Below are 57,671 nucleotides of genomic sequence, written 5' to 3' on the forward strand. Positions count from 1 at the left end.
CGCGGGAGCGGGTGCCGTTGCCGTCGATCTACTACGCGCACGACCGTGAGGTGATCGAACGCGACGGCATGTTCTACGCCGTCAACGAGTTCTTCCAGCCCCGGGCCGGCGAGCAGCGGTTCAAGGCCCGGGTGCGGTACCGCACGGTCGGCGACGCCTCCTGCACGGCGGCCGTCCGCTCGGATGCCGACACGGTGGAGAAGGTGATCGACGAGGTGGCCGCGACGCGGATCACCGAGCGGGGCGCGACCCGGGGCGACGACCGGGTCAGCGAGGCCGCCATGGAGGACCGCAAGCGGGAGGGCTACTTCTGATGAGCGCCGAGACGGTGTCACCCGAGGTCGAGGCCCGGCCGATGGATCTGCTGCGGTTCGCGACCGCGGGCAGTGTGGACGACGGCAAGTCGACCCTGATCGGTCGGTTGCTGTATGACACGAAGTCGTTGTTCACCGACCAGTTGGCGGCGGTGGAGGCGGTCAGCGCGGCCCGGGGTGACGAGTACACCAACCTGGCGTTGCTCACCGACGGCCTGCGGGCCGAACGGGAGCAGGGCATCACCATCGACGTGGCGTACCGCTACTTCGCCACGCCCAGGCGCAAGTTCATCATCGCCGACACCCCGGGGCACACCCAGTACACCCGCAACATGGTGACGGGCGCGTCCACGGCCGATCTGGCGTTGATCCTGGTGGACGCCCGTAAGGGCCTGGTGGAGCAGTCGCGGCGGCACGCGTTCCTGTGTTCGCTGCTGCGGGTGCCGCACCTGGTGTTGTGCGTCAACAAGATGGACCTGGTCGACTACTCCCAGGAGGTCTTCGAGCAGATCGCCGACGAGTTCACCGCCTTCGCGGCGAAACTCGACGCGCCGGACCTGACCGTGGTGCCGATCTCCGCGCTGCGCGGCGACAACATCGTCACCCGCTCGGAGCACATGCCGTGGTACGAGGGCCCGTCACTGCTGCATCACCTGGAGCACGTGCACATCGCCTCGGACCGCAACCTGGTCGACGTCCGGTTCCCGGTGCAGTACGTGATCCGCCCCCAGTCGACCACGGTCACCGACTACCGGGGCTACGCCGGGCAGGTCGCCTCCGGGGTCCTCAAGCCCGGCGACGAGGTGATGGTCCTGCCGTCCGGCTTCACCAGCCGGATCGCCTCGATCGACACCGCCGACGGCCCGGTCGACGAGGCGTTCCCGCCGATGTCGGTCACCGTCCGCCTCGACGACGAGATCGACATCTCGCGCGGAGACATGATCTGCCGGCCGAACAACGCCCCGACCGTCTCGCAGGACATCGAGGCGATGGTCTGCTGGATGGACGAGACCCGCCCGCTCCAGGTCGGCGGCAAGTACACGATCAAGCACACCACCCGGACGGCGCGGACGATCGTGCGTGGCCTGTACTACCGCCTCGACGTGAACACCCTGCATCGCGACGAGACCGCCAGTGAGCTGCGACTCAACGAGATCGGCCGGGTCCGGTTGCGCACCACCGTCCCGCTGCTGGCCGACGAGTACCGCCGCAACCGCACCACCGGCGGCTTCATCATCATCGACGAGGCCACCAACCGCACCGTAGCCTCCGGCATGATCGTCGACACCGCCTGACCCACCCCACCCAGCGCCCCGCCCAATCCCGCCTCGTCCCGTCCCGCCTCATCGGCTCTCGGTGATCAAGAGCTTTGCGTCAGTTTCCGCCCGGCAGACGACGCAAAGCTCTTGATCACCGAGCCCCACCGCGCCTTTCCCCGCCCCACCGGCCCTGCCGCGCCTCATGTCCGGCTGCCCGTCTCGCCCCGGTGATCAAGAGCTTTTGGTCAGATTTTGCTGGTGGGTTGACGTAAACCTCTTGATCAACGGGGCGAAGGCGGGGGCGGGCGAGGGCGGGGTGGGGGCGAGGGTGGGGTGGGAGCGAGGGTGGGGTGGGGTTAGGGGAGGGGGGTGGTGCCGGGGGAGGGGTGGGCGGTGAGGGTGGTGGGGGTGGAGAAGCCGCGTTCGGCGTAGGCGGTACGGACGGCCGCCGCCACCGGTTCCGCAGCCGCCGCTTCGACCAGGGCGAGGACGCAGCCGCCGAAGCCGCCGCCGGTCATCCGGGCACCGAGGGCGCCGGCCGCGAGCGCCGCCTCGACGGCGGTGTCGACCTCGGGGACGGTGATCTCGAAGTCGTCCCGCATGGAGGCGTGCGAGGCGGTCAGCAGCGGCCCGATCTCGGGCACCCGGCCGGCGCGCAGCAGTGCGACGGTGTCGAGCACCCGCTGGTTCTCGGTGACCACGTGCCGGACCCGGCGTCGGGTCTCGTCGTCGGGCAGCCGGGCCAGGGCGTCGTCGAGGCCGGCGGCCGGCACGTCGCGTAGCGCCGGCACCCCGAGCAGGGCGGCGGCCCGTTCGCAGGCGGCGCGGCGGGAGGCGTACTCGCCGTCGGCGTGCCGGTGCGGGGCGCGGCTGTCTATCACCAGGATGGCCAGGTCGGCGGCGTCCAGGTCGAACGGGATGTGTTCGACTGTCTCGTCCCGGCAGTCGAGGAAGAGGGCGTGGCCGGCGCGGCAGCGGAGCACCGCCGACTGGTCCATGATGCCGGTCGGCGCACCGACGTAGCCGTTCTCGGCGCGCTGGGCCAGCCGGGGGCGGTGCTCGTCGGGCAGGTCCAACCCGCCCAGGTCGACCAGGGCGGTGAGTACCGCCGCTTCCAGGGCCGCCGAGGAGGAGAGCCCGGAGCCGAGCGGCACGTCCGAGGCGATGGCCAGCCGGGCGCCGGGGACGGCGTACCCGGCTTCGCGCAGGGCCCAGACCACGCCGGCGACGTACCCACCCCAGCCGGTGACCCGTCCCGGGGTGTCGGCCTCGGTGGCGCCGAAGTCGACCGGCCGGTCGGCGATCTCCGACCGGACCGTCCAGCGTTCGCCGGGCTGCGGGCCGGCGGCGACCACGGTACGCAGCGGAAGGGCGAAGGGCAGCACGAATCCGTCGTTGTAGTCGGTGTGCTCGCCGATCAGGTTGACCCGTCCGGGTGCCGCCCAGCGTCCGGCGGGCGTCGCGTCGTACCCGGAGGAGAAGCCGGCGGTGGCGCGGTCGGCGACGTCGGGCCGGCCCGTCACGACTGCTCCAGCACGTGCGAGCGGTAGAACGCCCAGGCGTCGCCCACCATGTCGGTCAGGGTCGGTTTCTCGGGCACCCAGCCCAACTCCTGGCGGGCCAGTGCCGAGGAGGCGACGAGTTCGGCCGGGTCGCCCTCGCGGCGGGGAGCGGTCTCGACGGGCACCGGGTGGCCGGTGACCTCACGGACCACGTCGACTACCTGCCGGTTGGTGAAGCCGTTGCCGTTGCCGAGGTTGTAGATGCGGTGCCGGCCGGGCACGGCGGCGGTGAGCGCCAACAGGTGGGCGCGGGCCAGGTCCTCGACGTGGATGTAGTCGCGCACGCAGGTGCCGTCGACGGTGGGGTAGTCGTCGCCGAAGAGTTGGAGTTTCTCCCGGCGGCCGGCGGCGACGTCGAGGGCGATGGGGATGAGGTGGGTCTCCGGGTCGTGCCGTTCGCCGATGGCGAGGCCGTCGCGCAGGTAGGCGCCGGCGACGTTGAAGTAGCGCAGCGACACGGCGGCGAGGTCGTGTGCGGTCGCCTCGGAGGTGAGCACCAGGTCGACGGCGAGCTTGGTGGCGCCGTACGTGTTGGTCGGGGCCTTGACGGCGGTCTCCGGGATGGGCAGTTCGACCGGGTTGCCGTAGACGGCGGCGGTGGAGGAGAAGACCAGGCGTGGCACCCGGGCGGCCCGGACGGCGTCGACCAACGCGATGGAGCTGACCGTGTTGGCGTGCCAGTACCGCTCGGGGTGGACCATCGACTCGCCGGCGGCGATCAGCGCGGCGAAGTGCAGCACCCCGTCGTAGCCGGCGTCGGGGGTGAGGACCCGGGCGGCCTCGTGCACGGGCAGGTCGACGTGGGTGGCGTCGGGGGCCAGTGCGGCCCGGTGGCCGGTGCGCAGGTCGTCCAGGACCGTCACCTGGTGGCCGGCGTCGAGCAGCATCCGGGTCACCACGCTGCCGATGAACCCGGCGCCGCCGGTGACGAGCAGTTTCACGTCGGTCCTCCTGCCTGGCCGCGCCCGCTGCGGCCGTTCGTGATCACCCTACGGGCGGGTGCTGTCGTCGCGCTGTGCGTCGCGGGGTCGGCACTATTCCATCACGAACCTTCATAGTTGAACAGATCCGCACATCGTCCACCGTTCGTGGTTGGCGGCCCTACCATCACTTCCATGCGGGAAGCGGGCGGTCCCGGGCCCCGCAGACGCGCGCCGGGGCGGACCAGACGCGTACCCGGGCCGGTGGCCCGCGGTGTCGCCCGGCTGGTCGTCCGGGCCGCCGACGGCGCCACCCGGCTCGTCACCGACCTGCTCGGCGCCAGCCCCGCCGCCGGTCGGGAACGGATCAGCGAGCACGAACTGCGTGACCTGGTCGCCGCGAACACCGTGCTCGACCCCGACGAACGGCGGATCATCGACGAGGTGCTGGTCGCCGGGGCCAGTCTGGTCCGCGAGGTGATGATGCCCCGCACCGAGGTGGTCTTCCTCGCCGCCGGACTGACCCTCGCCGAGGCCGAACGGCTGGTCCGGGCCGAGCCGCACACCCGCTACCCGGTGGTCGACGGCACCCACGACGACGTGGTCGGCTTCGTCCACCTGCGCGACGTGCTGCTGCGCCCCGACCTGGACCGGGCGACCACGGTGGGCCGGGTGAGCCGGGAGGTGAAGCGGTTGCCCGGCAGTAAGCGGGTGCTCGCCGCGCTGACCGAGATGCGCCGGGAGGGCCACCACCTCGCCGTGGTGGTCGACGAGTACGGCGGCACCGCCGGCATCGTCACCTGCGAGGACCTGATCGAGGAGTTGGTCGGGGAGATCCACGACGAGCACGCCGGTCCACCCGAACCGGTGTCGGCCGGTCTGCCGGCCGTGGTGGACGGCCGGCTCAACCTGGCCGACTTCGCCGAACGGACCGGGGTGCCGCTGCCCACCGGCCCCTACGAGACGGTCGGCGGGTACGTGATGGCGGCGCTCGGCCGGCTCCCGGTGGCCGGGGACGAGGTCCCGGTCACCGCGTCGGACGATCCGTCGGCGACGGACCCGGCCGACGGCTGGCTGCTGCGGGTGCTCACCCTCGACGGGCGTCGGGTGTCCCGGGTCGCGGTCTCCGCCGCCCGCCTGCCCGAGCCGCGCCGGGAGGCCGCCGCTGCCGCGGCACCGGCCGACGTCGCGCGGGCGTCGGTACGGGAGGTCACCGCCGCGGCGGAACCGGCGGCGAGTCGACCCGCCGGCCCGTCATGACGTACGCCGGAGGTTGCTGACAGAATTGCCGGCATGTCCGACGTTCCCGCCCGCCCCCGCGTCTTCTCCGGCATCCAGCCGACGGCCGACTCGTTCCACCTCGGCAACTACCTGGGCGCGGTGCGGCACTGGGTGGCGTTGCAGGACACCCACGAGGCGTTCTACTGCGTGGTCGACCTGCACGCGATCACCGCCGGGCACGATCCGGCGGTGCTGCGGCAGCGCACCCGGGTGGCCGCCGCGCAGCTCTTCGCGGTCGGTATCGATCCGGAGCGCAGCGCCCTGTTCGTCCAGTCGCAGGTGCCCGAGCACGCGCAGTTGGCCTGGGTGCTGGGCTGCATCACCGGTTTCGGTGAGGCGAGCCGGATGACCCAGTTCAAGGACAAGTCGCAGAAGCAGGGCAGCGACCGGTCCAGCGTCGGCCTGTTCACGTACCCGATCCTCCAGGCCGCCGACATCCTGCTCTACCAGGCCGACGCGGTGCCGGTCGGCGAGGACCAGCGGCAGCACCTGGAGCTGTCCCGGGATCTGGCCCAGCGGTTCAACTCGCTGTTCGGGCCGACCTTCACGGTGCCCGCCCCGCACATCGTCAAGGACACTGCCAAGATCACGGATCTTCAGGAGCCGACGGCGAAGATGTCGAAGTCGTCGTCCTCACCGACCGGCATCATCGACCTGTTGGAGGATCCGGCCCGCTCGGCCAAGAAGATCCGCTCGGCGGTGACCGACACCGGCCGGGAGATCGTCTTCGACACCGAGACCAAGCCCGGGGTGTCCAACCTGCTCACCATCCACTCCGCGCTGTCCGGCCGGAGCATCGACGACCTGGTGGCCGCGTACGCGGGCCGGGGGTACGGCGATCTCAAGAAGGAGCTGGGCGAGGTGGTCCGCGAGTTCGTCACCCCGATCCAGGAACGCACCCGGGGGTACCTCGACGATCCCGCCCAGCTCGACAAGCTGCTCGCCGCCGGTGCGGAGAAGGCCCGCGAGGTCACCGTGCCGACGCTGCGCACAGCGTACGAGCGGGTCGGGTTCCTGGCGCCGGTCCGCTTCGAGTAGTCGTGGGCGGGGCGGCGGTACGGGTCGAGACGATGGCCGGAGGGGTGGCGCGGAGCGTGGATCGCAGGGACGAGGTTCCGGTGGCCGGCGACACCATCCAGATCGGGATCGCGGTGGACATCCCGGAGCCGTGGGGTGAGCTGCTCACCCGACGGCGGGTGCAGACGGGTGACCCGCAGGTCGTCCCGGCGCACGTGACACTGCTCGGTCCGACCGAGATCCCGGTGGCCGCGTTGGGGGCGGTTGAGGCGCATCTGGCCGAGGTGGCCGCCACCCACCTGCCGTTCACCCTGCATCTGCGGGGCACCGGCACGTTCCGGCCAGTGACCCAGGTGGTCTTCGTCGCGGTGGCGGCCGGGATCAGCGAGTGCGAGTTGCTCGCCGCCGCCATCAACGCCGCGCCCCAGCTGCACCGGGAGCTGCGCTTCCCGTACCACCCGCACGTCACCGTGGCGCAGGACGTCGCCCCCGAGGCGCTGGACCGGGCGTACGAGGACCTGGCGGACTTCTCGGCGATGTTCGAGGTGGAGGCGTTCACCCTGTTCTCGCACAGCGGTCAGACCCGGTGGCAGCCGCGCCGGGACTTCCGGCTCGGCGGCTGACCCGCCCGCCGGTGTCCGGTCGCAGCGCCAGCACGGGCGGCACCCCCGTCCGCCGGTGGCCGGCACCCCTTCCGCCGGCGGCCGGTTGGCGGGCCCGGTGACGACAGATCGGCGAGGATGACGTGGTGGATGCGTGGGGCCGGTGGACGGCCGGCATGGACCGCCGGTTCGCCGTGGCCCGGCACCGGTGGCCGCGGCTCGACCATGTCTGGCGGGCGGTGGACCTCTACGGCGAGGTGCTGGGCGGACGGTTGGCCGCCGCCATCGCCTACTACGGCTTCTTCGCGGTCTTCGCCCTCGCCCTGGTGGCGTACTCGGTCTTCGGGGCGATCCTGGAGGACAACGACGAGGTCTCCGACGCGGTGGCGGCGTTCCTGCGGGACAACCTGCCCTTCCTCGACCCGCAGCAGATCGCCGAGAGTAGCAACGCGGTCGGGGTGGTGGGCCTGGTCATCCTGGTCTTCACCGGGATCGGCTGGGTGGAGGCGATCCGGTCGTCGCAGCGGCTGATGTACGGCTTCAACCAGCAACCGGGCAACCTGTTGGTCCGTCCGCTGGTGGACCTGGGCGTGCTGCTGCTGGTCTTCGTCATGCTCGGCGTCTCGGTGGCGGCGGTGGACGCGTTGGAGTCGGTGCTGCGGTTCCTGCTGCGGGCCACCGGCTCGGTGGGGCTGACCACCATCAGCGCGGTGCTCAGCGTGCTGGTCAACGCGGTGCTGGCGACGGCGCTGCTGGTGGTGGTGCCCCGGCTGCGGATGAGCCGGCGACGGCTGCGGCCGGTGGTGCTGCTGGTGGCGGTCGGGATCACCCTGCTCAACACGGTCGGCCGGTTCTACATCGTGCGGACCGAGCGGAACCCGGCGTACGCGGTGGTGGCCGGTGCGGTGGCCGTGCTGCTCTACCTCTACCTGCTCAACCAGCTGGTGCTCTTCGGTGCCGCGCTCGCCGCCACCAGCCGGCACGGCCGGGTCGTCGACCTCTCCGAGGGTGCGGTGATGCGGCAGGTCAACGTCGAGGCCGACGTCGAGACCGAGACCGATCCGGGTACGCCGGGAGGAGCGGGCTGATGCTGATCGAGATCGACCCGGGCTCGGCGGTGCCCCCGTACGAGCAGGTGCGGGCGCAGCTCGCCGCGATGATCGGCGACGGCCGGTTGGCGGTGGGCACCCGCCTGGCCCCGGTGCGGCAGTTCGCGGCCGAGCTGGGGCTGGCGGTGAACACGGTGGCCCGCGCCTACCGGGAGCTGGAGTCGGCCGGGCTGTTGGAGACCCGGGGCCGGCACGGCAGCTTCGTCGCCCCGGGGCGGGACGACGCGGCGGACCGGTTGCAGCGGGCGGCCACCCGGTACGCCGAGGAGGCAGCCCGGCTGGGGGTGCCGTCCGACCGGGCGCTGGCCCTGGTCCGCGCCGCCCTGGACACACCCTGACAGAACCGAGCCGAGGACAGGGCAAACGCCCCCGGTGACGCGGTACTCGTCACCGGGGGCGTTTGCTGACATTGCGCATCGGCTGGTCGGTCCGATGTCGGCGCTGCTAGTAGGGATCCTTGCAGTCGTGGCCGGTGCGGTTGGCGATGGGGACGAACGCCATGGCGTCCCAGGCGATGTCGACGTTGCTGCCGGGCCCTGAATTGTTCAGCAGCACATACGATCCACGACCCAGATTGTAGGCACCCAGGTAAACCCACTTGTCGTGACCGTTGATCCCGGGCAGCCCGGTGCCCTGATCCAGTTCGCAGGTGTACTCGCTGCCGTCGTTGCCGCCGCGGATGACGTATTCTGCGTTCTCGTACTCGCCCCCGTGGCTGGGCAGGTGCGCGACGATGTCGAACCGCATCCGTTCTCCCGGTTGCAGGTCCAGGTTAGGTGTCCAAGCGCCGACCAGGTTGTGCTTGGGGTTGGCGCTTCCGTTGACCGTCGGATAGACGTGACTGAACCACATGTGCCCCTGGTAGCCGGCGCCCAGTTGATGCAGGTCGATGTCCGCGTAGAGGGCGTTCGTGCTGCCCGTCGGCGAACCGGCACGGAGGGTGAACTTGCCGTCGTTCGGGTCGCTGGTGCAGCCCAGCGCGTACTGTGACGAGTCGATCGTGGTGTACACGATGCTGCTCTTACGGGTGGCGTCCTTGTCCGGATCGGAGTTGCCGGTGAAGACCGAGCAGTCCCGGTCGTAGACCCGCTGTACCCCCGGCTCTGCGGACGTCGAGCCGTAGGTCAGCTTTTCCTTCGCACATGCCGCGGCGATGCAGTTGGCGAAGCTGGCACTGCCGTGCCACCAGCAGGCCTCACTGTCGGCCGGGCACGGACTCGCGGTGTTCGGGGTGCAACTGTTGATGGTCGGCGAGCAGAACGTGTAGATGCCCGGCAGCGACAGCACCTTGGTGAAGCGGCTCGGGTAGGTCGGAGATTTGGCACCGTATGTCGGCTGGGCGTACGCCTCCGTGGCGATCGGGTAGCCCTTCAGCTGCGGGGTTTCCACCCAGCCCATGATGCGTTCCGGGTACGACCAGTGGCCCGGCGTCTCCGCATCGGCGTACGAGTTCCGCAGGAATCCCGCCCGGGCCGGGTCGTAGGTCGGATTGGCCGGGTTGTTCAGCCAACCGATGCCCCATCGGCCGTTGTTGTTGCTGGCCTCGCTACTCGGGTGATAGCCGCTGTTGTAGGCCCAGACGGCGAGGAACCAGTTCTCGATCCAGGTGGGATCGTTGTTGTTGAGGGTGCTCCGACCGAGCGGTTCGTTGTAGATCTGGTTCCACTTGTCGATCAGGATGTTGAGCCCGGCGGCGATGTTCGCCGCGTAGTCGACTGAGATCGCGATCTGCTGGTTGCGGCTGTAGACCGTGTCGCCGACGCTCATTCCCGTGGTCACCTGGCCGATGCCGTACCCGCAGTCGGCCTTCGGGTAGTTGATGACGTCGATACTGGCTCCGGCGTTGCCGTAGTAGTCGGCGATCAGCGGGTTGCCCAGGTCGCCGGGGACGGCGTGCCAGGAGGCCTGGGAGAGGTTCGTCTCCTGGGCCAGGATGCCCAGCATGAGCTGTGCCGGCACTTCACCGCCGCCGGCCACCGCACGCTTCGGGAACAGCCCTTGCGGGCTGTAGGAGGGCAGCCCTGACTTCAGGTAGTTGGCCGGACGGGAGGTGGTGAGGGTGCCGTGTACCGCCCGGTCCACCGCCCATTCGACCATGCCGGCGCTTGCCTGCTGCGCCTGAACCTTCGGGTCGTTGCGCCGGACGGCGCACTTCGGGCTCGAGATCGTCGGGTCGACGGCCGGTGCGCTCGCGGTCGGCGCGGCCGCCGCGCGGGTCGGTATCGCATCGAGCCGAGGCGCTGTCCGGGAGGTGTCGAAGGTGACGGTGGAGCGGCGGCCGCTGGCGGTCGCCTGGACTGCCACCTGTACCCGGCCGGCGTCGGCCCGGTCTGCGGGCGACAAAGGTGCGCGTACCGCCTGCTGGCCCTGTGCGGTGGCGACGTCCTCGGCCAGCAGGTGACCCCGTGCGGAGACGGCTCGGACTTGACGGTCCGATCTGATCACCGTCAGATCCGGCCAACTGCGGTCGGGGGCGGGTGCGGTGCCGACGAGCACGTTCCGTCCGCCTGCCTGGCCCATCAGCTGCAGGTGACCCTTGCCGCCGACGACGACGGTCCGGAGCCGGTCTGCCTGGTACCGCTGGGCCACGGCCCGCTCGCCCGAGATGGCGACCAGATCGACGCCGCTGCGCGCGGTGCCGCGAAGAGTAGAGACCGGACCGGCCGGGCGGGCCACCTCGGTGAGTGCCCCGGTCGGGTCGACCTTCACCAGATGTCCCCGGGCGATGCCGTAGTCGCCGTCGGCCGACGGCGCCGGTGTGGTGAGCTGGGCCGCGATCCGCCGGGTACGGGTGACCCGGTGAGCGGCCGCATCCACGGTGAGCAGATCGGTCAGTTGCATGTCCTCCCCGACCGCACGGGTGAGCAGTACCCGGTCGTCCGGTCCGCAAGCGGGGTTGAAGTAGGCCAGCTGCAACCCTGTCGCCACGGTGGTCGACTTGCCGCTGGCGATGTCGACTACTGCGGCGATCCCTCCGGCCCGCACCAGATTGGGCTTGTTGGCGGCCATCTTCGGCGCGAACACCGCTACCGCGTAACGGCCGGAGCCGGTCACGCAGGTCTCACCCATCCACGGACCCATGTCCAGCGACGAGGCCGACAGGGTGGCCAACGTGGACCAGGCGAAGGCGTTGCGTTCCCGGGCGATATAGAGGTGGAAGCCGTTACTGTCGCCCACCCCGGTGACCAGGACGTCAGAGGAGGCGGGCCAGTTCTTCCCGAGTGCTGTGTCGGGGTCGTGGACCGCTGACGGATCTGTGGTGGAGGCTCCGGCCGGCCGCCCCTGCGCCGCAGCTGGCACCGCATTCGCGGTGCCGGCGAGGGCGACCAGTACGGCTATGGCCGCACATGTTTTCCTACTGGTTCTTTTCAACTTCCCCCCGTTTCAAAAAAGCGTCGGTCAGTGGCAGGGTGTTGCCATGCCGGATAAGTGGTCATCGCCATGCGGTGCAGGTTTCATTGCCTTCCGGGTTGCCCGATGGCGACGACGCGCACAGTTGCAGCGAGTACTCCCAGCTGAACATCGTGGTGACGTAGTTGCCGCTACCGTTCACGCTCAGTGAGGCCGCTGTCTGCGTCAGTCCGCCGTACGTGGGCTGCCAGTCCAGGCGAACGGTGGAACCGTCGGCAAAATAGGTGGCAGTGTAGTCGCCCCACATTGCGCCGCAGGCTGGTGAATAGTAGAGGTCGCCGTGTGCCACGGTGCCGTCCGGATCATTTCCGTCCACGCGACTGAAGCTGGAGATGGCATAGGCGCCGGTGATGCATCCATTGGCGGACGCCATCTTGCCATTGCAACCGGTCCGGCTGCAGCTCGCGGCTGCCGCAGGTGCTGTCGGTGGCAGGGTTGCGACAAGGCTCGCGCAGGTCAGTGCGGCCAGCGTCGCTGTTCGCAGCTTTGTCAAGTAATCCTCCCCGTGGATTTCCGCGGCGATTGCCGCGAGTTTGATAGTTGCAGAGGTTGATCTGAATGCGCAATATTGACAAATGTTCATTGCGCGGCTATTCTCCATGATGGCTGGCAATGTGTGGTGGCACCATTGCCGATTAAATGTGACACGGGGGGCACAATAGTGAACGAGTTCGAACGGGAAGCCGGATCGGTGCCGGCGGATGGCGGGACGACGTCGAAGACGTCAAGAAGGTGGCTCCTGCTGACGGTGCCTGTCGTGGTGTTGGCCCTACTCCTGACCGCCGTGGTGTGGCGCGACAGGAGCGCGGCCCCCCAGCGGCCCCCCGGCACGCAGGGAGACAGAGGCGAACCCCTGCCGCCACCGACCCCCACCGCCACCCGCACCGGACCCGTTCCGGCGTTCGCCGGCATCACCCCGGCCAAGGTCACGGACGCCTGGGTCGAGCGTTGGTCCGGCCCGGTCACGGTCGACGGTGCGCTGCGCATCGTCAATGTGACCTTGCCGGGCACGCGGGACGAGCTGGCGGCTGCGGTCGGTCAGCCGGACAAGTACCGCCGGAACGAAGTGGCGCACATCTTCTGCAGGGTGAAGCTCCGTGGTTCCGTGCAGCGGCTTCTGTTGAAGAACCTGGTCGAGGGTTGCCTCGGTCCGGTCCTCACTGCCAAGGAGCGCACGGCGACGCTCGACTGGCTACTGAAGGCGGATTTCTCCGCTCCGAGTGATCATATTCGGCAGTCCACCCGGTTCGAACTGCTCGCGATCCACAATGCCGACGAGAATCTCATGCTCAGCCTGAACGCGCGCTGATCCGAGGCGGCACGACGTCAGGACCGGCCGGTCGCCTCCGCCGCTGCTGAGTCGGGTCACCGTGGGTTGAGGCGAATACTGCCCACGTTCGAGGCCGAGCCGACATGATGAGCCGGTGGGCGCACTCGTGACGCTGGACCTGCCGGACGACTCGCCGCTGCTCACCCTGCCCTGGATCGTCACGTTCGGCCCGCTCGCCGATCCGGCCGAGTGGGAACCCGTGGTCTGCGGGCCGTACGAGCGACCGCACGCGCTGGCCCTGGCCGAGGCGGTGGTGGCCGACGAACGGTTCATGGCGGTGGTCGAACCGCTGGTGCCCGCGCTGTCGCCCGGGGAGATCCGTCAGGAGATCGCCGCGTCGCAACTCGCCGCCGCCGACGAGGAGGCCCGGATCGAGGCGGCCGACCTCTACGGGGACTTCGACGACGTCCTCGACGAGCAGGACATCCTCGACGAGCAGGAGGACGAGGCGGTCGCCGGGCCCGACCGGCCGCAGCCGCCGCCCGTACCGACCGAGGCGCAGGTGCGGGCGGGCTTCGGGCGGATCGCGGGGCTGCTGCGCGGGCGCTGACGGGTCGGGCGACGCCGGTGCGCGGTGGTGCACCGGCACCCCGGGAAGCGGACCTCCCGGGACGCCGGTGCCACCTTCACCCCCCACCACAAGGGGTCGGCAGCCCAGTCGCCCGTCGGCGCGGGGCACAACGGACGACCAGGTCAAAGGCGGGTTACCCGGCTCAGCGCCGTTCGAACCACGCGGCGGCGTCCACCGGCAGGACGTGTCCGGTGTCCTGCTCGGTGAGGTCGGCGCTGGCCACCAGGGGGTGGCCGTACCCGTCGATCCGGACCGGGGCGCCGCTGAGGTTGACCACGCAGGTCAGCCGGGCGTCGTCGGCGGCCCGGTGGAACGCCAGCACGCCGGGCCCGGTCTCCAACCAGACCACCGGGCCGGCGGTGGCGGCCAACGCCGGGTGCTCGTGCCGCACCCGCAGCGCCGCCCGGTACAGCTCCAGCGTCGAGCCGGGCGTCCCGGTCTGGGCGGCCACCGAGAGGGCCCGCCAGGTCGCCGGGGCCGGCAGCCAGCTCAGCGCGCTGCCCTGCGGACCGAAGCCGTACGGGGCCAGCTCGCCACTCCACGGGATGGGCACCCGGCAGCCGTCGCGGCTCTCCCCGGTACGCAGGAACGCCGGGTCCTGGCGGAGCGCGTCGGGCAGGTCCAGCACCTCGGGAAGGCCGAGTTCCTCACCCTGGTAGAGGTAGGTGGAGCCGGGCAGGGCCAGCATCAGCAGGGCGGCGGCGCGGGCCCGGCGCAGGCCGATCTCGCCGTCGCCGTACCGGGTGACGTGCCGCTGCCGGTCGTGGTTGGACAGTACCCAGGTGGTCGGCGCACCGACGATCGTCGACTCGGCCAGCGCGGTGTCGATCACCTTGCGGAACGAGTCTGCCGACCAGGTGGCGTCGAGGAAGTCGAAGCTGAACGCCTGGTGCAGCTCGTCCGGGCCGATGTAGCGGGCCAGTCGCTGCGGGGTCTCCGCCCACGCCTCGGCCACCGCCATCCGGCCACCGGGGTAGCTGTCCAGGATCGGCCGCCAGGCCCGGTAGATGTCGTGCACCTCGTCCTGGTCGAAGTAGGGCAGCCGGCCCTTGCCGAGCAGTTCCGACTGACGCCGGCCGGTGGTCATCGAGTTGAAGCCGACGTCCGGCAGCCCTTCCGCCTTGATCATCCCGTGGGCGACGTCGATGCGGAACCCGTCGACGCCCCGGTCGAGCCAGAACCGCAACACGTCCTCGAACTCGGCGCGCACCTGCGGGTGCCGCCAGTTCAGGTCGGGCTGGGCGGGGTCGAACAGGTGCAGGTACCACTGGCCGTCGGGCAGCCGGGTCCAGGCGGGGCCGCCGAAGATGCTCTCCCAGTCGTTCGGCGGCAGCTCACCGTGCGCGCCCTGACCGTCGGCGAACAGATAACGCTCCCGCTCCGGGGAGCCGGGGCCGGCGGCGAGGGCGGCGGTGAACCACGGGTGCGCGCTGGAGGTGTGGTTGGGCACCAGGTCCACGATGATCCGCAGGCCCAGCGCGTGCGCGTCGGCGATCATGGCGTCGAAGTCGGCGAGACTGCCGAAGAGCGGGTCGACGTCGCGGTAGTCGGCCACGTCGTAGCCGGCGTCGATCTGCGGCGAGGTGTAGAACGGGGTGAGCCAGAGCGCGTCCACGCCGAGGTCACGCAGGTAGGGCAGCCGCTGCCGGATGCCACCGAGGTCGCCGACGCCGTCGCCGTCGGAGTCGGCGAAGCTGCGGACGTACACCTGGTAGACGACCGCGGCACGCCACCAGTCGTCGGAGGTCTGCGGCGTGGGGTCGGTGGCGGCGGTCATCGGCGGAGCTCCCCGTTCTGTGGCGGGACGGCGGCACCCGCGCGGTGGTGGGTGACGGACGCGGGTGTGGAGAGAATGCCGGCCGAATGCTGCAAGAGTCAAGCAGGGCTTGCGCAAGAAATGACGCCCGTCACCCGCGGCCAGGGTGGGGTCGGCCCGCCCCCGTCCCAGCAGCCGGGAGGTGGGACCGGCGACGGAGCGCCGCATCCGCCCGGTCCGGCGTCGGTTCGCCGCCGGACCGGGCGGGCTGGCGGATCAGGTGGAATGGCGGATCAGGTGGGCCGGCGGATCAGGTGGGCCGGGCAGGCTGGCAGGTCGGGTGGCTCGCGGCCTGGGCGCAGATGCGGGCTCCGCAGCTCAGGCGGAGGCGGGGCGGCAGTGGAACTGGGGCGTGGCTCAGGCGGGGACGGCGAGGGCGGTGGGTGCCGGGTGGGGCCGGCCCGGGCCGGCCTGGCCGGCCACCGCGGTCGATCCGCGTACCACCAGCTCCGGGCGGAACAGGTATTCCGAGTGCGGGGCGGCGTGCCCGTTGATCTCGTCGACCAGGGCCCGGACCGCCGCCACCGCCATCGCGGCCACCGGCTGCCGCATGGTGGTCAGCGGCGGGTCGGTGAAGGCCATCAGCGGTGAGTCGTCGTAGCCGACCACCGACAGCTCGCCGGGGACGGACAGGCCGCGCTGCCGGCCGGCCCGGACCGCACCCAACGCCATCAGGTCGGAGCCGCAGACGATCCCGGTGACCCCGCGTTCGATCAGTCGCCCGGCGGCGGCCTCGCCGCCCTCGACGCCGAACAGCGACAGCTCGGCGAGCGCGTCCAGCTCGCTGCCGGTGGAGCCGAGCCGGGTCATCGCGGCCCGGAAGCCGGCCACCCGGCGCTGCACCGGCACGAACCGGTCCGGCCCGGTGATCAGGCCGATCCGCCGGTGCCCGAGCGCGACCAGGTGCGCCACGGCCAGCTCGGTGGCCTCCCGGTCGTCGCAGGAGACGAAGGGTGCGGCGATGCCGGGGGCGTACCCGTTGATCATGACGACCGGCAGCGGCCGGGCGATCAGCGCGCGGTACCGGTCGTGGTTGGCGGCCGTGTCGGCGTGCAGGCCGGAGACGAAGACGATGCCGGAGACCTGCCGGTCGAGCAGCATCTCCACGTACTCGTCCTCGGTGACCCCGCCCGGGGTCTGGGTGCACAGCACCGGGGTGAACCCGCTCTGCGCCAGCGTCGACTCGATTACCTGGGCGAACGCCGGGAAGATCGGATTCTCCAGCTCCGGCACCACCAGCCCGACCAGCCCGGCGCTGCGCTTGCGCAGCCGGGCCGGGCGCTCGTAGCCGAGCACGTCGAGGGCGGTCAGGACGGCCTGCCGGGTCTCGGGGGCCACGCCGGGGCGGTCGTTGAGCACCCGCGACACCGTGGCCTCGCTGACTTCGGCCTGTTGGGCGATGTCGGACAGTCGAGCGCGCATGGCGGAACTTTAACCCAAGGGCAAGTTCTTGCGTACGTCTCTGCAAGCCCTTCCATAATATGCAACCTCTTGCTAACGTCCCGGCAACACGCGACAGCAGCGGCGCGGCCTGCCCGGCGCCGGTCAGCAAGAACTTTCAGTGTTCCCACGACGAGGCCGCCCTTCCCCCCGGTGGTCGGCTTCGCCATGACGACAGGAGTACCGATGCGCATCCGTACCGCGGGTGTGGTCACCGTTCTCGGCCTGGCGCTCGCCGCGTCGGGCTGCGGCGGCGACAACAGCAACGACGAACCGGCCACCAAGGCCACCTCCCAGGCGGCGGGCGGCAAGCTCGTCATCTGGGCGGACGACAAGCGCACCGCGGCCCTCAAGCCGTTCGCCGAGAAGTTCGGCCAGGACAACGGCGTCACCGTCGAGGTGCAGGCCGTCTCCAAGGACCTCCAGACCAACTTCGTCACCGCCTCCCAGCAGGGCAGCGGCCCGGACGTGGTGGTCGGCGCGCACGACTGGATCGGCAACCTGGTGCAGAACGGGGCCATCGACCCGGTGCAGCTCGCCGCCGAGCAGAAGTCCGGCTTCAACGAGACCGCGATCAAGGCGGTGACGTTCAACGGTCAGCTCTACGGCGTCCCCTACGCCACCGAGAACGTCGCGCTGATCCGCAACACCGCGCTGGCCCCCGAGGCGCCCAAGACGATCGAGGACCTCGTCGCCACCGGCAAGAAGCTCAAGGCCGACAAGAAGGCCAGCGAGATCCTCTGCCTCCAGTCCGGACAGAACGGCGACGCCTACCACATCTACCCGCTGTACACCTCGGCCGGCGGGTACCTCTTCGGCACCGCCGCCAACGGCGACTACGACCCCAAGGACCTCGGCGTGGGCAAGCCGGAGTCGATCGCGGCCTTCCAGAAGATCGCGAAGCTCGGTGAGAAGGGCGACGGCGCGCTCAAGCGCTCCATCACCGGCGAGAACTCGATCGCCACCTTCACCGGTAAGAAGTGCGCCTTCCTGGTCTCCGGCCCGTGGGCGATCGCCGACGCCAAGAAGGCAGGCATCTCCTACGACATCTCCCCGGTCCCCGGCTTCGCCGGTGGCAAGCAGGCCCAGCCGTTCGTCGGCGTCCAGGCGTTCTACGTCGCCGCCAAGGGCAAGAACAAGGCGCTGGCCCAGGAGTTCGTCACCAACTACGTGACCACGCCCGAGTTGGCCGTGGCGCTCTACCAGGCCGAGCCGCGCCCGCCGGCGTTGACCGCCGCGTTCGACCAGGTCAAGGGTGCCGACCCGGACCTGGCCAAGTTCTCCGAGGCGGGCAAGGGCGGCCAGGTGCTGCCGGCGATCCCGGCCATGGCCGCGATCTGGGACCCGTTCGGCAAGGCCGAAGCGGCAGTCATCGGCGGTGCCGACCCGGCGAAGACCGTCACCGCCGCCGGCAAGACGATCTCGGGTCAGATCAAGTAATGAGCACGCTGTCCGGTCCGGGACCTGCCCCGCAGGCCCCGGGCCGGGGGCCTGCGCGTTCCGGGCCCCCGGAAACCTCCCGTACCGCGCGCCAGCACGCGCCGATCACCGCGACCGGCCTCGCCGTCAAGGTGGTCCTGCTCGGCCTGGTGGCCGGGATCGCGATCTGGGCGGCCTTCCCGCTCGTCGCCGCCCGGCTCTGGGTCGGTCTCGCCGTCCTGGCGGTCACCACCGTCGGCCTGGGCTACCTCTACCTGACCCGCCGGCACATCCCGGCCAAGTACCTGGTGCCAGGAACGATCTTCCTGATCGCCTTCCAGGTCTTCCCGGTGCTCTACACCGCGAGCACCGCGTTCACGAACTTCGGCGACGGCCACCGGGGCTCCAAGGACGACGCGATCGTCGCCATCGAGACCTCCTCGGTCAAGCAGGTCCCCGGCTCCGCCGAGTACGCCCTCGCCATCGCCACCACCGGCGATCCGACCACCGGCCCGCTGGTCTTCCTGCTCACCGACCCGGGGACCGGCCGGGTCTCCGCCGGGGACGCCGACGGGCTGCGCCCACTCGACGCCGCCGACGTGACCGTCGCCGGCAGCGGCAGGGTCACCGCCGCCAAGGGCTACACCGTGCTCAACGTCGGCCAGGCCAGCGTACGCAGCGAGGAGATCACCGCGCTGGTGGTGCCGACCTCCGGGGGCGCGGTGCGCTCCAACGGCCTGTCCCGCGCCTACGAGGGCAAGGCCGTCCGGGCGTACGACCGGGGCTGCGACTGCGTCACCGACGGCGAGACCGGCAGGACCTGGACGGCCGACCCGGACACCGGTGCCTTCGTCGCCGCCGACGGCGAGCGGCTCGCCCAGGGCTGGCAGGTCGGGGTGGGGTTCAAGAACTTCGCCCGGGTGCTCACCGACCCGGACATCTCCGGCCCGTTCTTCGGCACCCTGCTGTGGAACTTCGCCTTCGCGGTCGGCTCCACCGGGTTCACCTTCGGACTCGGCATGGCGATCGCCCTGGCCCTGCACTCGCCCCGGATGCGGGGCACCAACCTCTACCGGGTGTTCCTGATCCTGCCGTACGCGATGCCGTCGTTCGCGATGCTGCTGGTCTGGCGGGACATGTTCAACACCGACTTCGGCCTGGTCAACAACCTGTTCGGGCTCGGTGTCGACTGGTTCGGCGAGGCCTGGTCGGCCCGGCTGGCGGTGTTGCTGGTGCAGCTCTGGCTCGGGTACCCGTACATGTTCCTGGTGACCACGGGCGCGCTCCAGGCGATCCCCAGGGAGCTGACCGAGGCCACCTCGGTCGACGGCGCGTCGCCCTGGCAGTCGTTCCGGGCGGTCACCCTGCCGCTGCTGCTGGTCGCGCTCTCGCCGCTGCTGATCGCGTCGTTCGCCTACAACTTCAACAACATCAACGCGATCTGGTTGACCACCGAGGGCGGCCCGTTCGCGCCGGACAACCCGACCAACGGGGCCACCGACCTGCTGATCACGTACACCTACCGGCTGGCCTTCGGCGCGCAGGGCGCCGAGTTCGGCCTGGCCGCCGCGGTGTCGATCTTCATCTTCGCGATCGTGGCCACGGTCTCGGCGGTCAGCTTCCGGCGCACCCGCCAGCAGGAGGAGGTCTACTCGTGACGACCCGTCCCCACGCCGCCGGGCCGGCGGCCCCCGCCGCACCCGTCGTCCGGTCGGATGCCGCCGGCCCGCGTGCCGGTCGGCCGGCTGCCGCGGTACGCGGTGGCCGACGTCCGGGCCGGTGGTTCACCCAGGTCGGCTGGCGGCACGTGGTCGGCGTGCTGGCGGTGGCGTTCAGCCTCTTCCCGATCCTGTTCGTGCTCTCCGCCGCACTCAACCCGCTCGGCACCCTCTCGTCGACCGAGCTGCTGCCCACCGGGGCGTCGCTGTCGAACTTCGGCGACCTGTTCGAGCGGACGGAGTTCGGCCGCTGGTTCCTCAACTCGCTGCTCATCGCGGGCGGGGCGAGCTTCGCGTCGATCTTCCTGTCCGCGCTGGCGGCGTACGCGTTCTCCCGGATGCGCTTCGCCGGGCGGCGGGTCGGGCTGCTGACCCTGCTGCTGATCCAGATGTTCCCGCAGTTCCTGGCGATCGTGGCGATCTTCCTGATCTTCACCCGGGTCACCGACCTGTGGCCGTCGATCGGCTTCAACACCCCGTGGGGACTGTTCCTGCTCTACATGGGCGGCGCGCTGGGCATGAACACCTGGCTGATGAAGGGGTTCTTCGACACCCTGCCCCGCGAGCTGGACGAGTCGGCCACGATGGACGGCGCCAGCCACGCGCAGGTCTTCTTCCGGATCATGCTGCCGCTGGTGGCGCCGATCCTGGCGGTGACCGCGCTGCTGTCGTTCATCGGCACGATCAACGAATTCATGATCGCCAACGTGTTCCTCACCGACACCGGCTCCAAGACCCTCGCGGTCGGCATGTTCGGCCTGGTGGCGGGGGAGCGGAACAACAACTTCGGGATCTTCGCGGCGGGCACCCTGCTCACCGCGATCCCCACCGTGCTGGTCTTCCAGCTCCTCCAGCGCTACATCGTCTCCGGCCTCACCGCCGGGGCCGTCAAGGGCTGAACCGAAAGGCCACGCCATGTCCCTGTCGCCGCACCACGACGGCTCGGCGCTGTACGTGCCCGAGCAGGAACCCGCCCTCGGGCAGACCGTGCCGGTCTTCGTCCGGGTACCCGACGGCACCGACGTCCGGCAGGTGCACGTCCGCACCACCGCCGACGGTGAACCGCGTTTCGTCGAGGCCACCGTCGACCGCCACGACGGCCACGACGTGTGGTGGCGGGCCGACGTCGAGGTCCGCAACCCGGTCAGCAACTACCGGTTCATGCTGACCGGAACGACCGGCTACCGCTGGCTCAACGCCGCCGGTCAGGTCGACCACGACGTGCCCGACCACGGCGACTTCAAGCTGGTCAGTCACGCCCCGCCGCCGGCCTGGGCCCGGGACGCGGTGATCTACCAGATCTTCCCCGACCGGTTCGCCCGCTCCGCCGCCGCCGCCGACCGCACCCCGCCGGACTGGGCGATCCCCTGCGACTGGGACACCCCGGTCATCGGGTACGGCCCGCAGACCCCACGCCAGTTCTACGGCGGCGACCTCGACGGCATCACCGAACGGCTCGACCACCTGGACCGGCTCGGCGTCAACACCGTCTACCTGACGCCGGTCTTCCCGGCCCGCTCCAACCACCGCTACGACGCCGCCGGCTTCGACACCGTCGATCCACTGCTCGGCGGGGAGGCGGCGCTGGTCCGGCTGGCCGACGCCGTCCGGGCCCGGGGCTGGCGGCTGCTCGGCGACATCACCAGCAACCACACCGGCGACGCGCACGAGTGGTTCACCCGCGCCCTGGCCGACGCCGACGCCCCCGAACGGGAGCTGTACTACTTCGACCCGGCCACCGGCTACGAGTCGTGGAACGGGGTGCGATCGCTGCCCAAGCTCAACTGGGGCAGCGCCGAACTGCGCCGCCGCTTCGCCACCGATCCGGACTCGCCGCTACGCCGCTGGCTGCGTCCGCCGTACGGGCTGGACGGGTGGCGGGTCGACGTGGCCAACATGACCGGGCGGCGGGGCGCGGACGCGTACACCCACGAGGTGGCGCGGTTGCTGCGGGAGGTGGTCGTGCAGACCCGCCCCGACGGGCTGCTGCTCGCCGAGCACGGTCACGACCACACCGGTGACCTGGACCGCGACGGCTGGCACGGCACGATGAACTACGTCGGCTTCACCGACCCGGTCTGGTCCTGGCTGCGCCGCGAGGGCCCTGCCCACCGGCCGGCCGGCGCACCGGGTCCTGCGGGTTCTGCGGGCGGGCGGGGGCCGGGGCCGGGGGGCTTGTCGGGGCAGGGCGGTGAGCCGGTGCCGAACTTCCTCGGGACGCCGGGCGGGGTGCGGCGGCGGGACGCCCGTGCCGTGCTCGCCACCATGGACAGCTTCCGGTCGCTGATCTCCTGGCGGTCGTACACCCATTCGTGGCAGTTGCTCGGCTCGCACGACTCGGCCCGGATCCGCACGGTGGTTGGCGACGCGGCCCGGCAGGAGGTGGCCGCCGGGCTGCTCGCCACCATGCCCGGTACCCCGGTGGTCTTCGCCGGTGACGAGCTGGGCCTGACCGGCGGCAACGGCGAGGGCTCGCGTACCCCGATGCCGTGGCACCGGCCGCAGAGCTGGGACGCCGGGACGTTCGCCGCGTACCGGGCGTTGCTGGCGCTGCGGCGGGACACCCCGGCGCTGCGGCACGGCGGACTGCGCTGGGTGCATGCGGACGCCGACACACTGGTCTTCCTACGCGAGGCGACGGCCGGCACGGTGCTGGTACTGGCCCGCCGGGCCGCCGGCCCACCGGTGCGGCTGACCGGCCTGCCGTACGGGGGCAGCGCCGCATCCCGTCCGGCCGGTGAGAACGTCTACGGGGGCGCCCCGGCCCTGCACCCGTCCGCCGACGGCAGCACCACCCTTCCCGGCGACGGCCCCACCTTCCAACTCTGGCACCTCTGACCCCCACCCCACCCGCCCCGCACCCCCGCACCCCCACCCCGCACGCCCACCCCCGCACCGCCCGCGCCCCCGCACCACCCCGCGCCCCGCACCTCCACACCACCCCGCCCACCCCCGCCCACCCCCGCTCCCGCCCCACCCGCGCCCGTCTTGCCCTTTCCGTGGGGGTCTCCTGGAAGATCGTGCTCGAACCTGGTTGTAGTGGCTTCCGTGCGAGCAGGCCACTACACCATGGTTCGAGCACGATCTTGAGCTGCGGAGCGTGGGCGGGCGGCCTGCCGTGGCCGGGGGAGATCACGGATTGAGCTCAGCCGGCGGGGCACCTACTACAAAGTGTCGTTGATGGGGGAGGATGGCTCGCGTGGAAGCTCTCCGACTGATCCTTCTCTACGTCCATCTGATCGGCTTCGCGCTGCTCCTCGGCGGTGCGGTCGCCCAGTACGTCAGCGGCCGGCTGCGGATCAACGCGGCCATGCTCTGGGGCTCGGTGATCCAGTTGCTGACCGGCGTGGGCCTGTCCGCGCCGCTACGTGACGGCGACGAGCCGGCCCCCGCGAAGCTTGTTACCAAGTTGGTGCTGGCCCTGCTCATCTTCGTCATGGTCTTCTTCTCCCGGAAGCGGGAGCAGGTGGCCCGTGGTCACTTCCTGGCGATCGTCGGGTTGACCCTGGTCACGGCCGCCGTGGCGGTGTTCTGGCGGTAGCCGGCGACGGTCGGCGGGGCCGCCGGGAAACGGGCGTTCGCGACACCGGGCCGGTCGGCACTGGCACGCTGAGTGATGTGCCCCACGCCCGGGTTACGCCGGGATAACGAGCGTTCAACAGTCGTGCACGATTGGCGGCCGGTGGGTGGACGGCGGGCTACGCTCCCGTCCGTAACGTGGGATGCCGGCGGCACAACGCTCGCCGGTTCAAGGGCTGCCACCGCACGAGGCGGTGAGCAATGGAAGGAGACGTCTTGCGCTCTGTGCGTGGGATGCGGATCGCCTCTGCCATCGCGGCGGGTGGGCTCGTGCTGGGTGCCGCCGCGTGTGGTGAGGCGCCGGACGACGACAACAACGCCGGTGGCAGCGGCGACAAGAAGTACAGCGCCTGCATGGTGACCGACGTCGGCGGCATCGACGACAAGTCGTTCAACACCTCCGCCTGGAAGGGCCTGGAGGAGGCCAAGAAGGCCAACGACAAGATCGACATCAAGTACGTCGCGTCCAAGGCCGAGGCGGACTACGAGGTCAACCTGACCGGGTACGTCAACCAGAAGTGCGACTTCATCCTGGCCGTCGGTGGCCTGATGCAGGACGCCACCAAGAAGATCGCCGCCGCGAACCCGAACCAGCAGTTCGGCATCGTGGACGCGAACCCGGCCACGGCCAACGTCTACCCGATGCAGTTCGACACCGCCCAGGCCGCCTTCCAGGCCGGTTACCTGGCCGCCGGGATGACCAAGAGCGGCAAGGTCGGCACCTACGGTGGCCTGCCGATCCCGCCGGTGACCATCTTCATGGACGGTTTCGCCGACGGCGTGGCGCACTACAACAAGACCAAGAGCAAGAACGTCCAGGTGCTCGGCTGGGACAAGGCGACCCAGAAGGGTTCCTTCACCAACGACTTCGCCAAGCAGGACGAGGGCAAGAAGGTCTCCGACGCGCTGGTCGCCCAGGGCGCGGACATCGTCATGCCGGTCGCCGGCGGCGCGGGCCTCGGCACCACCTCCGCGGCGAAGGCCTCGGGTGGCAAGTACTCGGTCGTCTGGGTCGACGTCGACGGCTGCGAGAGCACCCCGGACTGCGCGGCGCTGCTGACCACCGTGGTCAAGAACATCCCGGACGCCGTCAAGGACGCCGTGCTCAAGGCCGCCGGTGGCGAGAAGCTCGCCGCCACCCCGGGCTTCGTCGGCAACCTCGCCAACAACGGTGTCTCGATCGCCCCGTACCACGACTTCGACAGCAAGGTCCCGGCGGACCTCAAGGCCGAGGTCGAGAAGCTGAAGGCGGACATCGCCGCCGGCACCATCACGGTCACCTCGAAGGCCCAGCCGACCAAGTGACCGCCGCGTCGGCCGCCGCGATGGGATCATCGGCAGCGGAGGCCGGCGGGCACCAGGCATGACGACCGGCCGTCCCGGCGTACGTGGGGAATCCACGGGCGTCGGGGCGGCCGGTCCGCGCACCGGCCGGCCGGCACCCCGGTGGCCGGTCGACCGGCAGCTAGGCTGCACCATCGCTCGCACTCCAGGAGGTTGCGCTGAGACTCGAACTGCGCGGCATCACCAAGCGGTTCGGTGATCTGGTCGCCAACGATCACATCGACCTGACGGTGGAGCCTGGAGAGATCCACGCCCTGCTCGGCGAGAACGGCGCCGGCAAGTCGACCCTGATGAACGTGCTCTACGGGCTCTACCAGCCCGACGAGGGCGAGATCCTGGTCGACGGCCAGCCGCTGCGGCTCAAGGGCCCCTCGGACGCGATCCGGGCCGGGATCGGCATGGTGCACCAGCACTTCATGCTGGTGCCGGTCTTCACCGTGACCGAGAACATCATGCTCGGCGCGGAGCAGGTCCGGGGCGGCGTCGTCGGCTTCCTCGACCGGCGGCGGGCCCGCCGCGAGGTGGCCGAGGTCTCCGCCCGGTACAACCTGCGGGTCGACCCGGACGCGGTGATCGAGGACCTGCCGGTCGGCATCCAGCAGCGGGTCGAGATCGTCAAGGCGCTCACCCGCGACGTCGACCTGCTGATCCTGGACGAGCCGACCGCCGTGCTCACCCCGCAGGAGACCGAGGAGCTGCTCACGGTCATGCGGTCGCTCAAGGCGGCCGGCAAGTCGATCGTCTTCATCACCCACAAGCTCGGCGAGGTCAAGGCCATCGCCGACCGGATCACCGTGATCCGGCGGGGCCGGACCGTCGGCACCGCCTCCCCCGAGGCGAGCCGGGACGAGTTGGCCGCGCTGATGGTCGGCCGCAACGTCCGGCTCACCGTCGACAAGCAGCCCGCCACCCCGGGGCGGCCGATGCTGGAGGTCGCCGGCCTGGTCGTCGACGACGACCGGCAGATCCGCGCGGTGGACGGCATCGACCTGACCGTTCGCGCCGGTGAGGTGCTCGGCGTGGCCGGCGTGCAGGGCAACGGGCAGACCGAGCTGATCGAGGCGATCATGGGGCTGCGCCCGACGCTCGCCGGCACGGTGACCCTCGACGGCGAGCCGATCCACGGCTGGTCCACCAAGAAGGTGCTCCGCGCCGGGGTCGGCTACGTCCCCGAGGACCGCAGTGTCGACGGCCTGGTCAAGGAGTTCAGCGTCGCGGAGAACCTGGTCCTCGACATCTACGACCGGCCGCCGTTCGGCAAGGGGCTGGCGCTGCGGCCGGACGCGATCGCCTCGTCGGCGCGGGAGCGGATCGAACAGTTCGACGTGCGTACCCCGTCGGCGGACGCGGCGGTGGGCACCCTCTCCGGCGGCAACCAGCAGAAGGTGATCGTGGCCCGGGAGCTGTCCCGGCCGCTGAAGCTCTTCATCGCCGCCCAGCCCACCCGGGGCGTGGACGTCGGCTCGATCGAGTTCATCCACAGCCGGGTCATCCGCGAGCGCGACGTCGGCACCGCCGTCATGGTCGTCTCCAGCGAGTTGGACGAGGTGATCGGCCTCGCCGACCGGATCGCGGTGATGTACCGGGGCCGGATCATCGGCATCGTCGGCCCGGACACCCCGCGCGAGGAGATCGGCCTGCTGATGGCCGGCATCACCCCCGACGCCGCCGGGTCGGCCCCGGCGGGCGACCCGACCGGGGTGGCCGACGGTACGACCGGCGACGCGGCACCGACCCCCGAGAGCCCTGGCAACGAGGACGAGGCATGAGCGAGCGGCAGCGAGTGAATCATCGACACCGCGCCCCGGTGCCTCCCGCCGGCACCGCGTGCAGCGAGGTGACGGCATGAGCGACCCCAACCCGGTGTCCGGCTCCCCGGACAAGGAACCGGCGACCGAGGCGGAGCTGACCGCGACCGGCAAGGCCGACCGGGGCGCCACGATGACCGCACCGAAGCAGCCCGCGCCGGGGCCCCGGCCCACGCTGGGCCGGCTCTTCCTGGACAACCTCTGGGCCGCCAACACGGTGACCGTCACCGTCCTCGCTCTGGTGCTGGCGATGCTGGTCGGCGCGGTCCTGATCATCGTGTCGGACCCGGAGGTGCTGGCCACCTACGGCTACATCACGGCCCGCCCGGCCGACGCGCTCGACGCCAGCTGGACGGTGGTCAGCGAGGCGTACGCCAACCTGTTCAAGGGGGCGGTCTTCGACCCGGAGGCGTCCGGCTTCACCGCCGCGATGAGCCCGATCTCGGAGACCCTCACCTACACCGCGCCACTGGTGTTCACCGGCCTGTCGGTCGCGCTCGCCTTCCGGGGCGGGCTGTTCAACATCGGCGCGCAGGGCCAGGCGACGATGGGCGTGATCCTGGCCGCCGTGGCCGGGTTCGCGTTGCCGCTGCCGCCGGTGGTGCACCTGGTCGTCGCGTTGATCGCCGGTGCGGTCGGCGGCGCGGTCTGGGGTTTCGTCCCCGGCATCCTCAAGGCCCGGACCGGTGCGCACGAGGTGATCAACACGATCATGCTCAACTACGTCGCGGTCTACTTCCTGTCCTGGATCATTGTGCAGAACGGTGTGCAGAACCCGGACCGGGCGGACGCGATCAGCCGCCCGGTCGACTCCTCCGCCGCGCTGCCCCGGCTGCTCGGCGACAACCTGCGGGTGCACGCCGGGATTCTGCTCGCGGTGCTGGCCACCTGGGCCATCGCCTGGCTGCTCAACCGGTCGACGCTCGGCTTCGAGCTGCGGGCCGTCGGGGCCAACCCGGATGCGGCGCGGACCGCCGGCATCAGCGTCACCAAGACGTACGTGCTGGTGATGGTGATCGCCGGGATGCTCGCCGGCCTCGGCGGCAGCCAGATGGTGCTGGGCTCCACCGCGAACGCGCTCACCCCGCTGGTGATCGCGCAGATCGGCTTCGACGGCATCCTGGTGGCGCTGCTCGGCCGGGTGAAGCCGTGGGGGGTGCTGCTGGCGGCGCTGCTGTTCGGCGCGCTCCAGGCCGGTGGCAACCGGATGCAGTCGTACTCCGGGATCTCGCTGGAGCTGGTCACCGTGCTCCAGGCGCTGATCGTCATCTTCATCGCCGCGCCGGCCCTGGTGAAGGCGATCTTCCAGCTCCGGGCCGCCCGTGCCGCCCGGTTGCAGACGAGCCTCGCGAAGGGCTGGTGAGGCATGTCCACCACCGCTGTTCCCGACGTCGCCGTGGCCGCGGTCGACGAGGGTTTCTGGACCCGCCCCCGTAAGGTCGGCCTGGTCCTGCTGGCGTTGGGCGTGCTCGCCGCCGTGCTGTTCGGGGCGCTAGCCACCGGCCAGCAGGCCCGGTTCACCCTCAGCGAGACCGAGGGCGGCGCGGCGCTGGAGATCCAGGGCACCCTCGGCGCGATCCTGTTCGGGGTCGTCGCCGCCGCAGCCGGCGGCGCGCTGCTGGCCGGGGTCCCGAAGCGCTGGTTCACAGTGGTCCTCGGCGTGGGGCTGGTCGGCTTCGTGCTGAGCTTCCTGTGCTGGCAGGTCTCCGCCGCCCCCGAGGGCCGCAACTTCATGCCGATGGTCAACATCGTGCGGGGCACCTTCATCCTGGCCCTGCCGCTGGTCTTCGGTGCGCTCGCCGGGGTGCTCTGCGAGCGGTCGGGCGTGGTCAACGTCGCCATCGAGGGGCAGTTGCTGATGGGCGCGTTCAGCGGCGCGCTGTTCGGCAGCCTCAGCGGCAGCGTCTGGGTGGGTCTGGTGGCGGCGGCGATCGGCGGTGCGTTCATCTCGCTGCTGCTGGCCGTCTTCGCCATCCGCTACCTGGTCGACCAGGTCGTCATGGGGGTGGTGCTCAACCTGCTGGCGGTCGGCGTCACCGGCTTCCTCTACGAGCGGCTGATGCAGACCAACGCCGACAAGTACAACAGTGCGCCGCGCTTCGGCAACTGGGAGATCCCGCTGCTGAAGGACATCCCGCTGCTCGGCCCGGCGCTGTTCCGGGGCAACATCTTCCTCTATCTCGGCCTGCTGCTGGTGCTCGTCATCCACCTCGCGCTGTTCCGGACCCGGTGGGGTCTGCGGACCAGGTCGGTGGGCGAGCACCCGACCGCCGCCGACACCCTCGGGGTCAAGGTGCTGGGCCTGCGCTACCGCAACGTGCTGCTGGCCGGGGTGGTCGCCGGCATCGGTGGCGCGTCGTACACCCTGGCGCTCTACAGCTTCACCAAGAACATGATCGGCGGTAAGGGCTTCATCGCCCTGGCCGCGTTGATCTTCGGCCGGTGGAGCCCGACGGGGGCGCTGCTCGCCGCGCTGTTCTTCGGCTTCGCCGACCAGCTCGCCACCTACCTCGGCGCGATCGGCAGCAGCATCCCCAGCCAGTTCCTGGCCATGCTGCCCTACCTGGCGACCATCCTGGCGGTGGCCGGGCTGGTCGGTCGGGTCCGGGCGCCCGCCGCCGACGGCAAGCCGTACGTCAAGGGCTGAGAGACCGGCCCGGTGCGGGCCCGGCGGGGACCTCCCTGCCGGGCCCGCACCGTTCCCGACGACGCCGTCCGGGTACGGCCCGCCGGGCGGCGGTGGACGACGGGCGGCTGACCGGCACCCTTCCCGCACCCGGGCGGGGTGACCTGGGCAGAATGAGGGGATGAGCGAGATCGACTGGGAGCGTCTGCGGGCCGCCGCCACCGAGGTGATGCGGCACGCCTACGTGCCGTACTCGAAGTTCCCGGTCGGCGCGGCGGCCCTGGTCGACGACGGCCGGGTGGTGGTCGGCTGCAACGTGGAGAACGCCGGCTACGGGGTGACCCTCTGCGCCGAGTGCGGGGTGGTGTCGGCGCTGCACGCGACCGGCGGCGGGCGGCTGGTCGCGATGTCCTGCGTCGACGCGAACGGTGAGCCGCTGATGCCGTGCGGCCGGTGCCGGCAACTGCTCTGGGAGAACGGCGGCCCGGAGTGCCTGGTCGAGTCGAGGACGGGCCCGCTGCGGATGGCGGAGCTGCTGCCGCACGCCTTCGACGTGGCCGACATCGAGGCGGTCGTCTGCGGGACCCCGGTGCCGGTGGTGCCGGACCGGTTGGCCGCCTGGCGGGGCCGGGGCACCGTCTTCGTGCACCCGGACCTCTCCGCCGGGCAGCAGATCTGGACGGCGTACTGGGAGCGGTCGGCGGGGGACACCGACGAGGCGGGGCCCGGGGTGCTGGAGGAGGGGCCGAGCTGGGGCGACCCGGCGGAGGCGATCAACTGGGGACTGGCCCGGACGCCGAGGGTCGTGGTGGTGGACGCGGAGGGCACCATCTTCTGGGCCGGCGAGGGTGAGCCGCCGCTGGAGATCCCGGCCCGTTGGGCCGCCTCCTGACCCGTCCGGCCCTCACGCCGGTTACTGCAACGACTTCAGAAGGAACTCAACGGTGAGTGCTTTTACCGCGGTCGACGTCATCCGGGCCAAACGGGACGGGGGTGTGCTCAGCGACGGTCAGATCGACTGGGTGGTCGACGCGTACACCCGGGGGCTGGTGGCCGACGAGCAGATGTCGGCGCTGGCCATGGCGATCCTGCTGCGCGGCATGACGGCGGCGGAGATCGCCAGGTGGACCGCCGCGATGATCGCCAGCGGGGAGCGGCTGGACCTGTCGGCGGTGGCCCGGCCGACGGTCGACAAGCACTCCACCGGCGGCGTCGGCGACAAGATCACCCTGCCGCTCACCCCACTCGTCGCGGCCTGCGGCGGTGCGGTGCCGCAGCTCTCCGGCCGGGGGCTCGGGCACACCGGCGGCACGCTGGACAAGCTGGAGTCGATCCCCGGCTGGCGGGCGGCGCTGAGCAACGACGAGTTCATCGCCCAGCTCCGCGACGTCGGCGCGGTGATCTGCGCGGCCGGCGCCGCACTCGCCCCGGCCGACCGCAAGCTGTACGCGTTGCGCGACGTCACCGGCACCGTGGAGGCGATCCCGCTGATCGCCAGCTCGATCATGAGCAAGAAGATCGCCGAGGGCACCGGGGCGCTGGTCCTCGACGTCAAGGTCGGCTCCGGCGCGTTCATGAAGAACGTGGCCGACGCCCGCGAGCTGGCCCGGACCATGGTGGCGCTCGGGGACGCCCACGGGGTGCGCACGGTCGCCCTGCTCACCGACATGTCCACCCCGCTCGGTCTGACCGTCGGCAACGCGATCGAGGTGACCGAGTCGGTGCAGGTGCTCGCCGGTGGTGGCCCGGCCGACGTGGTGGAGCTGACCCTGGCGTTGGCCCGGGAGATGCTCGACGCGGCCGGTCTGCCCGACGCCGACCCGGCCGCCGCGCTGCGCGACGGGCGGGCGATGGACGCCTGGCGGGCGATGATCCGCGCCCAGGGTGGGGACCCCGACGCCCCGCTGCCGACGGCCCACGAGACCGAGGTGGTCCGGGCCGACACCGACGGCTACGTCGAGTCGGTCGACGCGTACGCCATCGGGGTGGCCGCGTGGCGGCTCGGCGCCGGCCGGGCCCGCAAGGAGGACCCGGTCAGTGCCGCCGCCGGGGTGGTGCTGCACAAGCGGCCCGGCGACCCGGTGCGGGTCGGCGAACCGCTGTACGAGCTGCGCGCCGACGATGCGACCCGACTGCCGGCGGCGGCTGCGGAGGCCGCCCGCGCGGTGCGGGTGTCGACCGTCGCGCCGACGACGTCGCCGCTGGTCATCGAGCGGATCGGCTGACAGGTCGTCACCCCTGGCGGCCGGTCGACCGACAGGGGTCGGCCGGCATGGTGCCGGTCGCAACGGAACGCTATCCTCCCTGGTCAGGGGGACCGAACGGCGGTGACGCCGCGTGAGCAGACAGGGAATCCGATCGTGCTGGTAGCCGCGCCCGATCCCCGCGAGGTCCGCGAGGCGAGCCTCGACGAGTTGTCCCGGCTGCGCCTGCCCCTGCCACCGACCCAGTTTCCCCTGGTCTGGGAGCCGGGCGACGAGATCGAACTGCGTCCCACCGTGGAGATCGAGGCCCGCATCGCGGTGCTGCACCTGATCCTGGCCCGCTGCTTCGGGATGCCGGCGCAGACGGCGATGAGCTGGTTGCTCGACTCCCACCTGGTCGACATGGTCACCCCGCCCGAGTGGCAGTTCGTGGTGGGCGGCAAGGGCGACCACCGCTCGTTCGTCCTGCACCACGACGCGCTCTTCTCGCTGTCCTGGGTGCTGGGCCTGAGCAAGCAGCTCGACCCGACCATCCCGGTGGACGAACGGCTGGTGGAGCGGATGCCGTACCTGGCCGGGGGGGAGACCTTCGGCCAGTGGCGGGCCCGCATCCTGGCCGCCCCGCAGCACCCGGCGGACGCCGCCGCCCTGCTCGACCTGCACTACTGCCTGGACTGGGCGTACCTGGAGGTGGAGAAGTCGGGGCACCGGCTGCCCGGCCTGGTGGACGCGAACGCGATCGGCCAGCGCCGGTGGGCGTTGGAGTGGGCGGTGATGCTGCGCGGCCCGTACCACGACGAGCCGCCGGGCTGGGAAGAGGTCGACCTGTCCACCTGAGCCGGTGGCCCGCCAGGCCCCTCGTGGGCCAGTGGGCCGGCGGGTCCCCGGGCACGTCGTGGTCGACGGGGGCGGTTCCCCTGGTGACACCGTGGTCAGCGGGGACGCCAGGTGGTCAGGCGTACCGACGCGGTCACCGTGACCGGGGTGGGCAGCGCGTCGATCGCGGCGGCGAGCCGCGCCGGGTCGGTGTGCCAGGCGCTCGGCCCCATCCCGACCAGGGTGGCCACCTCGGCCCGGTCGAGGGTGAGCCGGGCGGTGTGCACGGCGGTGTGCTCCGGGGTGAACCGCCCGGCGAGGCTGTCGGCGACCCGGTCGGCCTTGGCCGGGTCGACCCGCAGCAGCCCGAGCACGTCGACCAGCTCGGCGAGGTGGGCGTCGGTGGGGGTGACCACCAGCAGCACCCCGGCGGGGTGCAGCACCCGGTGGAACTCGTCGCCGTTGCGCGGGGCGAAGACGTCGAGCAGCACGGCCACCGACCGGTCGGCCAGCGGTAACCGCTGCCAGGTGTCGGCGAGCGCGGCGGCGGCCCGGGGGTGGGCGCGGGCGGCGCGGCGCAGCGCCGGCTTGGCGACGTCCAGGGCCAGACCCACGGCGTCGGGCAGCGCCGCCAGCACCGCCGCGAGGTGCCGCCCGGTGCCCGCCCCGGCCTCCACCACCAGCGGGTACGCCCCGAAGCCCACCCGCTCCGACCCGCCTACCGCCCGGTCCACCTCCCCGCTCGCCTCGGCCGGTCCGCTCGCGGCTGCCGGCCCGGCCTGGGCTGCCGGTCCGCTGACCTGGGCCGGCCCATTTCCCGTTGCCGGGGTCGATGCTGGCAGCCTGTTCGCGGCTGCCGGTCCGGTCGGGTCGGCCGGTTCGCTGGCTTCGGCCGGTTCGCTCGCTTCGGCGGGGCCGGTGGGCGTTGACAGGGCGGATGCCGCCGCCTCGGCCAGGGTGGACGAGATCATGTCGTAGTGCCCGGCGGCCAGGAAGTCGGCGCGGGCGGCGACCATCTCGGCGGTGTCCCCGACGTGCGGGGCCCGGCCGGCGAGCAGGGTGACGTACCCCTGGCGGGCCAGGTCGAAGCTGTGCCGGCGGGGGCAGCGCAACGCGCGGGTGTCGGTGGCGGCGGCCAGCGGCTGGGTGCAGACCGGGCAGCGCAGCCGGGCGACGATCTGTGGGTGCGTCGCGTCGACGGGCTGCTCGAACGGGTGCGGCGCGGTCACCCGCAGCAGCCTACGGCGCACGGCCGGCCGGGCCGCCGGCATGTCTGCCCGATGCGCGGGTCCCGCGCCCGGGTCGGCGGGTCAGCGGGTCGGCGGGTCGGCGGGTCGGCGGGTCGGCGGGTCGGCGTGAGCCTGATCGCGGTCCGTTGGGGGGCGTGACTAGGGTCGGGGGATGGTCGCAATCCGATACGAGGACATCGTCAAGGTCCCGAAGGCGCTGCTGCACGATCATCTCGACGGCGGCCTGCGGCCGGCGACGGTCGTCGAGCTGGCCGCCGAGGTGGGGCACGAGCTGCCGAGCACCGATCCGGAGGCGCTCGGCCGGTGGTTCGCGGAGGCGGCGCACTCCGGTTCGCTGGAGCGCTACCTGGAGACGTTCGCGCACACCGTCGCGGTCATGCAGACCGCTGCGGCGCTGCGCCGGGTGGCCCGTGAGTGCGCGCTCGACCTGGCCGCCGACGGTGTGGTGTACGCCGAGGTCCGGTTCGCCCCCGAGCAGCACCTGGAGCAGAACCTCACCCTGGACGAGGTGGTCGAGGCGGTCGTCGCCGGGTTCGTGGAGGGCAGCGCGGAGGCCGCTGCGGCGGGCACCCCGATCCGGGTCGGCACCCTGCTCACCGCGATGCGGCACGCCGCCAGGTCGCAGGAGATCGCCGAGCTGGCCGTCCGGCACCGCGACGCCGGGGTGGTGGGCTTCGACATCGCGGGTGCCGAGGCCGGTTTCCCGCCCACCCGCCACCTGGACGCCTTCGAGTATCTCCAGCGGGAGAACTTCCACTTCACCATCCACGCCGGTGAGGCGTTCGGCCTGCCGTCGATCTGGCAGGCGATCCAGTGGTGCGGGGCGGACCGGCTCGGCCACGGGGTGCGGATCGTCGACGACATCACCCCGGGTCCGGTGCCGACGCTCGGCCGGCTGGCCGCGTACGTGCGGGACAAGCGGATCCCGCTGGAGCTGTGCCCGTCGTCGAACGTGCAGACCGGCGCGGTGGCGTCGATCGCCGAACACCCGATCGGGCTGCTGCGCGAGCTGCGGTTCCGGGTGACGGTGAACACCGACAACCGGCTGATGAGCGGCACGTCGATGTCGCGGGAGATGGCGCTGCTGGTGGAGAACTTCGGCTACGGCTGGAAGGAACTCCAGTGGTTCACGGTCAACGCGATGAAGAGCGCCTTCATCCCGTTCGACGAGCGGTTGGCGATCATCGACGAGGTGATCAAGCCGGCGTACGCGAAGCTGATCGGCTGACTCAGCGGTGCGGGTGGCCGGCGACCAGGTCGGCCACCCGGCGCAGGATCTCCCGCGCGTGGGCCGCCTCGGCGCCGAGGCCGGTCTGCCGGCGCAGCACCGCCGGTTCGGCGCGCAGCAGCGCCACCCCGCGCCGGATCAGCACCTTCGGCGCCTTGCGCTGCTCGGACAGGTCCCGGGCCAGCCGGCGGACGAAGGTCGCCCCGCGCGGTCGACGCAGCGCGTACGCCCCGGCGAGCAGCCCTCGTCGGCGGCACTCCTCGACGATGTCGGCGGCGAAAATCCCTTCGGCGATGAAAAGTGGCGATCCGGTCACGTCAAATGGCCGGGTGGCCACCCGGCGATCCGCACCGATCGCATAGACGGGCACTTCGGCCCGGCCCTGCTGGGCCAGTCGGTCAATTGTCTCCACGGCCGTTCCCGCGTCCCACGACTCGGGCGCGTCCCAGTCGACCAGTCCGTTTCGTCGCGGCAACGTAGGGTCATCACCGTTCTTGTAGAAGTCGTCCAGGCAGAGCACGGGAAGGCCGGTTCGTTGCGCTATATACGACTTTCCGGACCCGGAGGGGCCGGCGAGGAGCACGACGCGGTGGCGATATTCCATTACTTTGGGTAACTCCGGAAAGACGGATTGCGATCAAATTGCATCAACATCTCATCACACCTCCGGCGACCGACAACCTGGGCTTTCTCTTTCAGGGGAGGCGTGATGGAATCTCGGAGGTCCGACCCGCCGGGTCGGCTGCTGGGCGTTGCCCGTGGCAACGCGGAGACGCTGTAATCGCGAGGGCGGTGACGTGAGCAAACGGCCAACGACGGCGAACTCCTTCCTGTCGCGTCTGCGTCGGCCGGCCGGCCGGCTCCGCGACATGCCGATCTGGTCCAAGCTCGGGCTGATCATGATCGTGCCGACCATCGCCACGGTCGTCGTGGGCACCAGCGGGCTGGTGGACCACCTGCAGACGCTCAACAACGCCAACCGGGCCGGCGACCTGGCCAACCTGGTGGGTTACTCCGGTGACCTCGTCAACACCCTCCAGGACGAGCGCACCAACGCCGTCCTCCTGCTCGGGTCGCCGAAGGGGCAGGCTCGCGCGCAATACCAGGAGGCGTACAACCGGGTCAACCAACGGGTCGACCAGTCGAAGTCGCCCTACTCGCAACAGCGCGCCGAGATCGAGGGCCTGCCGGCGACCCTGGAGGCGCAGCTCGACCGGATCGACAGCGACCTGACGGAGATGCCCGGCATCCGCAGCCAGGTCTACAACGGCAAGCTCCGGCTCAGTGAGGCGGTCAGCCGGTACACCGGCCTGATCAACAATCTGATCACCATCCGTGACTCGGCCACCCAGCTCGCCGGTGACAACGACCTGAGCGACCAGATGCGCGCCGCCGCCGCGATGGCCCGCGCCAAGGAGTACGCCTCCGTCCGCCGGATCGCGGTGCACCAGGTGCTGCTCCAGAAGGCGTACACGCCCGCCCTGCGGGAGCTGTACATCTCCAGCAACACCGGTGAGCAGCAGGCCCTGCAGAGCTTCCAGGCGGTGGCCAGTCGCGCCGAGCGCGAGTTCCAGGACCAGACCATCTCCGGCTCCGACCGGCGTCAGGCGGACATCTACGCCGGCCAGGTCAGCGCGCTCAACAGCGACAAGCTCGACGGCCTCACCTTCAGCACCGACCAGTGGGACGCGGCCATGGTCGCGTACGCCCAGCTCAACCGGTCCGTGGAGGTACGCCTCGACAGCGACGTCGTCGCCAAGGCCGACGAGTTGCGCTCCGACGTCCAGCGTCAGGTCTTCCTGGAGACCGGCCTGCTGCTCAGCATGCTGCTGCTGGCGATCCTGTTCGCCTACCTGGTCGCCCGCTCGATGGCCCGTTCCCTGCGCGAGCTGCGTCAGGGTGCCCTGTCGATCGCCCAGTTCGGGCTGCCGCAGGCGGTGGCCCGGCTGCGGGACCCGCAGTTCACCGGGCAACAGTCCCCGGCCCAGTTGGCCAACCAGATCGCCGAGCCGCTGCCGGTGCGCAGCCGCGACGAGTTCGGCCAGGTGACCGAGGCGTTCAACGCCGTCCACCTGGAGGCCGTCCGGACCGCCGCCGAGCAGGCCGCACTCCGCTCCTCGGTCGCGACGATGTTCGTCAACCTCGCCCGCCGCTCGCAGATCCTGGTCGACCGGCTGATCGGCCACCTGGACCGGCTGGAGCGCGGCGAGGAGGACCCGGACCGCCTGGCCGAGTTGTTCCAGCTCGACCACCTGGCCACCCGGATGCGCCGTAACGACGAGAACCTGCTGGTCCTCGCCGGTGCCGACTCCACCCGGGTGCAGCGCGAGCCGGCCGCCCTCATCGACGTGCTGCGTGCCGCCCAGTCCGAGGTCGAGCACTACACCCGGATCGAGTTCGGGGTCATCGACCGCGACATCGAGGTCTCCGCGCACGCGGTCAACGACCTGGTCCACCTGGTCGCCGAGCTGTTCGACAACGCTACGGCGTTCTCCCCGCCGGACTCCCAGGTGATGGTCGAGGCCCGCCGGGTCGGTGACCGCGCGTCGCTCTACGTCGAGGACCGGGGCATCGGCATCAGCGCCGAGCAGTTGTCCGATCTCAACGAGCGGCTTGCCACCCCACCCCAGGTGGACGTGGCCGTCTCCCGGATGATGGGCCTGGTCGTGGTGGCCCGGTTGGCCTCCCGGCACGGCGTCAAGGTCGAGCTGCGGCCCGGCACCGACCGGGGTACCGTGGCCGAGGTCGTCCTGCCCACCTCGGTGCTGGTGCCGCGTGCCCTCACCGGCCGGGCCCCGGGCACCCCAGGACTGCCGGGCCCCGGCCCCCAGTTCGGCGGTGCCGCGCCGGCCTTCGGTGGTTCCGCCCCGACCCCGGCCTTCGGTGGCAACGGCACCTCGCCGGCCTTCGGCGGCAACGGCACGTCGCCGGCCTTCGGCGGTGCCGGTGCCCCGCCGGCCTTCGGTGCGCTGCCCGCGCTCGGCAACGGCCAACCGCCCGCCCCCCGACAGGGCGATTCCGGCAACCAGGTCACCCTCGGCGGCCGGCCCTTCGACCCGGCTCCGCGCAACGGCTCCGCCGCCCCGGCCAACGGCGGGCGCGGTCTGCCCGCCTGGTCGGACCTCACCGGTGCCAGCGGGATCAACGGCAGCGACGGGTTCACCCCGCGACCCACCAACGGGCAGTCGATCGATCCGCTGCCCCAACGGCGCAGCACCGACGACCCGGACAACACCGCCCAGCAGCCGGTCATCCCGCGTCAGCTGCCGAGCAGCCCGGAGGCCCGGCCGTACAGCTCTCCGCCGGTCCCGCCGGTGTCGGCACCGCCGCTACCGCCGGCGTACCCGGTCGCACCGGTCTCCGCCCAGCCCGTGTCGGGTCACCCGGTGTCGGGCCAGCCCGTGTCGGGTCACCCCGTGTCGGGCCAGCCGGTCTCCGGCTACCCGGTTTCCGGTCAGCCGATGTCCGGCTACCCGGTGTCGGCGTCCCCGTACGCCGGTCACCCCGGCCCGGCTGCGCCGGTGTCCGGTTCGCCCGGTGCCCCGCTGCCGTCCCGGCCCACCTCCGGCGGTGCTGCCCCGGGTGCCGGTGCCCCGCCGGCCTGGCCGCCGGTGGCCAATCCCGACCGGGACACGGCCACCCCGCCGGTCCCCGAACGGCTCTCCGCCGCCCTGGACATGACCACCGAGCTGCCCCGGGTGCCGCGCGCCGAGCCGACGCCGGCACCCCGCCAGCCGACGCCGCCGCCGGTGCGGGCCGCGCAGCCGGCAGCCAACCGGCCGTCAGCGCCGCAGCAGGTCCCCCAGCAGCGGTACGCGGACGAGACGATGGAACTGCCGATCTTCCGGGAGCTGGAGTCGGCCTGGTTCCGCACCCGCAAGCCGGGTCCGGAGGAGTCAGCCGGTGCCCGACAGTCGTTGACCAATGGCGCGGGGACCTCCCAGTCCGCCGTCGACACCGCCATCCACCCGGCCCAGTACACCGCACCAGGGACGACAGGTAGCGCACCGATGGCAGACACCGCGCCGGCCGGGGGCGTGCCGCGTGACAACGGGTCGACAGCGAACGGGGGATTCGCCGGTCGCGGCGACGGCCCGCCGGCCCGCCGCCCCGCCCCTCAGCCCAACTCCTGGCAGACCGCCGCCGACGACGGTTGGCGGGCGGCGGTGGCCGCGACCGAGGCACCGGTGGCCGGGACCACCCAGACCGGCCTGCCGAAGCGGACGCCGATGGCGCAGCTGGTGCCAGGGGCGATCGAGAAGCCGGCCGCGTCGGTGCAGCGACGTACGCCGGAGGCAGTCAGGGGTCTGCTCTCGGCCTACCATCGAGGTGTGCAACGCGGCCGGACCACCTCGGACAACCCCACCAACCCGGACGCGACTCCGGGCGGGCAGCAATCCTCGCCGTCTGGCTTCGGCCCGGCGGGCGGGAGCGGGCAGAAGGAGCAAGAAGGATGACAACTACGCAGGATCTTGGTTGGCTGCTGGCCAACTTCGCCGACCGGGTGCCGGGTGTCGCGCACGCGGTCGCGGTATCCGCCGACGGCCTGCTCCTCGCTTCGTCGCGCGACCTGCCCCGGGACCGGGCCGACCAGTTGGCCGCGATCGCGTCCGGCCTGGTCAGCCTGACCCAGGGGGCGGCCCGCTGCTTCGAGGGCGGCGCGGTGTTGCAGACCGTCGTCGAGATGGACAACGGCTTCCTGTTCCTGATGTCCATCTCGGACGGCTCGTCGTTCGCCGTGCTGGCCGCCCGCAGCTGTGACGTCGGTCAGGTCGGTTACGAGATGGCGTTGCTGGTCGACCGGGTGGGCGACGCGCTCACCCCGCAGGCCCGTACGGCTGTCGGGATGATGGGCTGACCGGGCTGACCAGTTGGTCGGCACGGAACGACGACAACAACGACGGGTTCCACCGGGCGAGAGCCGGTGCCGGGGGCGAAGGAGGTGAGTGGCGAGATGGTCGATCGTGACGAACCGACAGGTGCGTTGGTCCGGCCGTACGCCGTGACCCGTGGTCGCACCCGTCCCCGGCTCGACATCGCCTTGGAGGCGCTCGTCGAGACGACGGTGCGCGGTCGCGCTGCTGCCGGTGGCAACGGCGGTCAGGGCCGGGAGCACCAGTACATCGCCGCGCTGTGTGACGGACGTGTGCAGTCGCTGGCCGAGATCGCGGCGCGGATGCAACTCCCGCTCGGTGTGGCCCGGGTGCTCATCGCCGACATGGCGACGGACGGCCTGGTCGCGGTCCACGAGCCGACCATTCTGGACGACTCGGACGACGCGGTGGGCACTGAACTGCTGGAGAGGGTGCTGAGTGGACTTCGCAGGCTCTGACATGTCGCAGCGGCCGCCTGCCCCGAACGGGCGCGTGACGTCGGCGAAGATCGTTATCGCCGGTGGGTTCGGCGTCGGCAAGACGACGCTGGTCGGCTCGGTCTCGGAGATCACGCCGCTGACCACCGAGGCCATCATGACCTCCGCCGGTGTGGGCGTCGACGACACCCGGCAGGTGCCGGGCAAGACGACGACCACGGTGGCGATGGACTTCGGCCGTATCTCGATCGACCGGGATCTGATCCTGTACCTGTTCGGTACGCCCGGTCAGACGCGGTTCTGGTTCATGTGGGACGAACTGGTCCGGGGTGCCATCGGTGCCGTGGTGCTGGTCGACACCCGCCGGTTGGCCGACTGCTTCGCGGCGATCGACTTCTTCGAGCACCGGCGGTTGCCGTACCTGGTGGCCATCAACTGCTTCGACGGGATGCAGTACCACGACCCGCAGGACGTCCGGGACGCGTTGGCGATCTCGACCGACGTCCCGGTGGTGGCCTGTGACGCCCGTAACCGGGAGTCGACCAAGCACGTGCTGATCTCGCTGGTCGAGTACGTCCTCACCATGCGGCGGTCGCGCGCGGTCGCGCCGGCCTGACCGACTCCGACGCGCCCGGTGGCGGCCCCTGGCCGTTACCGGGCGCGTTCGCGTTCCCGGCGGTCATCGCGGGCGGGTCGTGCGACCGCTGTGGGGCCACCTGGGCGACGTCGACGCCCTGGGGGTCATCCGGGATGCGGACGCGGTGCCGCACGGTCGGTACGACGACGCTGGCCCGGCCGGAAGAACCGGGCCGGGCCAGGGTGGAACCATCAGACTGTCAGGACCGGTATCCGGCGGAGCGGAACTCGTACTCCCGATCGTCTTCCCGCTCGGTCGGGTCGCGGCTGAAGTCCCAGCCGCCGGCCGCCTCACGGCCCGGCCGGCCGCCGACGGCGAAACCGCCGATCTCCTGCCCACGACGCCAACCCCGGAAGTAGCCGGTGGTGTTCTCGGCGAGGCTCGCGGCGTCCCGGACGATCCGCAGCGGACGCTCCTCGCGCAGCGGCGAGCCGGGAACGAGGTTGGCCTGGGGGACCCGTTTGGGTAGCCCGGCCGAGGTTTCCGCACCCACCGCCGGCTGGGCGACCTTTTCGGCGGCCTGCCAGCCGGTGTCCGCGGTGGACGACCACTCCAGGTCGCTCTCGTCGCCGTGCCCGACGAACCACGCCGACTTCGCCTGGGCGAAGATCAACAGGTCGCCGTCGCCCTCGTCGGAGACCGGTGGCGGGCGGTGCTCCATCGGCGCGGGACGGCGTTCGACCGGCTCCGGTCGCCGCTCCAGGCCCGGCCGCTCGCTGCGTGCCGGCCGCTCGGGCCGGTCGAGAAGTTCCGGCCGCTCGGACCGCTCCGGCCGCTCCAACCGCTCGGGCCGGTCGAGACGCTCCGGCCGCTCGGACCGCTCCAACCGCTCCGGCCGGTCCAGGCGCTCGGCCCGCTCGGGCCGGTCCAGGCGTGCCGGACGGTCGACCCGGGTGGGGCGGTCCAGATGCTCCGGCCGGTCGAGGCGCTCGGCGCGGTCAACCCGGCTGGGCCGACCGGGACGGCCGGCCTCCTCCCGGTCGACCAACCGCAGCGGGGGAGTGTCCAGGTGCGGATCGGCGGGGGCGTCCAAGCCGTCCCGCAACGCCCGGTCGGCCAGCGGTGGCGGCTCCACCAGCCGCAACATCGGCGGCTCCGGGGGCAGGTCGTCGGCCAGCCAGGGCGGGGTGATCCGGCGTCCGGCACCCGGGTCGGCGGGGGCGTCGCCCGCCCGCCCGGCCCGCTCACCATAGGCCGGCACCACCGGGTTGTTGGCCGAGCTGTCGCCCGGATTCTCCGGGTTGTTGACCAGGGGCCAGTTCGCCCGCGAACCCGGCGCGGCGGTGGGCTCCGGCTCGGGGCGGGTGATCGGCACCGGGACGTTCAGGTCCGTCGCGCTGAACCCACCAGTGGGCGTCGAGAGGGCGCCGGTGGTCTTGGGCCGGGGTGGGATCACGGTGCGTTGCCGCTCGGCCCGTGCGTTGTTGATCGCGGCGGTGGTCAGCGTCGGCCGGAACGGCTCACCGGCCTCGGCGGGCGGCACGTTGCCGCGCTGTGCCGGGGCGATCGGGGTGATCCCCGGAGGAGGCGGTGGCGGAGCCGAGACGGGCCGGTTCGCCGGGGCGTCCATCCCGCGCCTGATCGGCGGAATCATGGTGGTCGGTGCGTCCGAACCCCCACGTCGGCCCGGCGGCATGCCCTGGTCCGTACGCGCGGGTGGTGCCGAGGTCGGCAGGTTGGCGGCGGCAGCCGGGGTCACCGGTTGGGGGGCCACCGGCGGTGGGGCGATCGGGGCGGGGGCCACCGGCGGCGGCCCGAGCGGTCGGGGCGTGACCGGCATCGCTCCGCCGGGGACCGGCTCGGGACGGCTCCGCCGCCCGGTCGGTACCGGCGGGGCCGGCTCTGCGGTCCGGACCGGCCGCAGGCCGGGACCGGTGCCACTGATGCCGGTCAGCTCGCCGACCTGCTCGCCCCGGCGGGCGGCAGCCCGGCGGCCGGGCATGGGACTCGGGGCGCTGACCCGGGTGCTGAGCGCGCCCACCAGGGCCTCGCAGCCGGCGTCACAGGCGCGCACCGCAGCGACCGACTGCCGGACGGTCTCGGCGACGGCGGACGTGAGCGCCCGGTTGACGGTGGCCCGGCGCGGGGTCTCGGAGATGGCGACCCGCAGCGCGGTGACCGCCGCCTCGATCTCCCCGGCCTCGGCCACCCCGTCGGCGGTGAGGTGTGCGGTGACCGCCTCGGCGGCGACCGACATGTCGCGGCCCCGGGCCGCCGTGCCGGTGAGCATGTTCGGCTCGGGCAGCGCGTCGAGGACGGCCAACGCCACCGGATCAGCCGGGTCCGGGTACGCCCGCAGGGCGGCCGGATACAACTCGCGGAGCACCTCGCGCAGGGCCACGGCGGCGGAGTGCCGGCCGCTGGACAGGGCGGCGTGCGCGGCGAGGACCTGCTTGAAGCCGGCCAGGTCCCGGGGAGCCGGCAGGGTGACTGCGGAGAGCGCGCCGGCCTGGAGGGCGCGGGCCAGGCCCACCGCCCGCCGCTCGGCCGGCGCGGACTGCATCTCCTCCAAGGAGTCGTCGTCGGCGAACCGCTCGGCGAAGTCGTCGACCGAGTCGTCGTCGGCGATCGCCAGCGGACGGCCCGCCGCGCTCAGCAGTGAGGTGACCGTGTGGTCGTCGCTGTCGGCCGCGATCGCCACGCCGCTCGGCCCGCCCGACCGTTCCACGAGCAGCGTGACGAGCTGGGCGTAACCCGCCGCGTCGTCGCTGATCTCGTAGACGTGCAGCAGACGGCCTGCGTCGTCGACCACGGCGGACGTCAGCGTCGATCCGGCCGAGGCCGGTCGGTCGGCCGGATCTGCCGAGGCCAGACCGCAGTACACGCGCACGAGCGCCACGGCGTCGTCCTCCTCCCGGGACACAGGTCTATTCTCTGCCAGCCACTGATGCTCCCCGTTCGGGGTCAGTCGCGCCAGTCCACGACGGCAGAGATCTTGCCGACAATGGTGCGCCACCCCAAGCTTGCGGTCTGGGCACCGATTTTCTTCAGCCGCCTACGGCCGAGAAATCCACCGACTCCGCCGTTGACAGAAGCGCGCAGCGCCTCGTCGAGATCGTCCAGGCTGGAGCCGGCCGAGAGCATGTCCAGCACGGCGGGTAGCCGCAGCGCGTACGACAGGTCACGGGCGACCTCGCCGGCCTCGATCAGCAGGGTCGGGTCCCACGTGTCGTGCCCACCGCGCAGGTTCTCCACGACCAGGTCGAGTTCGTAGGTGTCCTCGTCGCGCGGGGCGATGTCGGCCGGCTCCACCCGTTCGGACAGTTCATTCCAACCGTCCAGTTGAGACAGGTCGTTGGGTGCCCCGGAGCGGATGAAACTGACGAGCGACTCGGGCGTCTTGAACAGCAGCAGCCGGCCCTTGTGGCTCAGGAAGACCGGCACCTCCTCGTCGCCGTCGGTGTCGTCGTCGTCCGCGTCCTCGTCGGCGTCCGAGGCGTCGGTGTCGTCGTCGGCGTCCGAGGCGTCGGCGTCGAGGGTGTCGGTGCCCGTGCCGCCGGCGCGCTTGCCGTCGCTCACGCCCTTACGGTCCGCGTCGTCCTCGTCCTCGGCGGAGAGTGCGGCGAACTCCTCGTCGAGGATCACCACCTCGTCGTCGTCCTCGGCCTCGACGACCTGGCGGCGGGCCAGGAAGGGGTCGTCCTCGTCGCGCTCGGCGACGTCCGTCGGGGTCAGCTCGCGTGCCGCCCGGTACGCCCGGAGGGTGAAACCGGTGCCGGCGGGCAGGGCGATCTCGACCGGATCGATGCTCAGCTCGTCCCAGAGCGAGCGGTCGGCCGGGCCGGACTCCACGTCGGGCCCGGTCGGCCCATCGGTGTCGCCGAGCTCGGGTTCGTCGGCGTCGGGCCGTTGGGGCGACTGGCGGGCCACGCTGACCTCCGTGTGCGTCGGGTTACCCACTCGGCGGCATGCGGTCGCCGAGTGACTCTGGGCACATACCCTAATGGGCGGCCGGCCGTGGGCCGACCCCGCACCCCGGCGAGGCCCGGGAACCCGTGCCTGCTGGCGGTCCGGGCGGCTGACAAGTAGCGTTGCTACGTATGAAGGCTCAGGCGTTGCACGGCCACCTCGACGCCCTGTTGCTGGCCGTGCTGGAGCAGGGCGAACTGCACGGCTACGCGGTCATCGAGGCGCTGCGCGCCCGCAGCGCGGGCCAGCTCGATCTGCCGACCGGCACCATCTATCCGGCGTTGCGTCGGTTGGAGCGGGCCGGTCACGTGGCCAGTTCCTGGAGCACGGTCAACGGTCGGGAGCGGCGGACGTACCGGCTCACCGACTCCGGTCGGGCGTCGCTGGCCGGCGAACGGGCCGGGTGGCGCGAGTTCAGTGCCACCGTCGGCCGGTTCCTCGACCCTGCCGGCCCGCCCGCCACGCCGGCCTGACCCCGCAGCGTCAGCGGGTGGCGACCAGCCAGAAGCGGGTGGCCCGGAAGAGCGCGAAGTGGGCGGCCCCGGCCAGCACCGCGCCGACGATCATCGGAGGCCAGGTCAGGGCGGCCTCCCACAGCGCGATCGACCAGCCGAAGAGGGCCACCCCGGCGACCGCGCCGAGGGTGAGGGTGCCGGTCAGTCCCCAGCCGAGCAGCCGGTTCACGGATGTGCCGGCCCGACCGCGACGGGCCGCCCAACGCCCGGACACCAGGGCGGCCAGCGCGACCGTGGCCACGGTCAGCCAGATGCCGTGCATCGATCCGGCGAGCACCTGGTAGCCGGCGGGCGGGGGCGGCCCACCGCTCCAGCTCGACCCCTGCCAGGTCAGGTCACCGCAGGCCACCAGCAGCACGGCGATCACCAGCGCCCGCCGGGCCAACCCGCGCAGCGTCCCGGCGGCCAACTCCGCCTGGTAGGCCGGAGCAAGTTCGGCAGGCGAGCCGAAGTCGACCACGGCCCGCCGTTCGGCCTCCCGCGCCGGCAGGCCACCGTCCCGGTACGCCTCGGCGGCGTCGTCCAGCGCGTCCCGTACCTCGCGGATCAGTTCGGTCCGTAGCCGCGTCGGACCGTGCAGTCGGGACTCCAGATCCCGCAGCCGCTCGTCGATTCCTACCTCGTCGCAGGCGCGCATGGCATCACCCTGCCACGACCGGGCGGGCCGCGCGTCGGGGAGATTCCCGGACCCGGGCTCCGGTGTGGGGCGGCTCCGGGACACGGGTCGGGGGTCGGCTCGTTCAGGGCGTCAGCGTCAGGTATCCGCGCTCGGCGGCCTCCTGGAGCACCCACTGGTCCCGGTACCAGCCGGCGGTGGTGACCAGATCGGCGTGCCGCCCTCGCTGGACGATCCGGCCGGCGTCCAGGACCACGACCTCGTCCATCCCGGACAGGCCGCTGAGCCGGTGGCTGATCAGCAGCACGGAGTGCCCGGCGGGGGTGGCTGCCAGCACTCCGGCGAGTACCGCGTCGGCGGCGACCGGGTCGAGACCCTCGGTCGGTTCGTCCAGCACCAGGACGCCGGGCGCGGCGAGCAGTGCCCGGGCCAGCGCGAGCCGCTGCCGCTGCCCGCCGGAGAGCTGACCGCCCTCCTCGCCGACCATGGTGTCCCAACCGTCGGGCTGTTCCGTCACCCAGTCCAGCAGGCCGGCGGCGCGGGTCGCCGCGGCCAGCTCGGCCTCGTCCGCGTCGGGCCGGCCCAGCAGCAGGTTCTCCCGCACCGACGCGTGGAAGACGTACGCCTCGGCGAACAGGCCGCCGATCGCCCGGGGCAGTTCCTCGGGCGGGTACGCCGACACGTCCCGACCGGCCAGGGTGACCCGGCCGGTGTCGGGTCGTACCGCCCCGGTCAGCACCGCGGCCAGGGTGCTCTTGCCGGCGCCGCTCGGCCCGACGACCGCGATCCGGCGGCCGGCGGGCAGGTCGAGGTCGAATCCGGCGAGGGCGGGCGCGGCCCCCTCCCGGTACCGGACGACGACCCCGTCGAACCGCACGTCGCGCGCCGCCGCCCCCACGCCCCCCGGGCCATCGGCGGCCACCAGGCCGCCGTCCCCCGGAGCACCGCCGTCCCCCGGAGCACCGCCGTCCCCCGGAGCACCGCCGTCCCCCGGAGCACCGCCGTCCCCCGGAGCACCGCCGTCCCCCGGAGCACCGGCGACTGCCGGGCCAGCGGCGGCCCCCGGGCCGGCCGCGCCGGTGGGGTCGTCGAGCAGGGCGGCGACCCGGGACAGGCCCGCGCGGAGCTGGGTCCACTGTCGGGCCGCGCCGACCAGCGCCAACGTGATCTCCACCGCGGCGAGGGTGCCGACGGCGAGCACCCCCACCAGCACCCCGGCCACGTCGGCGCGGAGGGCGGCGAGCACCACCCCGGCGGCGGTCAGTCCGGCCACCAGCACCCCGGCAGCGTCCACCGCGAATCCGGTCGCGGCGAGCCGGCGCTCCAGCCGGGCCAGCCGGTCGGCGCGGCGGGTCGCGGCCCTCAGTGCCTGGCCGGTGGCCCCGAAGGCGGCCAGGTCGGCGGCACCGTGGGTGAGGTCGACGGCGTCGGTGGCGAGCGCCCCGCGCAGCGGTGCCACCTCGTCGGCGGCCCGACGGGTCAGCGCGGTGGCCAGCACCGGCAGTGCCACCCCGGTGACCAGCAGCCCGACCGCGAGCACCCCGGCCGAGGGCAGCGAGATCAGGGCGGCCCCACCGACGGCGAGCACCCCGACCAGGGCGGCTGCCGCCCCGGGCACGAGCACCCGGAGCAGCAGGTCCTGCACCGCCTCGACGTCGGAGACCAGCCGGCTCAGAGCGTCCCCGGTGCGCTGGCCGGCCGGGGTGGGCCGGGCGGCGAGGGTGGCGAAGACCCGGGCCCGGACGTCGGTGACCAGGCGGAGCACGGCGTCGTGTCCGGCGAGCCGTTCGGTGTAGCGCAGCACGCCCCGGCTGACCGCCAGCGCCCGGACGGCCACGATGGCGACCGTCAGCCGGTCCAGCGGTGGCTGGCCGGCGGCGCTCATCAGCAGCCAGGTGGCGGTGGCCATCAGGGCCAGTCCGGCGAGTTCGGTGGCCGAGGCGAGGAGTCCGGCCCTGAGCAGTCGGCCCAGGTACGGCCGGGCCAGCCGCAGCACCACCCGTTCGGGCCGCGCGGCAGGGACGGGTCCGGGGTTCATCGGCGGGCCTCCCGCGCCAGGGAAGGGGCGGGTCGGGTCGGCGTGACGGAGGCGGGTCGGGCGCTCATCGGCCGGCCTCTGCGGCCGGGGTCAGCTCGGTCACCCGCCCGGCGGCGACGTGCAGGACCCGGTCGGCGTCCGCCAGGAGGGCCGGCCGGTGCGCCACCAGCAGGGCGGTGCGACCGGCCACCAGCCGCCGGGTGGCCGCCAGGACGATGGTCTCGCTGGCGGTGTCCAGCCGGGCGGTCGGCTCGTCGAGCAGGACGAGCGGGGCGTCCCGGAGGAAGGCGCGGGCCAGGGCGACCCGCTGCCGTTGACCGCTGGACAGCCCGTGGCCGCGCTCGCCGAGCAGGGTGCCCAGCCCGTCGGGCAGGGCCGTCACCACGTCGTCCAGCGCGGCGTCGGTGACCGCGCGGGTCAGGGTGGCGTCCGGGGTGTCGGGGGAGCCCAGCCGGATGTTGTCGGCAAGCGTGGCGGCGAAGAGGTGGGCCCGCTGCGGCACCCAGGCGATCTGCCGACGCCAGTCGTCGGGGTCGACGTCGGCCAGGTCGACCCCGGCGACGGTGATCCGGCCGGCGGTGGGCGTGACGAAGCCGAGCAGCAGGCCGAGCAGGGTGCTCTTGCCGGCGCCGCTCGGCCCGACGACGGCGATCCGTTCGCCCGGTCGGATGGTGAGTGTGACGTCCCGCAACGCGGTGGTCCGCTCGTAGGCGACGGTGACGTCGGTGAACACGATCTCGCCCGCCCCGGACGGCGTACCGACGCGTGCCCCGACCCCCGCCGGGCCGGCCGGCACGCCGGCGGCGGGGCCCTCGGTCGCCGCACCGGCCGGGCCGGTGGTGACGGCGGAGACGGTCAGCGCCTCGTCCAGCGCGGTGAGCCCTTCCATGCTGGCGTGGAAGCGGCTGCCGGCGGCCCGCAACGGCAGGTACGCCTCCGGCGTGAGCAGCAGCACCAGCAGCGCGGTGGCCAGGGTGATGCCGCCGTCGAGCAGCCGGATGCCGACCGGCACCGCGACCAGCGCCACCGACAGGGTGGCGACCAGTTCCAGCACCAGCGCGGAGAGGAAGGCGATCCGCAGGGTCTTCATGGTGGCGATCCGGTGCCCGTCGGCCATCCGGCGGACCACCTCGGTCTGTGTCCGGGCCCGGCCGAACGCGCGCAGGGTGGGCAGCCCGGCCACCATGTCGAGGAAGTGCCCGCCGAGCATCGACAGCCGCCGCCACTGCCGTTCGGTGGCGGCCTGGGCCTGCCAGCCGAGCAGCGCGCCGAAGACCGGGATCAGCGGGATGGTGAGCACGATGATCAGGGCCGAGCTCCAGTCGGCGAAGACCAGCCGGGCCAGCACGGCGGCCGGCACGGTGACGCTGAGCACGAGCTGGGGGAGGTAGCCGGTGAAGTAGGCGTCCAGCGCGTCGAGGCCGCGCCCGGTGAGTGTGGCGAGCTGGCCGGCCCGCTGGCCGGCGACCCAGCCGGGCCCGTGCCGGCCGACGGCGGCCAGCAGGTCGGCGCGGAGGGTGGCCTTCACGGTGGCGGCGGCCCGTGCGGCGGCGGTGCCCTGCCCCCAGGTGACCAGGGCCCGACCGCCGACGGCGGCGACGAAACCGGCCAGCGCGGTGGTGTCCAGCCGGCCGTCGATGGCGGTCGCGAGCACCGTGGCCAGGGCGGTGGCCTGCGCGACGACCAGCAGCGCGGTGAGCCCGCCGAGGGCGGCGAGCACGGCGAGGTCGCGCCGGGCCGCGGGGACCCGGCGCAGCAGACGCGGGTCGAAGGGACGGCGGTTCACCAGTACACCGGTGCCCTGCCGTCGGTCCGTCCCCGGAACACCCACCAGCACATTGCCTGGAAGCCTAGTAGGGCCGGCAGGAGGGGCAGCAGCAGCCAGCCCAGCAGCTGCAACGTCGGCCCGCTGGCCGCCGCGTCGGTGACGCCGACGGTGGCCGCCGGGTCGACCGTGGAGACCAGCACGGCCGGCCAACGGGCCACCCCGACCAGCGCCACCGGCAGCGCCAGGGCCGTGCCGGTGGCGGCCAGGGCCACCCCGGGCCGGCCCCGGTGCAGCGCCGCGCGGGCCGCAACCAGCGCCCCGACCAGCGCCACCAGCAGCAGTACGGCGGGAAGCGGCTGGCTGGTCGCTGCGCGTACCCGGTCGGAGAGCAGGCCCAGCGCGGCGGCCGTGGTGACGGCGGCGAGCGACCCGACGAGCAGCCGGCGGGCCAGCCGGGCGGTCACCGGGGCGTCGGCGGTCGGCAGCCGCAGGGTGAGGAAGGTCGCACCGTGCGCGGCGACGAGGACGAGCAGGGCGAGCCCGGTGGCGGCGACGAACGGGGTGGCCAGGTGGCTCTGCCCGGCGACGTGACCGTAGGTGTCGATCGGCAGGCCCTGGAGCAGCCCGGCGAGCAGTGCGCCCCAGCCGAACACGGCGAGTGCGCTGCCGACCACGACCACCCGGTCCCAGCCCCGGCGGGCGGCCGGCCCGGTCGGCCGACTGCGCTGCTGCACCCCGGCGGTGACCAGGATCACCCCGGCCAGCGCTCCGGCCACGGCGGGGTAGTAGCCGGAGAGGAGTTCGCCCTCCAGGGTGGGGAAGACGCCGAAGAGGATGCCGACGGCGGCCACCAGCCACACCTCGTTGCCGAGGAAGAAGGGGCCGAGCGCGGTGAGCCCGGCGCGGTGGGCGGCCGGGGTGTCCCGCCGGGCGAGCAGCAGCCCGACGCCGTAGTCGTAGCCGGCGAGGACGAGGTAGCCGGCGAAGAGGAGGCCGAGCAGGGCGTACCAGAGGAGGGGCATCGGGGTCCTCTCAGGCGAAGGCGCGGGCCGGCCGGGGTTCGTCGTCGTCGAGGACGCCGGGCGGGCGGCCGAGCGCCGGGTCGGTGGCGCCCCGGGCGGCGTGCCGGGCGAGCAGCGTCCAGTTGGTGACGGCGAGGGTGCCGAGCAGCAGGCTGAAACCGATCAGTGAGGCGAGCATCAGGCCCGGGTCGACGTCGGAGACGGCCCGGTCGGTGGGGAGCAACCCGTACGCGGCCCAGGGCTGCCGGCCGACCTCCCGGGCGAGCCAGCCGAGGATGACCGCGACGAAGGGCAGTGGCAGGGCGCACAGGGTCAGCCAGAGCGGGAAGCGCAGCCGGATCACCAGGTCCCGCCAGAGCAGCGGCAGTAGCAGCCAGACGCAGCCCAGGGTGAACCCGATGAGGATCATGAAGCCGAGCCCGACGTTGGACAGCGCAGGCGGGGTGTAGTCACCGGGGCCGAACCGGGTGGTCCACTCGGCGATCCGGGCATCGGCGGTCGGGCCGGCGTCGAACTTGGTGGGTTGCAGGTCGCCGACCGGGCCGAACTGGGCGAAGCCGAACCCCTGCACCAGGCTGACCGACAGGGCGGCGGTGACCAGCCCGATCCGCAGCGAGGTGCGGTGCAGGGCGAAGTCGGCGGTCCGTCGGATCAGGTGCCAGGCGCTGACCGAGGCCATCAGCATGCCGCCGGTGAGCAGGCTGGCGGCGATCACGTGGCCCAGCGCCATGCCGAGGGTGGGGTTGGTGAGCAACGCTCCGAAGTCGGTCAGGTGGGCGACCCCGTCACGCACCCGGTAGCCCACCGGGTGCTGGAGCCAGGCGTTCGCCACCATGATCCAGAAAGCCGAGGCGTACGCGGTGAGCGCGACCCCCCAGAGCAGCGCCAGGTGTACGCCGCGCCGCAGCCGGTGCCAGCCGAAGATCCACATGCCGAGGAACGTCGACTCCAGGAAGAACGCCACGAGCGTCTCGATCGCCAGCGGGGCCCCGAAGACGTTGCCGACGTAGCGCGACAGCCCGCTCCAGTTCAGCCCGAACTGGAACTCCAGCAGGATGCCGCTGGCGATGCCGAGCACGTAGTTGATCACGTAGAGCTGGCCCCAGAACCGGGTCAGCCGTTCCCACTGCGGGTTGCCGGTGACGAACCAGGCGGTCTGCATGCCGACCAGCAGGGTGACCAGCCCGAGGGTGACCGCCACGAAGAGGAAGTGGATCGAGGTGGTGGTGGCGAACTGGAGGCGCGCGAGGAGCAGGGTGTCCATGACCGCTCTCTAACGTAGTCCCGCTTTTCGTAGGCAGCCTACACGTAGCCCCGCTACCTATCCATCCGCACGGCATCGCCGCCAACTCCGGCGGACGGGACGGATCAGGCAGGCAGGGCGCGATCGGCGGGGCAGGGCGCAGCCGATCCAGCCGGGTGGTCGCCGGCTGCGCGGTCTGCTGACCGACCAGCGCGACCGGGCCGCCGCCCTGGTCCGTGGTCCGGCGGCGTGCGGCGGTCCGGCGGCGTGCGACGGTCCGGCGGCGTGCGGCGGTTCGGCGGCGCGCGGTCGGTCCGGCCGGCTGCGGTCAGCTCAGGAAGAGGGAGATCGGGAGGGCGGCCAGGGTGGTGGTCACCGCCAGCGCGGCGGCCCCGAGCAGCCGGGGCGGCCGGTCGGCGACCAGCAGCCGCTGCATCCGGACGTCGAGGTCGCGGTCGCCCATGCCGAGCGCGCCGGCCGGGGTGACCCGGTGCCCGGCGGCGGCGAACCGGCGCAGCGCACCCGCCAGCGGGGCGTCGGCGTGCAGCTCGCGGGCCTTGTCGTCGGCCCGCATCTCGACCAGCAGGGCCACCCGCTCGTGGGCGGCGCGGACCCACCGGAACCACGGCAGCGCCCGGCACAGCGCGGTGAACGGCAACAGCACCAGGTCGTGGCGCTCCTGGGCGTGCGCCCGCTCGTGGGCGAGCACCGCCGCCAGCTCGGCCCGGTCCAGCAGGCTGAGCGTGCCGGCGCTGACCACCACCCGGGGGCGCACCCCGGGCAGGCAGTACGCGGCGGCACCGGGGTGGTCGAGGACCAGCGCGCCGGGAATCGTCGGGTCCCGGCGGGCGACCAGGGTGAGCAGGTCCCGGTGCCGACGCTGGGCGGTCACGGCGGCGTGCACGCTACGGACGGTGGTGCCGAGCAGCACCGCGCCGATGCCGAAGCCGACCCCGACCAGACCCAGGTGGACGGCGGTCACCCCGGCCGGCAGGGTGCCGTGGGCCAGGTCGTCGGCGAGGGCCAGCAACGCCCCGCCGGTCGGCCGGTCGTACGCGGTCAGCCCGAGCGCCATCGGCAGGCCCATCGCGGACAGGCCGAGGGCCAGCCCGACCGCCTGCCAGCAGACGATCGCGACCCGGGGGGCCCGCCACGTCCAGGTGGAGCCGGCCAACACCTGCGCGGTCAGCCAGCAGGCCAGGATCGCCCCGGCGAAGTGCACGGCGTACGCCATGGTGGCCGCCCTACCGGTCCGTCGCCTCGTCGGCGGTCCGGGCCCGGCCGGTGCGGGGGTCCCCGACCCGGTCGGTCAGCCCGGCCTCGTGCCGACCCGTCGTGGAGCCGGTCGGCCGGGGTGGCGGTCCGGAGCCGGTCGCACCGGCGTCGGGTCCGGCCGGGGCGGGGCCGGTCAGCCCCGCCTCCACGCCGAGCGCCGCCCGCAGCACCTCGGCCTCGGTGCCGGTCACCGAACGGGCGAAGCGCACCAGCGCGGCGTCCCGGCTGCCGCCGAGGTCGAGGGCGTCGAGCATGAGCCGGGCGATGTGCGCCTCCCGGCTGGCGGCGGCCCGGTAGCGCCAGGCCCGCCCCTCGCGTTCCCGCTGCACCATGCCCTTGCCGGCGAGCCGGTCCAGCACGGTCATCACCGTCGTGTACGCCAACTCGCGCCCGTCCAGCGCCTCGGCGACCTCCCGCACGGTCACCCCGTCCGACGTGCCCGGGACCACGTCCCACAGCACGTCCATCACCGCCCGCTCAAGATCACCCAACCGCGTCACCAGGCAATCCTACCCCCGGTAGTACGACCGGCTGTCGGACCATGGGGCGGGCCGACGCCCCGGCCGCCCGTGCCGCCCGGCCCACCGGCGACCCGGCCGGTCAGACCCCCTTGGGGTGCCAGACCGTCTTGGTCTCCAGCAGCGCGGTCATCCGGCCCAGGCCCGGGTCGCCCGCCCAGTCGTGGTCGGCCGGGACCGGCCGGAGCACCCGCTTGAGGTTCTCCGCCGCCCCGGCCTCCAGCTCGGTCGCCAACTCCCGGTCGGTCACCCCGGCCAGGTCGATCGCGTTGACGTCCAGGTGCGCGGCGAGCGTCGGCGCGGTCTCGGTGATCCGGCCGGTGAGCAGGTTGACCACCCCACCCGGCAGGTCCGAGGTGGCCAGCACCTCGGCCAGGGTCACCGCCGCCAACGGGGCCGACGGGGAGGCCGCCACCACCACCGTGTTGCCGGTGACGATGGCCGGGGCGATCACGCCGACCAGACCGAGCAGCGCCGGGGACCCGGGTGCCACCACGGCCACCACCCCCGTCGGCTCGGGCGCGGACAGGTTGAAGTAGGGCCCGGCCACCGGGTTCGCGCCGCCGTACACCTGGGGGAGCTTGTCGGCCCAGCCGGCGTACCAGACCCAGCGGTCGACCGCCGCGTCCACCTCGCCGCCGGGGACGCCGAGCGCCACGAACTGCTCGCGGCGGCCCTCCAGCATCTCGGCCACCCGGTAGAGGATCTGACCCCGGTTGTACGCGGTCGCCCCGGACCACCCCTTGACGGCGGCGCGGGCGGCGACCACGGCGTCCCGCGCGTCCTTGCGGGAGGCCAGTGACACGTTCGAGTCCTGCACGAGATACGACCGTCCCGACTCGCTGCGCGGGAACTTCCCGCCGATGAAGAGCTTGTACGTCTTGCGTACCGCGACCCGCTCAGACATTGAGGTACCCCTCCAGCCCGTGCCGGCCACCCTCGCGGCCGTAGCCCGACTCCTTGTAGCCGCCGAACGGCGAGGTCGGGTCGAACTTGTTGAACGTGTTGGCCCAGACCACCCCGGCGCGCAGCCGGTCGGCGGTCCACAGGATGCGCGAGCCCTTGTCGGTCCAGATCCCGGCCGACAGCCCGTACGGCGTGTTGTTGGCCTTCTCCACGGCCTCGGCCGGGGTGCGGAAGGTCAGCACCGACAGCACCGGGCCGAAGATCTCCTCGCGGGCGACCCGGTGCGCCTGGGTGACCCCGGTGAAGATCGTCGGCGCGAACCAGAACCCCCGCTCGGGCAGCTCACACGGCGGCGACCAGCGCTGCGCCCCCTCGGCCGCCCCGGCGTCGGACAGTTCCCGGATGCGGGCCAGCTGGGCGGCCGAGTTGATCGCCCCGACGTCGGTGTTCTTGTCCAGCGGGTCACCGACGCGCAGCAGCGCCATCCGCCGCTTGAGCGCGTCGAGCACCTGCTCGGCGACGTTCTCCTGGACCAGCAGCCGGGAACCGGCGCAGCAGACGTGGCCCTGGTTGAAGAAGATGCCGTTGACGATCCCCTCGACGGCCTGGTCGACCGGCGCGTCGTCGTAGACGATGTTGGCGGCCTTGCCGCCCAGCTCCAGGGTGACCTTCTTGCCGGTGCCGGCCACCGACCGGGCGATGGCCTTGCCGACCTCGGTGGAGCCGGTGAAGGCGACCTTGTCCACGCCCGGGTGTTCCACCAGCGCCCGGCCGGTGTCGCCCGCGCCGGTGACGATGTTGACCACGCCGGCCGGCAGGTCGGCCTGCTGGCAGATCTCGGCGAACAGCAGCGCCGTCAGCGGGGTGGTCTCGGCGGGTTTGAGCACCACCGTGTTGCCGGCGGCGAGCGCCGGGGCGACCTTCCAGGCGAGCATGAGCAGCGGGAAGTTCCACGGGATGACCTGCGCGGCCACCCCGAGCGGTCGCGGGTCCGCGCCAAAGCCCGCGTACGGGAGCTTGTCGGCCCAGCCGGCGTAGTAGAAGAAGTGGGCGGCGACCAGCGGCAGGTCGACGTCCCGGGACTCCCGGATCGGCTTGCCGTTGTCCAGCGACTCCAGCACCGCCAGCTCACGGGAGCGTTCCTGGATGAGCCGGGCGATCCGGTACAGGTACTTGGCCCGGTCCCGGCCGGGCATCGGACCCCACACCTTGTCGTACGCCTTGCGGGCGGCGCGGACCGCGCGGTCGACGTCCTGGGCGCCGGCCCAGGTGACCTCGGCGAGCACCTCCTCGGTGGCCGGGTTGACCGTCTTGTCGAGGTTCTCGCCGTCGACGAACCTGCCGTCGATGAACAGACCGTAGGACGACCTGATGTCGACGATCGCGCGCGACTCGGGCGCAGGGGCGTATTCGAACATCATGCTCAGTCCAGGGTGAAGTAGTCGGGACCGGAGTAAATGCCGGTCGTCAGCTTGGTGCGCTGCATGAGCAGGTCGTTGAGCAGGCTGGACGCGCCGAACCGGAACCAGTCCGGGCTCAGCCAGTCGCCGCCGACGGTCTCGTTGACCATGACCAGGTACTTGATCGCGTCCTTGGTGTTCTTGATCCCGCCGGCCGGCTTGACGCCTACCTGCCGCCCGGTGGCGGCCCGGAAGTCGCGGACCGCCTCCAGCATCACCAGGGTCACCGGCAGGGTCGCGGCGACCGGGACCTTGCCGGTGGAGGTCTTGATGAAGTCGCCGCCGGCCAGCATCCCCAGCCAGGAGGCCCGCCGGACGTTGTCGTAGGTGGCCAGTTCGCCGGTCTCCAGGATCACCTTGAGGTGGGCGTCCCCGCAGGCCTCCTTGGTGGCGACGATCTCGTCGTAGACCTCCTGGTAACGACCGGCCAGGAACGCGCCCCGGTTGATCACCATGTCGATCTCGTCCGCACCGGCGGCGACGGCCGCCCGGGTGTCGGCGAGCTTGACGTCCAGCGGCGCCTGCCCGGACGGGAACGCGGTCGCCACGCTGGCCAGGTGCACGGCGCTGCCGCGCAGCACCTCCGCCACGTGCGGCACCATCGCCGGGTAGACGCAGACCGCGCCGACGTGCGGGCAGGTCGGGTCGGCCGGGTCCGGGCGCAGCGCCTTGGCGGCCAGGGCGCGCACCTTGCCCGGGGTGTCGGCCCCCTCCAGGGTGGTCAGGTCGACCATCCGGATGGCCAGGTCGATCGCCTGCGCCTTGGCGGTGGTCTTGATCGAGCGGGTGCCGAGCTGTGCCGCCCGCTGCTCCGCGCCGACCTGGTCCACCCCGGGCAGGCCGTGCAGGAAGGTCCGCAACGCGGTCTCGGATCGCCCCAGCTCGGACAGGTCCGACCGGGCCGACGTCGTTGTCGCCGTCATGCCCCGAATACTACGCAGCCACGAGTCCGGTGATCCTGGTCACAGCAGCCCGGGTCGGGGGCGGTCGGGTAGCCCGGCGTCGCCGCAGGGCCCGGTGGGCCGGGGTGCCCCGGTTGGCTGCGGGTAAGACGCCCCGGCCCGTCGGCCCCGGGTGAGCCGCGTCGCCGCCCGCCGCGCATCCGTACTGCCGGCCGACCGGGACCGGTAGGTTGAGCGATCGTGGACGTACACGTCATTGACCACCCGCTCGCCCAGTCCCGGCTGACCGCCATGCGGGACGCCCGGACCGACTCGTCGTCGTTCCGGGCCGCGCTGCACGAACTCACCACCATGCTGGTGTACGAGGCCGCGCGCACCTTCCCCGTCGAGAAGTACCCGGTGCAGACCCCGGTCACCGGTGCCGAGGGCACCCGGTTGGCGAACCCGCCGCTGCTGGTGCCGGTGCTGCGGGCCGGCCTCGGGATGGCCGACGCGGCGCTCGGGCTGCTGCCGGAGTCGTCGATGGGCTTCGTCGGCCTGGCCCGCGACGAGGAGACGTACGAGCCGCGCGCCTACATGGAGTCGCTGCCCCGGGACCTCGCCGGCCTGCCGGTGCTGGTGCTCGACCCGATGCTGGCCACCGGCGGTTCGCTGGAGCACTGCTGCCGGCTGCTCGCCGACCGGGGCTGCACCGACATCACCGTGCTCTGCGTGCTCGCCGCGCCGGTCGGCATCGCCCGGCTGGAGCGGTCGGGGCTGCCGTTGCGCCTGGTCACCGCGTCGATCGACGAGGGGCTGAACGACAACATGTTCATCGTGCCGGGCCTTGGCGACGCCGGTGACCGCCAGTTCGGCGGCATGCCCCGGTTCTGACCGGCCCATCTCGCGGCGGCATGCCCCGCTCCCGGCTCGCCCCGGCGTGCGGCC

47 protein-coding genes and 1 pseudogene are annotated in these 57,671 nt (G+C 72.4%); 29 read left to right on the forward strand and 19 right to left on the reverse strand.

All coding sequences use genetic code 11. The features are described from left to right. Positions 1–314, forward strand: a pseudogene (locus AB0K25_RS17715) (sulfate adenylyltransferase small subunit); the annotation flags it as partial. Continuing rightward, positions 314–1,609, forward strand: coding sequence for a sulfate adenylyltransferase subunit CysN (gene cysN, locus AB0K25_RS17720; RefSeq protein WP_363821190.1), 1,296 nt, complete (start codon positions 314–316; stop codon positions 1,607–1,609). The pseudogene AB0K25_RS17715 and the gene cysN, both read left to right, overlap by 1 nt. A 320-nt stretch (positions 1,610–1,929) precedes the next feature. Here cysN and galK read toward each other — a convergent pair whose 3' ends face one another. Together galK and galE are read right to left on the reverse strand one after the other, a co-directional pair. Continuing rightward, complete coding sequence (gene galK, locus AB0K25_RS17725) at positions 1,930–3,096, reverse strand: galactokinase (RefSeq protein WP_357536177.1); 1,167 nt, start codon at positions 3,094–3,096, stop codon at positions 1,930–1,932. Beyond that, positions 3,093–4,022: a UDP-glucose 4-epimerase GalE gene (galE, locus tag AB0K25_RS17730; protein ID WP_357019943.1), complete on the reverse strand. Its 930-nt coding sequence runs from the start codon at positions 4,020–4,022 to the stop codon at positions 3,093–3,095. The genes galK and galE overlap by 4 nt, the downstream gene beginning before the upstream one ends. Before the next feature lie 228 nt (positions 4,023–4,250). On the opposite strand from galE, the gene AB0K25_RS17735 reads away from it, so the two are divergent. From AB0K25_RS17735 to AB0K25_RS17755, 5 genes are all read left to right on the forward strand, one after another. After that, positions 4,251–5,315: a hemolysin family protein gene (locus tag AB0K25_RS17735; RefSeq protein WP_219466905.1), complete on the forward strand. Its 1,065-nt coding sequence runs from the start codon at positions 4,251–4,253 to the stop codon at positions 5,313–5,315. Between the two features lie 33 nt (positions 5,316–5,348). After that, entirely contained in the window at positions 5,349–6,374 is a 1,026-nt protein-coding gene (trpS, locus tag AB0K25_RS17740) for a tryptophan--tRNA ligase (RefSeq protein ID WP_208568652.1), read from the forward strand. A gap of 32 nt (positions 6,375–6,406) precedes the next feature. Continuing rightward, complete coding sequence (locus AB0K25_RS17745; RefSeq protein ID WP_244252842.1) at positions 6,407–6,976, forward strand: 2'-5' RNA ligase family protein; 570 nt, start codon at positions 6,407–6,409, stop codon at positions 6,974–6,976. A 155-nt stretch (positions 6,977–7,131) separates the two neighbouring features. Continuing rightward, positions 7,132–8,043, forward strand: coding sequence for a YhjD/YihY/BrkB family envelope integrity protein (locus AB0K25_RS17750; protein WP_357536340.1), 912 nt, complete (start codon positions 7,132–7,134; stop codon positions 8,041–8,043). Then, positions 8,043–8,402, forward strand: a complete 360-nt coding sequence (locus AB0K25_RS17755; protein WP_363821196.1) for a GntR family transcriptional regulator — start codon at positions 8,043–8,045, stop codon at positions 8,400–8,402. The genes AB0K25_RS17750 and AB0K25_RS17755 overlap by 1 nt, the downstream gene beginning before the upstream one ends. Positions 8,403–8,508: 106 nt before the next feature. Here the strand turns inward: AB0K25_RS17755 and AB0K25_RS17760 are convergent, their stop codons facing one another. Both AB0K25_RS17760 and AB0K25_RS17765 read right to left on the reverse strand, forming a co-directional pair. Beyond that, positions 8,509–11,241 carry a hypothetical protein gene (locus tag AB0K25_RS17760; RefSeq protein WP_363821199.1) on the reverse strand — a complete coding sequence of 911 codons (2,733 nt, stop codon included), beginning with the start codon at positions 11,239–11,241 and terminating at the stop codon, positions 8,509–8,511. 256 nt (positions 11,242–11,497) lie between these two features. Next, complete coding sequence (locus AB0K25_RS17765; RefSeq protein WP_219466921.1) at positions 11,498–12,076, reverse strand: hypothetical protein; 579 nt, start codon at positions 12,074–12,076, stop codon at positions 11,498–11,500. Between the two features lie 60 nt (positions 12,077–12,136). On the opposite strand from AB0K25_RS17765, the gene AB0K25_RS17770 reads away from it, so the two are divergent. Both AB0K25_RS17770 and AB0K25_RS17775 read left to right on the forward strand, forming a co-directional pair. After that, complete coding sequence (locus tag AB0K25_RS17770) at positions 12,137–12,784, forward strand: hypothetical protein (RefSeq protein WP_219466924.1); 648 nt, start codon at positions 12,137–12,139, stop codon at positions 12,782–12,784. 115 nt (positions 12,785–12,899) lie between these two features. After that, a complete protein-coding gene (locus AB0K25_RS17775) occupies positions 12,900–13,355 on the forward strand; it encodes a hypothetical protein (protein WP_219466927.1) in 456 nt (151 codons plus the stop codon). A gap of 163 nt (positions 13,356–13,518) precedes the next feature. On the opposite strand, the gene AB0K25_RS17780 is transcribed toward AB0K25_RS17775, so the two are convergent. Together AB0K25_RS17780 and AB0K25_RS17785 are read right to left on the reverse strand one after the other, a co-directional pair. Beyond that, positions 13,519–15,153, reverse strand: coding sequence for a glycoside hydrolase family 13 protein (locus tag AB0K25_RS17780; protein ID WP_363821204.1), 1,635 nt, complete (start codon positions 15,151–15,153; stop codon positions 13,519–13,521). A 396-nt stretch (positions 15,154–15,549) separates the two neighbouring features. Next, positions 15,550–16,614 carry a LacI family DNA-binding transcriptional regulator gene (locus AB0K25_RS17785; RefSeq protein ID WP_357536187.1) on the reverse strand — a complete coding sequence of 355 codons (1,065 nt, stop codon included), beginning with the start codon at positions 16,612–16,614 and terminating at the stop codon, positions 15,550–15,552. A 204-nt stretch (positions 16,615–16,818) separates the two neighbouring features. On the opposite strand from AB0K25_RS17785, the gene AB0K25_RS17790 reads away from it, so the two are divergent. From AB0K25_RS17790 to AB0K25_RS17845, 12 genes are all read left to right on the forward strand, one after another. Next, entirely contained in the window at positions 16,819–18,072 is a 1,254-nt protein-coding gene (locus AB0K25_RS17790; protein ID WP_219466940.1) for a maltose ABC transporter substrate-binding protein, read from the forward strand. Then, positions 18,072–19,709 (forward strand): ABC transporter permease subunit, encoded by a 1,638-nt coding sequence (locus AB0K25_RS17795; RefSeq protein ID WP_363821208.1) that lies wholly within the window; start codon positions 18,072–18,074, stop codon positions 19,707–19,709. The genes AB0K25_RS17790 and AB0K25_RS17795 overlap by 1 nt, the downstream gene beginning before the upstream one ends. 149 nt (positions 19,710–19,858) lie before the next feature. Next, positions 19,859–20,668, forward strand: a complete 810-nt coding sequence (locus AB0K25_RS17800) for a sugar ABC transporter permease (RefSeq protein ID WP_219470651.1) — start codon at positions 19,859–19,861, stop codon at positions 20,666–20,668. Positions 20,669–20,684: 16 nt separating this feature from the next. Continuing rightward, positions 20,685–22,607: a glycoside hydrolase family 13 protein gene (locus AB0K25_RS17805; RefSeq protein ID WP_363821211.1), complete on the forward strand. Its 1,923-nt coding sequence runs from the start codon at positions 20,685–20,687 to the stop codon at positions 22,605–22,607. Between the two features lie 361 nt (positions 22,608–22,968). Next, the gene (locus AB0K25_RS17810) at positions 22,969–23,310 is read left to right on the forward strand and encodes a hypothetical protein (RefSeq protein ID WP_091252785.1); all 342 of its coding nucleotides are present in this window, start codon (positions 22,969–22,971) and stop codon (positions 23,308–23,310) included. Positions 23,311–23,582: 272 nt separating this feature from the next. Then, entirely contained in the window at positions 23,583–24,653 is a 1,071-nt protein-coding gene (locus AB0K25_RS17815) for a BMP family ABC transporter substrate-binding protein (RefSeq protein WP_219470653.1), read from the forward strand. Positions 24,654–24,910: 257 nt separating this feature from the next. Next, on the forward strand, positions 24,911–26,461 hold the full coding sequence (locus tag AB0K25_RS17820; protein WP_363821342.1) for an ABC transporter ATP-binding protein: 1,551 nt from the start codon (positions 24,911–24,913) through the stop codon (positions 26,459–26,461). A 76-nt stretch (positions 26,462–26,537) separates the two neighbouring features. Next, positions 26,538–27,863, forward strand: a complete 1,326-nt coding sequence (locus AB0K25_RS17825) for an ABC transporter permease (protein WP_219466954.1) — start codon at positions 26,538–26,540, stop codon at positions 27,861–27,863. A gap of 3 nt (positions 27,864–27,866) precedes the next feature. Next, positions 27,867–29,147 carry an ABC transporter permease gene (locus AB0K25_RS17830; protein WP_363821215.1) on the forward strand — a complete coding sequence of 427 codons (1,281 nt, stop codon included), beginning with the start codon at positions 27,867–27,869 and terminating at the stop codon, positions 29,145–29,147. 160 nt (positions 29,148–29,307) lie between these two features. Continuing rightward, complete coding sequence (locus AB0K25_RS17835; protein ID WP_363821218.1) at positions 29,308–30,018, forward strand: cytidine deaminase; 711 nt, start codon at positions 29,308–29,310, stop codon at positions 30,016–30,018. A gap of 52 nt (positions 30,019–30,070) precedes the next feature. Then, the gene (locus AB0K25_RS17840) at positions 30,071–31,351 is read left to right on the forward strand and encodes a thymidine phosphorylase (protein ID WP_219466964.1); all 1,281 of its coding nucleotides are present in this window, start codon (positions 30,071–30,073) and stop codon (positions 31,349–31,351) included. Between the two features lie 135 nt (positions 31,352–31,486). Beyond that, positions 31,487–32,167, forward strand: coding sequence for a DUF4272 domain-containing protein (locus AB0K25_RS17845; RefSeq protein WP_208568640.1), 681 nt, complete (start codon positions 31,487–31,489; stop codon positions 32,165–32,167). Positions 32,168–32,262: 95 nt separating this feature from the next. Here AB0K25_RS17845 and AB0K25_RS17850 read toward each other — a convergent pair whose 3' ends face one another. Further along, on the reverse strand, positions 32,263–33,312 hold the full coding sequence (locus AB0K25_RS17850) for a putative RNA methyltransferase (protein WP_363821345.1): 1,050 nt from the start codon (positions 33,310–33,312) through the stop codon (positions 32,263–32,265). 235 nt (positions 33,313–33,547) lie between these two features. On the opposite strand from AB0K25_RS17850, the gene AB0K25_RS17855 reads away from it, so the two are divergent. Continuing rightward, complete coding sequence (locus tag AB0K25_RS17855; RefSeq protein ID WP_208568638.1) at positions 33,548–34,624, forward strand: adenosine deaminase; 1,077 nt, start codon at positions 33,548–33,550, stop codon at positions 34,622–34,624. 1 nt (position 34,625) lies between these two features. Here AB0K25_RS17855 and AB0K25_RS17860 read toward each other — a convergent pair whose 3' ends face one another. After that, positions 34,626–35,036 (reverse strand): uridine kinase, encoded by a 411-nt coding sequence (locus AB0K25_RS17860; RefSeq protein WP_255597883.1) that lies wholly within the window; start codon positions 35,034–35,036, stop codon positions 34,626–34,628. Positions 35,037–35,421: 385 nt separating this feature from the next. On the opposite strand from AB0K25_RS17860, the gene AB0K25_RS17865 reads away from it, so the two are divergent. The 5 genes from AB0K25_RS17865 (at position 35,422) to AB0K25_RS17885 (ending at position 43,174) form a co-directional block, all read left to right on the forward strand. After that, positions 35,422–39,081: a nitrate- and nitrite sensing domain-containing protein gene (locus tag AB0K25_RS17865; protein ID WP_357536195.1), complete on the forward strand. Its 3,660-nt coding sequence runs from the start codon at positions 35,422–35,424 to the stop codon at positions 39,079–39,081. Then, positions 39,078–39,482 (forward strand): roadblock/LC7 domain-containing protein, encoded by a 405-nt coding sequence (locus tag AB0K25_RS17870; RefSeq protein WP_067304724.1) that lies wholly within the window; start codon positions 39,078–39,080, stop codon positions 39,480–39,482. Before AB0K25_RS17865 ends, AB0K25_RS17870 begins: the two co-directional genes overlap by 4 nt. Positions 39,483–39,578: 96 nt before the next feature. Further along, complete coding sequence (locus AB0K25_RS17875; protein ID WP_088643989.1) at positions 39,579–39,956, forward strand: DUF742 domain-containing protein; 378 nt, start codon at positions 39,579–39,581, stop codon at positions 39,954–39,956. 1 nt (position 39,957) lies between these two features. Continuing rightward, positions 39,958–40,551, forward strand: a complete 594-nt coding sequence (locus AB0K25_RS17880; RefSeq protein WP_088643912.1) for an ATP/GTP-binding protein — start codon at positions 39,958–39,960, stop codon at positions 40,549–40,551. Between the two features lie 673 nt (positions 40,552–41,224). Then, complete coding sequence (locus tag AB0K25_RS17885) at positions 41,225–43,174, forward strand: DUF4573 domain-containing protein (protein WP_357536347.1); 1,950 nt, start codon at positions 41,225–41,227, stop codon at positions 43,172–43,174. A gap of 302 nt (positions 43,175–43,476) precedes the next feature. On the opposite strand, the gene AB0K25_RS17890 is transcribed toward AB0K25_RS17885, so the two are convergent. Continuing rightward, positions 43,477–44,472, reverse strand: coding sequence for a DNA primase (locus AB0K25_RS17890; protein ID WP_357536197.1), 996 nt, complete (start codon positions 44,470–44,472; stop codon positions 43,477–43,479). A gap of 140 nt (positions 44,473–44,612) precedes the next feature. On the opposite strand from AB0K25_RS17890, the gene AB0K25_RS17895 reads away from it, so the two are divergent. Further along, entirely contained in the window at positions 44,613–44,954 is a 342-nt protein-coding gene (locus tag AB0K25_RS17895; protein ID WP_208568633.1) for a helix-turn-helix transcriptional regulator, read from the forward strand. 10 nt (positions 44,955–44,964) lie between these two features. On the opposite strand, the gene AB0K25_RS17900 is transcribed toward AB0K25_RS17895, so the two are convergent. The 10 genes from AB0K25_RS17900 to deoC all read right to left on the reverse strand — a co-directional run bounded on the left by AB0K25_RS17900 (position 44,965) and on the right by deoC (position 56,765). Next, positions 44,965–45,633, reverse strand: coding sequence for a permease prefix domain 1-containing protein (locus AB0K25_RS17900; protein ID WP_357536199.1), 669 nt, complete (start codon positions 45,631–45,633; stop codon positions 44,965–44,967). 103 nt (positions 45,634–45,736) lie between these two features. Then, positions 45,737–47,650 carry an ATP-binding cassette domain-containing protein gene (locus AB0K25_RS17905; RefSeq protein ID WP_357536201.1) on the reverse strand — a complete coding sequence of 638 codons (1,914 nt, stop codon included), beginning with the start codon at positions 47,648–47,650 and terminating at the stop codon, positions 45,737–45,739. A gap of 64 nt (positions 47,651–47,714) precedes the next feature. Continuing rightward, entirely contained in the window at positions 47,715–49,436 is a 1,722-nt protein-coding gene (cydD, locus tag AB0K25_RS17910; protein ID WP_219466981.1) for a thiol reductant ABC exporter subunit CydD, read from the reverse strand. Then, the gene (locus AB0K25_RS17915; protein WP_363821225.1) at positions 49,433–50,440 is read right to left on the reverse strand and encodes a cytochrome d ubiquinol oxidase subunit II; all 1,008 of its coding nucleotides are present in this window, start codon (positions 50,438–50,440) and stop codon (positions 49,433–49,435) included. Before AB0K25_RS17915 ends, cydD begins: the two co-directional genes overlap by 4 nt. Before the next feature lie 10 nt (positions 50,441–50,450). Continuing rightward, positions 50,451–51,704 (reverse strand): cytochrome ubiquinol oxidase subunit I, encoded by a 1,254-nt coding sequence (locus AB0K25_RS17920; protein WP_363821227.1) that lies wholly within the window; start codon positions 51,702–51,704, stop codon positions 50,451–50,453. Between the two features lie 307 nt (positions 51,705–52,011). Beyond that, a complete protein-coding gene (locus AB0K25_RS17925) occupies positions 52,012–52,917 on the reverse strand; it encodes a M56 family metallopeptidase (RefSeq protein WP_363821230.1) in 906 nt (301 codons plus the stop codon). 10 nt (positions 52,918–52,927) lie between these two features. Continuing rightward, positions 52,928–53,458: a BlaI/MecI/CopY family transcriptional regulator gene (locus AB0K25_RS17930; protein WP_363821232.1), complete on the reverse strand. Its 531-nt coding sequence runs from the start codon at positions 53,456–53,458 to the stop codon at positions 52,928–52,930. A 100-nt stretch (positions 53,459–53,558) separates the two neighbouring features. After that, positions 53,559–54,383, reverse strand: coding sequence for an aldehyde dehydrogenase family protein (locus AB0K25_RS17935; RefSeq protein ID WP_363821235.1), 825 nt, complete (start codon positions 54,381–54,383; stop codon positions 53,559–53,561). Further along, positions 54,376–55,800, reverse strand: a complete 1,425-nt coding sequence (locus tag AB0K25_RS17940; protein ID WP_208568670.1) for an aldehyde dehydrogenase family protein — start codon at positions 55,798–55,800, stop codon at positions 54,376–54,378. Before AB0K25_RS17940 ends, AB0K25_RS17935 begins: the two co-directional genes overlap by 8 nt. A gap of 5 nt (positions 55,801–55,805) precedes the next feature. Next, a complete protein-coding gene (gene deoC / locus AB0K25_RS17945) occupies positions 55,806–56,765 on the reverse strand; it encodes a deoxyribose-phosphate aldolase (protein WP_219466994.1) in 960 nt (319 codons plus the stop codon). Positions 56,766–56,984: 219 nt separating this feature from the next. On the opposite strand from deoC, the gene upp reads away from it, so the two are divergent. Then, entirely contained in the window at positions 56,985–57,617 is a 633-nt protein-coding gene (gene upp, locus AB0K25_RS17950) for a uracil phosphoribosyltransferase (RefSeq protein WP_208568623.1), read from the forward strand. Positions 57,618–57,671 lie beyond the last annotated feature (54 nt).

The organism is Micromonospora sp. NPDC049257, assembly GCF_040678915.1.
GTDB lineage: Bacteria > Actinomycetota > Actinomycetes > Mycobacteriales > Micromonosporaceae > Micromonospora > Micromonospora antibiotica.

Excerpts from the sequence above, each read along its gene's own strand:
- cysN (WP_363821190.1), top strand. The coding sequence starts at position 314 with ATGAGCGCCGAGACGGTGTCACCCGAGGTCGAGGCCCGGCCGATGGAT.
- galE (WP_357019943.1), bottom strand. The coding sequence starts at position 4,022 with ATGCTGCTCGACGCCGGCCACCAGGTGACGGTCCTGGACGACCTGCGC.
- AB0K25_RS17735 (WP_219466905.1), top strand. The coding sequence starts at position 4,251 with ATGCGGGAAGCGGGCGGTCCCGGGCCCCGCAGACGCGCGCCGGGGCGG.
- trpS (WP_208568652.1), top strand. The coding sequence starts at position 5,349 with ATGTCCGACGTTCCCGCCCGCCCCCGCGTCTTCTCCGGCATCCAGCCG.
- AB0K25_RS17745 (WP_244252842.1), top strand. The coding sequence starts at position 6,407 with ATGGCCGGAGGGGTGGCGCGGAGCGTGGATCGCAGGGACGAGGTTCCG.
- AB0K25_RS17750 (WP_357536340.1), top strand. The coding sequence starts at position 7,132 with ATGGACCGCCGGTTCGCCGTGGCCCGGCACCGGTGGCCGCGGCTCGAC.
- AB0K25_RS17755 (WP_363821196.1), top strand. The coding sequence starts at position 8,043 with ATGCTGATCGAGATCGACCCGGGCTCGGCGGTGCCCCCGTACGAGCAG.
- AB0K25_RS17765 (WP_219466921.1), bottom strand. The coding sequence starts at position 12,076 with ATGGAGAATAGCCGCGCAATGAACATTTGTCAATATTGCGCATTCAGA.
- AB0K25_RS17780 (WP_363821204.1), bottom strand. The coding sequence starts at position 15,153 with ATGACCGCCGCCACCGACCCCACGCCGCAGACCTCCGACGACTGGTGG.
- AB0K25_RS17785 (WP_357536187.1), bottom strand. The coding sequence starts at position 16,614 with ATGCGCGCTCGACTGTCCGACATCGCCCAACAGGCCGAAGTCAGCGAG.
- AB0K25_RS17790 (WP_219466940.1), top strand. The coding sequence starts at position 16,819 with ATGCGCATCCGTACCGCGGGTGTGGTCACCGTTCTCGGCCTGGCGCTC.
- AB0K25_RS17795 (WP_363821208.1), top strand. The coding sequence starts at position 18,072 with ATGAGCACGCTGTCCGGTCCGGGACCTGCCCCGCAGGCCCCGGGCCGG.
- AB0K25_RS17805 (WP_363821211.1), top strand. The coding sequence starts at position 20,685 with ATGTCCCTGTCGCCGCACCACGACGGCTCGGCGCTGTACGTGCCCGAG.
- AB0K25_RS17815 (WP_219470653.1), top strand. The coding sequence starts at position 23,583 with ATGCGGATCGCCTCTGCCATCGCGGCGGGTGGGCTCGTGCTGGGTGCC.
- AB0K25_RS17825 (WP_219466954.1), top strand. The coding sequence starts at position 26,538 with ATGAGCGACCCCAACCCGGTGTCCGGCTCCCCGGACAAGGAACCGGCG.
- AB0K25_RS17830 (WP_363821215.1), top strand. The coding sequence starts at position 27,867 with ATGTCCACCACCGCTGTTCCCGACGTCGCCGTGGCCGCGGTCGACGAG.
- AB0K25_RS17835 (WP_363821218.1), top strand. The coding sequence starts at position 29,308 with ATGAGCGAGATCGACTGGGAGCGTCTGCGGGCCGCCGCCACCGAGGTG.
- AB0K25_RS17855 (WP_208568638.1), top strand. The coding sequence starts at position 33,548 with ATGGTCGCAATCCGATACGAGGACATCGTCAAGGTCCCGAAGGCGCTG.
- AB0K25_RS17870 (WP_067304724.1), top strand. The coding sequence starts at position 39,078 with ATGACAACTACGCAGGATCTTGGTTGGCTGCTGGCCAACTTCGCCGAC.
- AB0K25_RS17875 (WP_088643989.1), top strand. The coding sequence starts at position 39,579 with ATGGTCGATCGTGACGAACCGACAGGTGCGTTGGTCCGGCCGTACGCC.
- AB0K25_RS17880 (WP_088643912.1), top strand. The coding sequence starts at position 39,958 with ATGTCGCAGCGGCCGCCTGCCCCGAACGGGCGCGTGACGTCGGCGAAG.
- AB0K25_RS17895 (WP_208568633.1), top strand. The coding sequence starts at position 44,613 with ATGAAGGCTCAGGCGTTGCACGGCCACCTCGACGCCCTGTTGCTGGCC.
- AB0K25_RS17900 (WP_357536199.1), bottom strand. The coding sequence starts at position 45,633 with ATGCGCGCCTGCGACGAGGTAGGAATCGACGAGCGGCTGCGGGATCTG.
- AB0K25_RS17905 (WP_357536201.1), bottom strand. The coding sequence starts at position 47,650 with ATGAACCCCGGACCCGTCCCTGCCGCGCGGCCCGAACGGGTGGTGCTG.
- AB0K25_RS17915 (WP_363821225.1), bottom strand. The coding sequence starts at position 50,440 with ATGCCCCTCCTCTGGTACGCCCTGCTCGGCCTCCTCTTCGCCGGCTAC.
- AB0K25_RS17920 (WP_363821227.1), bottom strand. The coding sequence starts at position 51,704 with ATGGACACCCTGCTCCTCGCGCGCCTCCAGTTCGCCACCACCACCTCG.
- AB0K25_RS17925 (WP_363821230.1), bottom strand. The coding sequence starts at position 52,917 with ATGGCGTACGCCGTGCACTTCGCCGGGGCGATCCTGGCCTGCTGGCTG.
- AB0K25_RS17935 (WP_363821235.1), bottom strand. The coding sequence starts at position 54,383 with ATGTCTGAGCGGGTCGCGGTACGCAAGACGTACAAGCTCTTCATCGGC.
- AB0K25_RS17940 (WP_208568670.1), bottom strand. The coding sequence starts at position 55,800 with ATGTTCGAATACGCCCCTGCGCCCGAGTCGCGCGCGATCGTCGACATC.
- deoC (WP_219466994.1), bottom strand. The coding sequence starts at position 56,765 with ATGACGGCGACAACGACGTCGGCCCGGTCGGACCTGTCCGAGCTGGGG.